This window comes from Umezawaea beigongshangensis (assembly GCF_016464305.1).
In the GTDB taxonomy this organism is placed as follows: domain Bacteria; phylum Actinomycetota; class Actinomycetes; order Mycobacteriales; family Pseudonocardiaceae; genus Umezawaea_A; species Umezawaea_A beigongshangensis.
Genome location: NZ_JAEIOJ010000004.1, coordinates 1 through 57,319, shown reverse-complemented (window position 1 = coordinate 57,319; position 57,319 = coordinate 1). Strand labels below are relative to the sequence as shown.

Here is a 57,319-nt window from a genome sequence, read left to right as displayed (position 1 = left end):
GCGTACGACGCCGTCGACCGCACCACCGTCGACCCGTCGTTCTTCCCGACGGCGAAGGTCGTCGGCGGCTACGACTTCGCCGGTGACGACTACGACGCGGGGACGCCGGAGAGCTCCGTCCCGAAGCCCGACCCGAACCCGCTGGACTGCAACAGCCACGGCACGCACGTGGCGGGCAGCGCGGCCGGGCTCGGCGAGAACGCCGACGGCTCCACGTTCACCGGCGACCACTCGGCGCTCACGCCCGAGGCGCTGGACGCCATGCGGATCGGCCCGGGCAGCGCGCCGAAGGCGCAGCTCTACGCGCTGAAGGTGTTCGGCTGCACCGGGTCGACCAACCTCACCGGCCAGGCGCTGGACTGGACGCTCGACCCGAACGGCGACGGCGACTTCTCCGACCACCTCGACGTGGTGAACCTGTCGCTGGGCACCGACTACGGCGCCCAGGACGACCCGGACAACCTGTTCGTCCGCGAACTCACCGCCCACGGCGTCCTCGTCGTCGCGGCGGCGGGCAACGGCGGCGACTTCTACGACGTGGGCGGCTCCCCGGCGAACACGCCGGAAGCGCTGGCCGTCGCCAACTCCAGGGACGCGTTCGCGCTGCTCGACGGCGTGGAGATCCCCGACCTCGGCGACCGGCCCGGCCAGTACGGCCAGAGCTACACCGGCTACGAGACGCTCGACCTCACCCGGCCCGTCGTGCCGATGACCGACGCCGAGAACCTCGACGGGTGCACGGCGTTCTCGCCCGCCGACGCGGCGGCCGTGGCCGACAAGTTCGTCTGGCTGGAGTGGGACGACGTGGACGCCACCCGCGCGTGCGGGTCGGGTGCGCGGGTCGACAACGCCGAGGCGGCCGGAGCCGCCGGGGTGATCCTGACGTCCACGAGGGACAACTTCCTCGCGGGCATCGCGGGCAACGCGAACATCCCGACCTTCCAGTTCACCGGCACGGCCACCGCCGGGCAGCGTCCCGCGCTCCAGGCCGGCGCGCTGCGCGTGCGGATGACCGGCGCGCTGCGCAGGTCCGTGCCCACCACGACCCCGAAGCTCGCCGACACGATCACGCCGTCGTCCGCGCGCGGCTCCCGCGGCCCCGTCGCGGCCAAGCCCGACGTGTCCGCCCCGGGGGACACGATCGTGTCCGCCCACGTCGGCACCGGCGACAGCGGCGTGAGCATGGGCGGCACGTCGATGGCCGCGCCGCACGTGGCCGGCATCGCCGCGCTGGTGCGCGAGGCGCACCCGGAGTGGACTCCGGAGGAGGTCAAGGCCTCGGTGATGAACACCGCGGGCGGCACGGTGACCTCGGGCGACGACAACACCACGGGTCTGCCGGAGGCCCCGATGCGCGTCGGCGCGGGCCGCGTCGACGCGAAGGCCGCCGTGGACAACCGCGTCCTCGCGATGGTCGACGACGAGCCCGGCGCGGTCGGCGTGTCGTTCGGCCCGGTCGAGATCGACGGCCCCACGACGGCGACCAAGACCGTGCGGGTGCTCAACCGGAGCGACCACACCGTGCGGGTGGACGCGCGGTACGCGGCGGCCACGACCGTGCCAGGCGTGTCGTTCGACCTGTCCCGCTGGTCCCTGCGCGTCCCGGCGGGCGGTGAGGACCGGATCAGGGTGCGGTTCCGCGTGGTCGACCCGGCCGCGCTGCGCAAGGTCGCCGACCCGACGGTGGTCAAGCAGCAGTCCGGTGTGGCGAGGCAGTTCCTGGCCGAGGCGTCCGGCCGCCTGGTGCTCACGCCCGACGACGGCGGCAGCGTGCTGCGGGTGCCGGTGTACGCGGCTCCGAAGCCGACGGCGTCGATCAGCGCGTCACCGCTGTTCTTCCGCGGCGGCGGCTCGGCCGAGCTGACCCTGTCGGGCCGCGGGCTCGCGCAGGGCGAGGGCGACGCGGCGTACCGCTCGCTCGTGAGCGTCTTCGAGCTCCAGGGCACCAGCGGCCGGCTGCCCGACTGCGGCGACGGCGTCGCGACCGACTGCGCGATCAACCAGACCGCGAGGGGCGGCGACCTGCGCTACGTGGGCGTCGCGTCCACCGCGCCGCAGGAGCGGGCCGCCGGGACGCCGGACGAGGCGCTGCTCGCCTTCGGCGTGGCGACCTGGAACAACTGGGCGAACCTGGGCAGCACCACCACGCCGGAGATCAGGGTGGACACCACCGGCGACGGCGTCGGCGACTTCACGGTGCGGGTGGTGAAGCCGACCGACGCGAACGGCAACGTCAAGGCCGACCTGTGGATCGCGCTGACCACCACCGCCGCGGGCAGGATCGTCGACGAGCAGCCCGTCAACGGTCAGTGGGGCGAGGTCGACACGAACGTGTTCGACAGCGACGTCGTGGTGCTGCCGGTGTCGCTGACGGCGCTCGGCCTGGACCCGGCGGCGTCCTCGGCGCGGATCTCCTACGTCGCGGGCACCACGGGCAGCTACCCCGCTCCCGGCAGCCAGGACGGCTTCGTCGACCGGATCGGCGCGACGCTGTCGTTCGACCCGCTCGCACCCGGCCTGTGGGCGCAGGGCGGCGGCGAGCCGGCGCTGACGTACGTGGCGGCGCCCGGCGCGGTCGTCACCGTGCACCGGGACGAGGCGGCGCTCGCGCAGGACGCGGCGGAGAGCCTGCTCGTCCTGCACCACCACAACGGCTCGGGCACGCGCACGCAGGTGATCGACGCGCGCTGATCCGCACCCCGTCGAGGGCCCGGCACACCCGTTCGGGAGTGCCGGGCCCTCGCGCGTGTTCGGCATACTCGGGGGAATGGCCCTCGTGGTGGGAGTGGACGCCGGCGGAACGTCGACCAGGGCACTCGTGCTCGACCCGGACGGGGGCGGGCGCGGCACGGGCCTGGCCGGTGGCGGCAACCCCCACTCCCATCCCCCGGCCGTGGCGGCCACCAGGGTCGGCGACGCCCTGCGGATGGCGCTGGAGGGGCTGAACCCGGCCGACGTGCGGGCCGGTGTGCTGGGCCTCGCGGGCGCGGGCGCGCTGTCCGACCGCGGGGTGCGGGCGCTGTTCGAGCAGGCGTGGACGGGTGCCGGGCTGCGGTGCCCGCTGGTCGTCGTGAGCGACGCGGAGGCGGCGTTCGCCGCTGGGACGACCGAGCCGGACGGTACGGTCCTGGTCGCCGGGACCGGGTCGATCGCGGCGCGGATCTCCGGCCACTCGCTGGAGGCCCTCGCCGGTGGTCACGGCTGGCTGCTGGGCGACGAGGGCTCGGCGTTCTGGCTGGGCCGGGAGGCGGTGCGCCGGACGCTGCGCCTGCTGGACTCGTCGGTTCCCGCCGAGGGGCTCGCGGCGGCCGTGCTGGAGGCGGCCGGGGTGCCGGTCGGGACGGGCCGGGCGGCGCGCGGCGCGCTGATCACCGCCGTGAACGCGGTCCCGCCCGTGACCCTGGCCTCGTACGCGCCGCTGGTCACCGCCCACGAGGACGACCCGCTGGCCGCGTCGATCGTCGCGGACGCCGCCCGCTCGCTGGCCGACCTGGCCCTGTCCCTGCGCTCCGCCGCCGAACGAACCCCGGTGGTCCTGGTCGGCGGCGTGATGACGACCTCCGTGGGCGCGGCCGTCCGCTCGGCCCTGGCCCCGCACGCCGAGGTGCGCCTGGCGACGGACCCGGCCGCGGGAGCCGCCCGCCTGGCCACCCTCCGGCCGTGACCGCGAGTCGCCCGCTCGTGGTGCTGGAACGGGCGGCTCGCGGAGTCACGGGGTGGGAGCCGGGGGAACCCTCGGGTGGCGGAGGCCGGGGTGGTCCTCGGGCAGGGAGCGGCGCAGGACGTACCAGCTGAACGCGATGCACAGGGCCTGGAGGGGCCAGGTCAGGGCCACCCTCGCCACGCCCAGGGCCAGCACGTCGCCCGTCAGGTAGAGCGGGGTGAACACCAGCACGCGCAGCACGTACTGACCGGCCCACGGCCAGCTCGCGACGCTGTAGGCGCGCAGCAGGTCCGGGTCGCGGCGCCACCTCGTCCGCTGGCCGGTGACGGTGCCGACCACGAGCCCGAGCAGCGGCCAGCGGATCACGACGCTCGCCGCCCACGCCAGCGCGCTGGCGGCGTTCGACAGGAGCTGGACCAGGAAGAAGTCCTCCGCGCGACCGGTGTGCAGGGCGATCAGGGCGGCGAGCACGACGAACGCCACGCTCACGACCGTCGCGCGCGGCTTCTCCCCGCGCGCCAGCCGCACCGCGCCGACGACGAGACCGCAGCCGACGGCCGCGCCCGCGCCCGCGGCGACCGACCGGCCGCCGAGCAACCAGCCCAGCACGAAGGCCACCGGTGGCAGCGACGCGTCGAGCGCGCCGCGCCGCCCGCCCAGGATCTCGGCCAGGGACTCCTGGTGCACGCCCGTACCGCTCATGCCACCAGCCTGCCCGGACCGGCTGCGACCCGACAGAGCGACCCTTGACCGACGTGACCGGCGTCACTACGGTGGCTCGAAATAGTCTGGAAAGTTAACAGACGGGGGTGTCCCCATGCGCGTCGGAAGCCCGCGACTGCTGCGCGAGATCAACGACCGCGCGGCCGTCGAGGCGCTGCTGCGCAACGGCCCGCTCACCCGCTCGGAGCTGGAGGGCCTGATCGGCCTGTCCAAGCCGGCCACCGCTCAGCTGCTGACCCGGCTGGAGGAGTCGCACACCGTGCTGCGCAACGGGCTGCGCGGTGGCGGGCGCGGCCCGCGGGCCCAGCTGTGGTCGGTCAACGGCGCGCTGGCCCACGTCGCCGCGGTCGACCTGAGGCCGGACGCGGTGGACGTGGTCGTCGCCGACATCGCCGGGACCCTGATCACCGAGCACCGCGCGCCGATGCCGTCGGGCAGCACGGCGGACGTGCTGGAGGCGTTCACCGACGCGATGAGCAAGGCCGCCGGTCAGGCCGGTCTCACGCCGGGCGACCTGCACCACGTGGTCGTCGGGAGCCCCGGCGCCGTCGACCCGGCGACCGGCGGGCTCGGCTTCGCCCCGCACCTGCCCGGCTGGGAGGGCTTCGACGTCCCCGGCCGGTTGCGCGAGCTGCTCGGCACGTCGGTCACCGTCGAGAACGACGTCAACCTCGTCGCGATCGAGGAGATGATCGCGGGCCGCGCCACGGCGGTGCGCAACTTCGTGCTGGTCTGGCCGGCGGACGCCATCGGTGCCGCCGTCGTGATCAACGGCGTGCTGCTGCGCGGAGCCACCGGCGGCGCCGGGGAGATCGACTTCATGCCCGTGCCGGACCGGGCCGTCGCCACGACCGACACCGACCGGCACGGCGAGACGTTCGGCGAGCTGCTCAGCTCGTCGTCGATCGTGAAGCTCGCCCGCGCGCACGGCCTGTCGGCCCGCACCGGGCACGCCGCGGTGCGCAAGGCGCTCGGCTCCGGCACGGCCGGCCGGGAGTTCCTGGGCGACTTCGCCCGCCGGATCGCCACGGGTGTCGCCGGGGTGGTCTCCGTGCTGGACCCGGAACTGGTGCTGCTCTCGGGCGACATCGCCCAGGCGGGCGGCGAGGCGCTGGTCGACCTCGTCTCCGCCGAACTGCGGCGGCTGGTGGTGCCCCGCACCCCGGTCCGACTCGCGCTGGTGACCGGGAAACCGGTGCGCTCCGGAGCGCTGCACACGGCGCTCTCGGTCGTCAGGGAGGAGGTGTTCGGTCTGCCCGCCGCCACCACCGAACCCTTCCGCGGTCCGCACGGCGCCGTCTGAGACGGCGGTCAGGTCCCGTCCGCACGCTCGAACCGAAGGAGTGCTCATGCGTCTGACGTCTCGCGCAGCACTGCTCTGCGTCGCCGCAGCCGTGTCCCTCACCGCCTGCGCGGCAGGCGCCTCCCGATCCGACCGGACGGGGCCGGCGGAGGCACCGGCGAAGGACGCCGCGTTCACGCTGACGGTCTGGAGCAACTACTCCGACCGCGAGCTGGCCGCCGTCACCGAGGCGATGGAGACCTTCCGGGAGATCTACCCCGACGTCACGATCGAGCACCAGGGCAGCCAGGACGACGACAAGATCACCGCGGGCATCCGCAGCGGCAACCCGCCGGACCTCGCGCTGTCGTTCACGACCGACAACATCGGCCAGTTCTGCTCCAGCGGCGCGTTCCAGGAGCTCAAGCCCTACCTGGAGCGCGACCGCGTCGACCTGTCCCAGATCTCGGAGGCCGTGCGCTCGTACACCGAGTTCAAGGGCAACCGCTGCGCGATGCCGATGCTCACCGACGTCAACGGCCTGTACTACAACGCGGCCATGGTCGAGGCCGCCGGAATCAGCGCGCCGCCGAGGACGACCTCCGAGCTGCTGGAGCAGGCGAAGAAGCTCACCAGGAGGGCTCCGGACGGCTCGCTGGAGGTCGTCGGGTTCCTGCCGTCGATGCCGTACTACCAGAACCGCCCGCAGATCTGGGCGCCGAACTTCGGCGCGGACTGGTTCGGGCCGGACGGCAGGTCCGGGCTCGCGGACAGCCCCGGGTGGCAGGAGATGTTCCGCTTCCAGAAGGAGCTGGTGGACTTCTACGGCCACGACGCGCTGGAGCGCTTCCGCGCCGGGCTCGGCCAGGAGTACTCCCCCGACCACGCGTTCCACCAGGGCAAGATCGCGATGATGGTCGACGGCGAGTTCCGCACCGCGTTCATCAAGGCCCAGGCCCCGCAGGTGCGGTTCGGCACCGCGCCGTTCCCGGTGGCCGACAGCGTCGCCGACACCTACGGCACCGGCCTGACCAGCGGCACGATCATGGGCATCCCCAAGGGCTCGAAGAACCCCGGCGCGGCGTGGGAGCTGATCAAGTACCTGTCGCTGGACACGGACGTGATCGTGCAGATGTCCAACGCCATCAAGAACGTCCCGAACACGAGGGCCGCGCTGGAGGACCCCCGGCTGGAGGTGGACGAGCAGTTCAGGACGTTCGTGGACATGGCGCGCAGCGACGACCTGGAGGGCAGCCCCGTCACGCCGATCGGTGACGCGCACCTCAAGGTCGTCAGCGACTTCGCGACGTCCTGGCAGGCCGGGCAGGTGCCCGACCTGGTCGAGGGCCTGCGAGCCGTCGACCGGCAGATCGACGACCAGATCGCGAAGAGCGGCAAGTAGCGATGACGGCCGCGCTGGAACGCGTGGACACCGGCCGCCCGGCCGCCCCCGCGAGGGGGCGGTCGCGCGCCCGCACCCGACACCGCCTGACCGTGCTGGCGTTCCTGGCCCCCGCGATCACCGGGTTCGTGCTGTTCTTCGGCTACCCGCTGGTCGCGACGGTCGTGTTCTCCTTCACCCGCTACGACCTGATCAACCCCCCGGAGTTCGTCGGCCTGGCGAACTACCTGTTCATGCTCGACGACCCGCTGTTCCTCACGTCGATCTACAACACGCTGTGGCTGGTCGTCGTGGTCACGATCTCCCGCGTCGTGTTCGCGCTCGGCGTGGCGTCGGTGATCGCGCGGCTGCGCTCGGGCGTCGGTCTGATCCGCACGCTGTGCTACCTGCCGTCGCTCGCTCCCCCGGTGGCGGCGACGCTGGTGTTCTTCCTGGTCATGCGCCCCAACGGCGGGCCGCTGGACACCGCCCTCGGCTGGTTCGGCCTGCAGGGCCCGCTGTGGTTCTCCGACCCGGACTGGGCGAAGCCCGGCCTCGCGGTGATCCTGCTGTGGGTCTCCGGCGACCTCGTGATCATCCTGCTGGCGGCGGTCCTGGACGTGCCGCAGGAGCAGTACGAGGCCGCCGAGCTGGACGGCGCCGGCGCGCTGCGCCGCTGGTGGCACATCACGCTGCCGACGATCTCGCCGGTGCTGCTGTTCGGCGTGGTCAACTCGGTGATCGTCGCGTTGCAGCTGTTCACGCAGGCGGTGGTGGCCGGGTCCGCCGGGTCGGGCGCGGCGGACGTCACCGGCAACACGCGCAACCTCGGCTTCCCGGACAACTCCACGCTGACGTTCCCCGTCTGGCTCTACACCCAGGGGTTCCGCTACTTCGACATGGGCTACGCCGCCGCGATGGCGACCGTGCTGTTCGTGGTCTCGTTCGCCGCGACGGCCGTGCTCGTGCAGCGGATGCGGCGCTCGTCGCACCAGGAGGAAGGCGGTTCCGGAGCATGACCGAGACCCTGCCCGCTCCGCCGGCGCCGGCCGGAGCCCCGCAGCGCCGCTCCCGCGACGCGCGCGGCGTCCTCGACTGGGTCGCCCTGCACAGCATCGGCCTCGCGCTGGGGCTGATGTTCGCGCTGCCCGTGCTGTTCGTGCTGCTCACCGCCGTCATGGGCGACGACGAGGCGTTCACCTCCGCGCTGTGGCCGAGCGAGTGGCACTGGGAGAACTTCGCGCTGGCCTTCGAGAAGGCGCCGCTGCTGAAGTACCTGGGCAACAGCCTGCTCTACTCGCTGCTGGCCACGGCCGGGATGCTGCTGTCGTCGATCCCGGCCGCCTACGCGCTCGCGAAGCTGCGGTGGCGCGGGCGCGACGCGGTGTTCCTGCTGGTCGTCGGCGCGATGATGCTGCCGCCGCAGGTGGTGGCCGTGCCGCTGTACGACACGTGGTCGAGCCTCGGGCTCACCGGCACGCTGTGGCCGCTGATCGCGCCGTACTTCCTGTTCGACGCGTTCAGCGTCTTCCTGCTGCGCCAGTTCGTCCTGACCATCCCGCAGTCCTACGTGGACGCGGCGCGGGTGGACGGGTGCGGCGAGTTCCAGGCGATGGTGCGGATCGTCGTGCCGATGGCCAGGCCCGGTATCGCGGCCACGTCGCTGTTCTGCTTCCTCTACACGTGGAACGACTACTTCGGACCGCTGCTCTACACCGGCGAGCGGCCCGACCAGTGGACGCTGTCGCTGGCGCTCGCGTCGTTCAAGTCCCTGCACCAGGTCCAGTGGAACCTGGCCATGGCCGTCACGCTGCTCATCATGATCCCGGCGATCGTGCTGTTCGCGTTCGCGCAGCGCTCGTTCGTCCGGGGCATCACCTTCACGGGGGTCAAGGGGTGAAGCTCACCGTCATCGGAGGCGGGTCCACGTACACGCCGGAACTCGTCGACGGGATCGCGGGACGACGCGCCGGCCTCGCGGTCGACGAGATCGTGCTGGTCGACCCGGACGCCGAACGCCTGGAGGTCGTCGGCGCGTTCAGCCGGCGGTTGCTGGAGCACGCCGACCACCCGGCGCGGGTGCGCACCACGACCGACCTGGAGTCCGCGGCCGACGGCGCGTCGGCCGTGCTGATCCAGCTCCGGGTCGGCGGGCAGACCGCGCGCCTGTCCGACGAGACCTTCCCCCTGACCTGCGGCTGCGTCGGCCAGGAGACCACGGGGGCCGGTGGCCTGGCCAAGGCGCTGCGCACGGTGCCCGTGGTGCTGGACATCGCCGAGCGGGTGCGCGCGGTGGCCGGGGAGGACACCTGGATCGTCGACTTCACCAACCCGGTGGGCATCGTCACGCGCGCCCTGCTCCAGGAGGGGCACCGCGCGGTCGGGCTGTGCAACGTCGCCATCTCCTTCCAGCGCCGGGTGGCGGCGCTGCTCGGCGCGACGCCGGAGCGGGTGGAGCTGGACCACGTCGGTCTCAACCACCTGACGTGGGTGCGGGCCGTGCGGGTCGACGGAGCCGACCGGCTGCCGGAGCTGCTCGACGAGCACGCGGACGCCCTGGAGGAGCACGTCCGGCTGCCGATCGGGCTGATGCGGCGGCTGAACGCGGTGCCGTCGTACTACCTGAACTACTTCTACGACCACGACGCCGTGGTGGCGCGGCAGCGGGTGGAGCAGCCGCGCGCCGAGGTCGTCAGCGCGGTGGAGGAGGAGCTGCTCGACGTCTACCGGGACCCGGCGGTCGTGACGAAGCCGGAGGCGCTGGCGCAGCGCGGCGGCGCGTACTACTCGGAGGCGGCGGTGCAGCTCGTGCACTCGCTGACCGGTGGCGCGAGCGGCGAGCGGCACGTCGTCAACGTGCGCAACGACGGCACGCTGCCGTTCCTGCCGGACGACGCCGTGGTGGAGGTGCCGTCCGCGGTGGACGCCGACGGCGCGACGCCGCTGCCGGTGGCGCCGGTCGGACCCGCGACGTCGGGACTGATCGCGCACGTCGCGGCCTACGAGCACCTGGCGCTGGACGCCGCCGTGCGCGGCGGGCGCGACCGGGTGGCCGACGCGCTGCTCGCGCACCCGCTGATCGGGCAGCACGACCGGGCGGAGAAGCTCGCCGACGAGCTGATCGCGCGCAACCGCCACTTCCTGCCGTGGGTGACCGCGTGACGGGACGGGTGCTGGCGCTCGACGGCGGCAACAGCAAGACCGACGTGCTGCTCGTGGAGGGCGACGGCACCGTGCTCGCGCGGGTGCGCGGGCCGGGCGCGTCGCCGCAGAACGTGGGGCTGGCGCGCAGCGGGGCCGTGTTCGACGGCCTGGTGCGCGAGGCGGCGGCGCGGGCCGGGCTGCCGCCGGGCGAGCGCGTCGCGAGCCACACCTCCGCCTACCTCGCGGGCGCCGACCTGCCGCGCGAGGAGGCCGAGCTGACCGCCGCCCTCGGGGAGCTGGGCTGGTCGGACACGGTCGTCGTCGGCAACGACACGTTCGCGCTGCTGCGCGCGGGCACACCGGACGGCGTCGGCGTGGCCGTGGTGTGCGGCGCCGGCATCAACTGCGTCGCGGTCGCCGCCGACGGCCGGGTGCACCGCTTCCCCGCGCTGGGCCGGATCTCCGGCGACTGGGGCGGCGGGGCGCACATCGGTTCCGAGGCGCTGTGGTGCGCGGTGCGCGCGGAGGACGGGCGCGGGCGGCCCACGGCGCTGCACGCCCGGCTGCTCGCGCACTACGGCGTGCCCGCGCTGGCGGAGGTCGTGGAGCAGGTGCACTTCGGGGAGCGGGAGCTGGACGTGCACGCCCTGTGCCCGCTGCTCTTCGAGGTCGCGGAGGCCGGTGACGAGGTGGCGCGCGGCGTCGTGGACCGGCTCGTCGAGGAGATCGCGCTGCTCGCCGGGGTGTCGCTGCGCACGCTCGGCCTGAGCGGCGAGGCCGTCGACGTGGTGCTCGGCGGTGGTGTGCTCACCGGGCGGGGCGAGCCGCTGGTGTCGCAGGTCGAGCGGCGCGTCCTGGACGCGGCTCCGCTGGCACGGGTGCGCGTCGTGGACGTGCCGCCGGTGGTCGGCGCCGCGCTGCTGGGCCTGGACGCGGTGCACGCGCCGCCCTCGGCGGAGCGGCGGCTGCGCGGCGGCCACGACGCCGGCGCGCCGAGCCCCGGCTGGTGATCCGGCGGCTCAGCCGGAGCGGATCTCCCAGCCGGTGCCCGTGAGCAGCGGTGCCGGGGTGAGCGCCGCACGCGGGTCCGGCGGCACCAGGAGCGGCGCGGGCGTCCGCGTCGGGGAGCCGGTTCCCGGCGGGGTCGAGGTCGGCCGCGGGTCGGGAGCGGCCGACCGGACCTCGGAAGCGGTCGCGCGAGTGGACCCCACCGGCGGCGCGGGGTCCTCGGAGGTCTCCGCCGGTTCCGCGGTGACGTCGAGCCGGTACTCCATCGGCGGGTCCCCGCCCCCGTCGGTGACGGACGGCCGCGGCCCCGCCGGGCCGGGACCGCTCCGGCGGTCGTCGGGGTCCTGCTCCTCGGTCGTGCTGGTCAGGGCGACGCCCAGCGCGAGGCCGAGGGAGACGGTCACGGCGCACAGGGAGATCACGGGAACGGGGAAGCGCGTCGGCACGAGTTCTCCTGCCGGTCGACTGTGCGGTGCGCGACAGAGTACGGGTCCAAATGACGTAGCTCGTCCCTCGCGCGCCCACGTTCGCACGATCGAGTGATCAGTGGACACCGCGACCCTCGCCGATCCGGGAACGGCCGACCGGCCGGCACTCTCCCCTGGACGCCGGCCGGCCGGCCGGGGCGGCCCACCCCCTCGGTCTCCCCCCTTGCGCCACCCCAGCACGAAGGGCAACTGCCGATCTCCGTGCCGCTGCCACCGTGCCACGGTCCGGAGGGACGCGGCTAAACACCGGCTAAACGTCGGAGGTCAGCGACTCCAGGGCCGCGCGCGTCCCCAGCGCGCGCGGCGATCCGGCCTGTTCGTACAGACGCAGCGACTCGGTCAGCTCCGCGCGTGCCGCGATCCACTCGCGGCGTCGCGCGAGGACTCGGCCGAGCACCTGCCTGCCGAACGCCTCGGCCAGCACGCTGCCCCCGAGGCGCGCGAGCTCGATGCCGCGCCGGGCGTGCTCCTCCGCCGCGCGCAGCTGCCCGAGGTCGGCGTGCAGCTCGGCGAGGTTGGTGATCGCGAGGACGTGCGCGGCGCGGTCCTCGGTGTCCTCGTAGAGCCGCACGGCCCGCTCCTGGTGCCGCACGGCGCTCTCCCGCGCGCCCAGCGCCTGCTCGGCCTGCGCGACGTTGTTCAGACCACGGGCCTCGCCGACCCGGTCGCCCTGCCGCGCGGCCAGGCGCACCGACTCCCAGAAGTTCGCCAGCGCCTCGTCGTGCCGTCCCAGCGCGAGCTGCGCCGTGGCGAGCTGGTTGACGGTGATGACGAGGTGGCGCGAGTCGCCCAGTTCGACGGCGATCTCGTGCGCGCGACGCGCCTGCGGCAGGGAGTGCCCGGCGGTGCCCATGCGGCTGCTGGTGGCGCACGTCGTGGACAGCAGCAGCATCTCGCCCAGCGCGCTGCCGCTCGCGCGCGCGGACTCCAGGCCGAACCGGACCAGGGCCGGCCACTCCCCCGCCACCGAGCGGACCGCGCAGTAGCGGTGCAGCAGCCGCACGAGCTGCCACACCTGCTCGTGCAGCCCGGCCTCCGCCGCCGTGCGCACGAGCGGGACCAGGACGGGCCACTCGGCGGCGAACCAGGCGATGGCGGCCCCGCGGTCGGGCAGGGAGGGCACGACGCTGCGGCCCGCGTCGGCCGCGGCGAGGTCCAGGTCGTCGCCCGGTGGCCCGATCAGGCGGCGCGCGGTGTCGCAGACGACGAGGTAGTGCCGCAGGACGGCGACCAGCGCGCCCCGCCGGTCGCCGTCGCCGCCCGGCAGCGCGCGGGCGTACAGGCGCACCAGGTCGTGCACGGCGAACGCGCCGGGCGCGACCTCGGTGAGCAGGTTCGCCTCCGCCAACCCGGCCAGCCACCCGGTGGCCTCGGGCAGTCCCGTGCCGCAGACCGACGCCAGCACGTGCGGGCCGATCTGGTGGCCGGGGAAGCGGCCGACGGCGGCGAACGCCTCGCGCAGGTGCGGCGGCAGGGCGCGGTACGAGGCGTCGAGCGCGCGGGCCACCCCCACCGCGCCGGCGGACAGCTCCAGCGAGCGCAGCCGGGTGTCGTCGTCGGACAGCTCCCGGACGAGGTCCTCCACCGTCCACTTCGGACTGATCAGTAGTTTGGCCGCCGCGATGCGCAGCGCGAGCGGCAGGCGCCCGCACAGCTCGGCGACGGCGTCCACGGCCCCCGCGTCGTCCCCGGTGAGCCGCTCGCCCACGACCTCGCGCACCAGGCGGGCCGACGCGGCGGCGTCGAGCACGTCCACGGTCAGCAGGCGCGCGCCGCCGCTCACCACGAGAGCGCCCAGACCGAGGCGGCTGGTCACCAGCGCGACCGAGCCCGGCCCGCTCGGCAGCAGCGGGCGCACCTGCTCCGGGGAGGCGGCGTCGTCGAGGACCACGAGGACGCGCCGCCGGGCCAGCAGCGAGCGGTAGAGACCGAGGCGGTCCTGCGGCGCGCCGGGCACGGCGTCGGGCAGCACGCCCAGCGCCAGCAGGAAGCGTTCCAGCACCTCGGCCGGGTCGGCGGAGCGGTCGCCGCCGACGAGCCCGCGCAGCTCGGCGAACAGCACGCCGTCGGGGAAGTCGCCGGCACGCCGGTGGCCCCACGCCACGGCCAGCGCGGTCTTGCCCACCCCGGCCGGGCCGGTCAGCACGGCCAGCGCCGAGGCGTCCGAGCTCGGCACGGCGTCCAGCCGCGCCAGGTCGGCCTCGCGCCCGACGAAACCGCCGACCGGCCCCGGCAGCTGCGCGGGGACCACCACGCCGGGCCGCGGCGGCACGACGGACCGCTCCGGCTCCCCCACCGCGCTGAGCGCCGGGTCGTCGCGCAGCACCTGCTCGTGCAGCGCCCGCAGCTCGGGACCGGGGTCGATGCCCAGCTCGTCGGCCGCGCGCCGCTGGAAGCGGAGGAACGCGTCCAGGGCGTCGGCGCGCTGACCGGAGCGGTAGAGCGCGCGCACCGTGTGCGCCACCAGGCGTTCCCGGAACGGGTGCTCGGTGACGAGCTGGCGCAGCTCCCCCACCAGCTCCAGGTGCCGGCCGAGGTCGAGCTCGGCGGCGATGCGCTCCTCGATCGCGACGAGGCGCAGCTCGTCCAGGTCCGTGGTCACCGGGTCGCCCGGCACGTCGGCGAGCGCCCGCCCGCGCCACAGCCCCAGCGCCTCGCGCAGCAGACCGGCGCGCATCGCGGCCGACTTGCCGCGCGCGGCGGCCACCAGCTCCCGTGCGCGGTGCAGGTCGAGCCGCCACGGGTCGACCTCCAGCTGGTAGCCGGTCGGCGTCGTCACTATCCGGGCCGAGCCGGACGGGTCGGCCTGCCTGAACAGGCGGCGCAACCGGGACACGTAGCCGTGCACGATCGTGCGCGCGGTCGCGGGCGGGGCGTCGCCCCACAGCCCGTCGACGATGCGGTCGACGGGCACGGTCCGGCCCGCCTCCACCACCAGCAGCGCCAGCAGACCCCGCACGCCGCGGCGGCCGATCGGGACGGGCCGGCCGTCGGCCAGGACCTGGAGGGGACCCAGGACTCCGAGTTCGAGGCCGCGGCCGGCTCGCGCTCCGGGCTCCTCGATCGCGTCGTCCGGCATGCCCCTCCCCCCGATCGCGGTACATCACCTGGACAGGTGTCCCGATCCGGACGTCAGATACGTGAAGGCACCTTCGGGGCACATCGGACGTGCGGCGTGCACGGGACCCGCTCCGGGCCAAGTACTGTTCGCAGCCCAGGACCGGAAGGACTTCGGGAGGGCACGTGCCGCGAGACCAGTCGACGGTGGTCGACCGTGGCGCCGGATGCCTGCTGGGAGGGGCGCTCGGCGATTCCTTCGGCGCGCCGGTGCAGTACCTCGGGTGGGCCGAGATCCAGCGGGAGCACGGCCAGGAAGGCGTTCTGTCACCGCCCAGACCGGCGCTGGTGACCGACGACACGCAGCTGACGCTGTTCACCGCGGACGGCTACCTGCGGGCGTGGGTGCACGGCAAGGCCACCGGTGAGTGGGAACCCGTCGACGCCGTGTGGCGCAGCTACAAGCGGTGGCTGGTCACCCAGCAGAGCGACGGCCCCGAACCGGGTGCCACGGGGCTGATCGCCGACGAGAGGCTGTTCGCCAGCCGCTCGCCGGGGCTGACGTGCCTGCGCGCGCTGGCGGCCGACGAGGCGCCGTCACCGGAGCGCCCGCACAACGAGTCGTCGGGCTGCAACGGCGTCACGCGCACCGCGCCGGCCGGGTTCGCGCCGAGCGCGTCCATCGCCTACGACCTGGGGTGCCGGTTCGCCGCGCTCACCCACGGCGGCACCGGCGGCTGGGTGTCCGGCGGCGCGCTGGCGCTGCTCGTGCACCTGCTCGCCGTGCGCGGGCGTCCGCTGCGCGAGGCGATCGACCAGGTGATCGGGCGCGTCCTGCGCGACGACCCGTACACGGCCAACGCGCTGAACCGGGCCGTGGTGTTCGCCGACGAGCACCGCGAGCTGGGCGGGCACGCCGTGCGGGTGGACCGGCTGGGCAGCGGCTGGACGGGTCCGGAGGCGCTCGCCATCGCGGTGCACACGGTGCTGCTGCACCCGAAGCCGTCGCAGTTCGTGGACGCGATGCGCGTGGCGGCCAACCACTCCGGCGGCAGCGACGCGACGGCCTCGTTGACGGGCAACGTCTTCGGCGCGCTGCACGGGACCGCGGCGCTGCCGCGCGACTGGCTCAGCGGGCTGGAACTGGTGGACGTGCTCGACGAGACGGGCCGCGATCTGGGCAGGTCGGCCGTCGGGCTGGACTTCGACGAGTCCCGCTACGAGTGAGGCCGGGGCCGACGGCCCCCGCGGCGCGCTCCCGAAAACGCGCGGGCGGGGGCCGCCACTCCACGGCTTGGTCAACAGCAGTTCGGGGCTCACCCCGAGCGAGGTCCCGTCTTGCTCTTGATCAACGTTTCGTGAAGCGGAAGCAGTACTCCCGTGTGTCAAAACCTAGCAGAGCCGCATCCGCGCAGTCACGTCCGGTCCACGCTCCGACGCGGCTTCGAGTGAGCAAGATCACGCCGCGACGGGGAGTGCCGGAGTGCGCAGGACGCGGCGCTCCGAGTCCACGGCGAACACCTCGCAGCCCGGTCGCGCCGCCGCCCACGCGACCCCGTCCGCGCCCAGCGCGAACGCCGCCGTGGCCGTCGCGTCGGCCGTCGTCAGGTCGGGCGCGACGACCGTGACGCTCAGCAGGCCCCGCGCCGGCAGACCCGTGCGGCCGTCCCGGACGTGCTGGCCCCGCTCGTAGAGCGCCGAGGTCGCCACGGCCCCGTCGCGCGACTCCAGCACCACGCACACCCGGTCGGCCAGGTCCGGGTGCCGCACGCCCACGCGCCACGGCCGCCCCCCGCCGGGCGACCCCGCCGTGACGACGTCGCCCCCGGCGTTGACGCAGAAGTTCCGCGCGCCCGCGTCGGCGAGGACGCCCGCCGCGCGCTGGACCGCCCAGCCCTTCACCACGGCGCACGGGTCGAGGCCGCGACCGGGCAGGCGCGCGGTGAACGCGCCGCCGGTGGCCTCCTCGTAGGACGAGCACAGGCCGAGCACCTCGGCCAGGTCCGGGCTGAGCTCGTCCTCGGCGAGTTCGCCCCGGTCCAGTCGGGACACCTCGCTGTCGGCCCGGAACGGGCTGAACCGCGCGTCCGCGGCGCGCAACCACGCGAACGCCCGCTCGACGGCGTCCGCCAGCTCGGGCTCGCGGTCCACGAGGTCCACCGAGATCGGCAGCCCCATGACCTGCTCGACGCGCCGCACCGCGCTACCCCCGCCCGTCGAGGACGGACTGGAGCGAGGCGATGTAGCCCTCGCTGGTGGCGGTCGCGCCCGAGACGGTGTCGACGTCCGCGCTCTGCGCCCGCAACGTCTCCTCCTGCAGGATCGGCACGGCCCGCCTCGTCGGCCCGCTGTCCGGCTGCTTCAGCATCTGCACGGCGACGATCTCGTCCCCGGAGTAGACGACGCGGACCTGCACGTCGCCCTCGCTGGTGCTGATCAGCTCTCCGTCGACGGTCCGCGCGCCGGCCGGCGCCTCGGCGACCGCCGCGGTGCCGGAGGTGGAGGCGGGTCGCGCTTCGAAGCGCCACAGCGGCACGAGTCCGGCGACGGTCAGCAGCAGCACGGGTACGGCTCTGCGCACGGGGGTGTTCCTCTCAACTCGCGAAGCTGAAGCGCTCGAAGTGGACCTGGTCGCGCGGGACGCCCAGTTCGCGCAGGCTCGCCAGGACCGCGGTGGTCATGCCGGGCGGACCGCACACGAACACGTCGCGCTGCCGCACGTCGGGCACCAGCGCGGCGAGGTTCGCCGGTCCGAGCAGCGGGCCGCGGTGGTCCTCGCCCGCCCGCGGCCCGGTCAGCACGTGCAGCACGGCGCCCCTGGCGTGCGCCAGCCGCTGGAGCTCGTCCAGCAGCACGGCGTCGGAGTGCGCGCGGACCCGGTAGACCACCACGACGTGGCCCACCGCCTCCTCCAGCAGGGCGCGCACCGGCGTGACGCCCACGCCGCCCGCGACGAGCAGCACGTCGGGCTTCGTGCGGTGCAGCGACGTGAACGCGCCGTAGGGGCCCTCGGCGAACACGCGGGTGCCCGGCCGCAGGTGGCGCAGCCCGGCGCTGCCCGCGCCGGCCGCCTTGACCGTGAGCCGCAGCCGCCGCCCGTCCGGAGCCGCGGACAGCGAGTAGGGGTTGGCCTGCCACCAGCGGTCGCGGGTGAGGAAGCGCCACAGGAAGAACTGCCCCGCCCTGGCGGGCAGCTCGTCCAGGCGCGCGCCGGTGACGTACACCGACACGACGTCGTCGGACTCGGGCACGACCGCCTCGACCCGCAGGCCGTGCCGCAGGTTCCGGTACAGCGGCAGCAGCACCCGGCCGAGCAGCACCGCGCCGAGCGCGACGCCCCACAGCGTCCACCAGTAGCCGCGGGCGAACGGCGACGCGGTCAGCGACGTGCCGACCGCGACCTGGTGGGCGAAGGCCAGCACGACCGCGACGTAGGTGTAGAGGTGCACGAAGTGCCAGGTCTCGTAGGCCAGTCTGCGCCGCGCCGCCCGCGCCGACACCGCGCCGACCACGAGGACCAGCAGCAGCGCGACGACGGCGCGCAGCACGCCCTCGACCGTGGTCGCGAGGTGCACCAGCTCCGACACCGGGTCCAGCTCGGAGTCCTGCGCGAGGCCGAGGGTGGTGAACACGGCGTGCGCGAGCAGCAGCCACAGCAGCGCGAACCCGGTCCAGCGGTGCCACGAGGTGAGCCGGTCCGTGCCGACGCGCCGGTCGAGCCACGGCAGCCTGGCCACGAGCAGCAGTTGCAGCGCCATCACCACCGCCGCGTACAGGCCGGTGAAGCGGCCGACGAGGATCAGCGCGTTCGCGGCGAACCCGCCGCGCACGAAGAGCATCCACACGACCACGACGTTGGCCGCGACCACCGTCCCCAGGAGGACGGCCGCCGCGGCGCGTGGTCGCGCGGCGAGGTCGTCCGGCGACGGTCCCGGTGTCCCGGTCGTGGTCACTGGCGGCTCCTGTCGTGTCGATCCGCCGCCGGCACTCCGCGGCGGTGCTGTCCGCCACCTGTGCCGAACCTGTCGGTTGCCTGTGGATCGCGGCGCGAGCCCCGGACGGCGGGCGGCGCCCCGCAGGAGGTGCCGCACTATGGGACACGTGGAAAAGGGCAGCGCGGTTCGACTGCTCGTCGTGGACGACGAGCCGCACATCGCCGACCTCGTGGCGACGGTGGCGCGCTACGAGGGGTGGCAGGCGGTGACCGCATGCAGCGGCGAGGCCGCCCTGAAGCAGGCCGCGGCGTTCCGCCCGGACATCGTGGTGCTCGACCTGATGCTCCCCGACGTCGACGGCTTCTCCGTCCTGGACGGGCTGCGCGCGGAGGGCACGATGGTGCCCGTGGTGTTCCTCACCGCGCGCGACGGCACGGCCGACCGGGTGGCCGGGCTGACCAGGGGCGGGGACGACTACCTGGTGAAGCCGTTCTCGGTGGAGGAGCTGATGGCGCGGTTGCGCGCGGTGCTGCGGCGCAGCACCGGGCCGGTGTGGCGGCGGTCGGTGCTGGAGGTGGCCGACCTGGCGCTGGACGAGGACACCCGCGAGGTGCGCCGCGCCGGGAAGCTCGCGACGCTCACGCCCACCGAGTACGAGCTGCTGCGCTACCTCATGCGCCGCTCCCCCGCGGTGCTGACGAAGGCGCAGATCCTGGACCACGTGTGGGAGTACGACTTCGGCGGCCGGTCCAACGTGGTCGAGCTGGTCGTGTCGCACCTGCGCCGCAAGCTCGACGACGGGCACGAGCCGCTGATCCACACCGTCCGCGGCGTCGGCTACACGCTGCGGCGAGCCGCCGGGTGACACCGCGCGACGGGGGAACCGCCGGATGAGGGACCGCACGCGGCGCTGGCTGGACTCGTGGCGCGGGATGCCACTCGGCACGCGCCTGGCGCTGGCCCTGGGCGGGGTGGCGCTCACCGTGTTCGCGGTGATCGCGGTCGTGACGAGCCTGAGCATCCAGGACTACCTGGAGCGCCGGCTCGACGAGCAGATGAAGCAGACGCAGCTCCAGCAGGCGGCGGACGTCAAGATCTACGGCGACCTGCGCCGGCACAGCGTGCTCGACTGGTACTCGGGCGTCTTCGTCGTCGACGACGGCGACGCGGTGCTGAAGCCGACGGGCGCCGACCTGCCGCGCGACGTCGACCGGCTGGCCGCCGTGGCCGAGCGGGTGCGCGGCACGGAGCTGTTCGAGACGGTGCACCTGCGCGGCGACGGCACCTACCGGGTGCGCGCGTGCCCGGTGAAGGACGACCTGGTGCTGGTCACCGCCGCCCCGCAGGAGGACCTCGACACGACGGTGCGGCAGCTGGTGATCGTGGAGGTGGCCGCGTTCCTCACCGCGCTGATCGCGCTGGTCGTGGCGGGCCGGACCGTGCTGCACCGGGGTCTGCGTCCGCTGGCGGACATGGCGAGCACCGCCCACGACATCACCTCGCACGACCTGACCGACTCCGGACGGCTGCCGGTGCGCGCCGAGGGCGACGGCGGCGGGGCCGAGGTGCGGGAGCTGCGGACGGCGTTCAACACGATGCTGGCGCACATCGACTCGTCCCTGACCGCGCGCACGGCGGCCGAGCAGCGGCTGCGCCGGTTCGTCGCCGACGCCTCGCACGAGCTGCGCACGCCCCTGACCTCGCTGCGCGGGTACGCCGACCTGTTCCGCTACGCCGCCGCGTCGCAACCGGCCGAGCGGGAGGCGCACCTGGAGCGGATGCGCTCCGAGGCGACCAGGATGAGCCACCTGCTCGACGACCTGCTGCTGCTCGCGCGCCTGGACTCCGCCGAGGTGGAGGAGCCGCTGCGGCAGCGGCGGACCGACCTGGTGGAGCTGGCCGACGAGGCGGCGGCCGGGTTCCGCGCCGCGCACCCCGGCCACCCGCTGACGCTCCGGTTCGACGACGAGGTGCCGCTGCGGGCCGACCCGCTGCGGCTGCGGCAGGTGCTGGACAACCTGCTGACCAACGCCGCCGTGCACACCCCGCCGGGGACACCGGTGACGCTGGCGGTGTCCCGGACGGACGGCGCGGCCGTGGTGCGGGTGACCGACGCCGGGCCGGGCGTCCCGGCGGAGGACCTGGAGCGGATCTTCGACCGGTTCTACCGGGCGGACGACTCCCGCGCCCGCGAGCGCGGCGGCAGCGGCCTGGGACTGTCGGTGGTGCGCTCGCTGGTGGACGCGCACGGCGGTTCGGTGGACGTGACGTCCGAACCGGGACACACGACGTTCACGGTGACCGTCCCGGCCGAGCCACGAGCACTCTGACCTGCTGGAACACCTGACCAGTGGAGCCGGCGAGGGGACTTGAACCCCTAACCTTCCGCTTACAAGGCGGGTGCTCTGCCAATTGAGCTACGCCGGCGCGACCGTTGGCCTCGAACATCGTAAGCGTCCGAACCGCGTGCCACCCGCCCCCATCGGCCCGCTCCGGTGGCACCCCCGCTGCTCCGAGCGGTCCCCCGGCTGTCCGCCGAGCGGTCCAGGAACGGCGGAAAACCCCAGTACAACGCCCTGACCAGCGCGGACGGCCGTTCGGCCGACCACACCGGCGCGGCGGCCCGCAGGAGGTGGCACACGCCACAGCACGATCTGTGCAACGGTCCGGCGTGGCGAACCGATGAGCGGCGCGGGAACCACGGAGGAGTTGACGCGGAGTGTGGCTCGATCGCCCCCGGCGGGCGCTGGCGCGGTGGGAGCGGCGGAACGGCGCCACCCCGGACGTGCGCGCGGACCGGGTCCACGGACCGCGGCAGCTGGACGCCGCCACGGTGCACCTCGTGCTGGACCTCGCGCTGCGCGTCGGCGAGGTCCAGCTCGCCAGCGGCGCCGGCGCGGCGGACGTCACGGCGACGATCGTCGCGGTCACCTCGTCCTACGGCCTTCCGCACACCGAGGCCGACGTGACCTACACCTCCATCACGGCGACCTGCCACCGCGGCACGGAGCTCGCTCCGGTGACCTCGCTGCGCGTCGTGCGCTCGCGGAGCCTGGACTTCACCCGGCTGTCCGACGTCGAGAAGCTGATCCGCCGCGTCACGGCGGGAGCGGTCACCTCGCAGGAGGCGTACGCCGAGCTGGACCGCATCACGACCGCGCCGCACCCGTACCCGCGCTGGGTCGCCACGCTCGCGTGGGCGGGCATGGCGGCGGCGGTGGCGTTCCTCGTCGGCGGCGGTCCCCTGCTGGCGCTCACCGCGGCCGGGATCACGGCGGTCATCGACCGGGTGGGACGCGTGCTCAACCGGCGGGCGCTGCCGTTCTTCTTCCAGCAGATCGCGGGCGGGGCGCTCGCCACGGGCGCGGCGCTGGTGCTGTACGCGACGGACCTGCTGCCCAGCGTGCGGCCGTCGCTGGTGGTCGCGGCCGGCATCGTCGTCCTGCTGTCGGGGTTGTCGCTGGTCAGCACCGTGCAGGACGCGATCACCGGCTACAACGTCACGGCCGCCGGTCGCACGGTGGAGATCGTGCTGCTGACCGCCGGCCTGATCGCGGGCGTCGCGCTGGCGCTGCGCACCGGCGTGCGGTTCGGCGTCGTCACCTCCATCGCCGAGCCGCTGCCGCCGCTGATCTCCGGCCTGCCGAAGCAGTTCGCCGCCGGCGCGGCGACCTCGGCGTTCTTCGCCCTGGCCAGCTACGCCAAGCCGCGCGCGCTGATCGTCGCCGCCGGGGCGGGGGCGATCGGCACGACCACCTACGGCGTGCTCACGCTCACCGGCGTCGACGCGATCACCGCCTCGGCGCTGGCGGCGACGCTGGTCGGCTTCGGCGGCGCGGTGACCTCGCGCCGGTTGCGCATCCCCACGCTGGTCGTGGGCGTGTCGGGCCTGACGCCGCTGCTGCCGGGCTGGACCACCTACCGCGGGCTCTACCAGCTCACGGCGGAGGGCGACACGGCCGGGCTGTCCACGCTCGTGCTCGCGGGCGGCATCGCGCTGGCGCTGGCGGGCGGCGTCGTGCTCGGCGAGCACTTCGCGCGCCCCGTCCGCACGGGCCTCAACCGCCTGGAGCGCCGCCTCACCGCCACCCGCGGGCCGGGCCGGGCCGGAACCGGTTCCGGTGGACGTGACCAGCGCCTCTGAGTGATCATCGGTCGGAGCGGGTACACCCTCGGACGGAGCAGCGCACTCGTCCAGAGCCCGCGCATCCGGGTCACGAGGTGTGACGGGCGCGACGACCACCGTGCGAGCGGCGCCGGCGCCACTAACCTCGTGACGAAGCGGACGTAGGAGGCACGACCTCGGTGAGCAGCAACATCGGTGAGCACGGTGCGGAGTTCCTCGTCGTGGCCAACCGCCTGCCGGTGGACCTGGAACGGGCGGAGGACGGCACCCAGCGCTGGAAGCACAGTCCCGGCGGTCTCGTCAGCGCCCTGGAGCCCTTCCTGCGCAGCCACAGCGGCGCGTGGATCGGCTGGCCGGGCATCGCCGACGCCGAGGTGGAGGAGTTCGAGGAGGACGGCCTGCGCCTGCACCCGGTGACGCTGAGCGCCACCGAGGTCGAGGAGTACTACGAGGGCTTCTCCAACGGCACCCTCTGGCCGCTCTACCACGACGTCGTCGCCCCGCCCGCCTTCCACCGCAAGTGGTGGAACGCCTACGTGCGGGTCAACCAGCGCTTCGCCGACGCGACCGCGAAGGTCGCCGCTCACGGCGCCACGGTGTGGGTGCAGGACTACCAGCTCCAACTCGTCCCGGCGATGCTGCGCGAGCAGCGTCCCGACCTGCGCATCGGCTTCTTCCTGCACATCCCGTTCCCCCCGGTCGAGCTGTTCATGCAGCTCCCGTGGCGCACGGAGATCATCCGCGGTCTGCTCGGCGCCGACCTGGTCGGCTTCCACCGGCCCGGCGGCGCGCAGAACTTCCTCTGGCTGGCCCGGCGCCTCGTGGGCCTGGAGCCCAGCCGCGGCGCCGTCGGCGTCCGCACCAGGCCCGGCGTGGTCCAGGTCGGCGACCGCACGGTGCGGGTCGGCGCGTTCCCCATCTCGATCGATTCGGCCGGGCTGGACGCGGTGGCGCGCAAGAAGGAGGTCCAGCAGCGGGCGAAGCAGATCCGCGAGGACCTCGGCAACCCGAAGAAGATCCTGCTGGGCGTGGACCGGCTCGACTACACCAAGGGCATCGACGTGCGGCTCAACGCGCTGCACGAGCTGCTGGAGGACGGCCGGGTGGACCCGGACGAGGTCGTGATGATCCAGCTCGCCACCCCCAGCCGGGAGCGCGTCGAGCACTACAAGCAGATGCGCGGCGACATCGAGCAGACCGTGGGCCGGATCAACGGCGAGTTCTCGCGCGTCGGCCGCCCGGTCGTGCACTACCTGCACCAGTCGGTCGACCGGCAGGAGCTGGCCGCGTTCATGAGCGCGGCCGACGTGATGGTGGTCACCCCGGTCCGCGACGGCATGAACCTCGTCTGCAAGGAGTACGTCGCCTGCCGCTACGACCTGGGCGGCGCGCTCGTGCTCAGCGAGTTCGCCGGGGCCGCGGCGGAGCTCACGAGCGCCTACCTGGTCAACCCCCACGACCTCGACGGCGTCAAGAACGCGTTGCACTCGGCCCTCACCGTCGATCCGGCCGAGGGCCGCCGTAGGATGCGCGCGCTGCGCCGCCAAGTCCTCACACACGACGTAGACCGTTGGGCGCGATCGTTCCTCGAGGCACTGGGCACGCAGACTTCCGCCTGAACCCGAATCGGTTCAGGACACCGACCTGTCCCACTGAGCACATGGAGGGGCGTTGACCGCCGAGGCCCTCCCCGCCGAGCTGCGCCGCGCGATCGTGCAGTTGGCTCGTACGCCACGACTTCTCGTGGCCTGCGACTACGACGGGACACTGGCACCGATCGTCGAGAACCCCGAGGAGGCCCGCCCGCTGCCCGAGTCGGTCGGCGCGCTGCGCTCCCTCGCCGGATTGCACGAAACCACCACGGCGGTGATCTCCGGGCGCGCGCTGCGCGATCTCGCCACACTGTCCAGACTGCCGTCCGAGGTGCACCTCGTCGGCTCGCACGGCTCGGAGTTCGACGTGGGCTTCGTGCACGCGCTGGACGCCGACGCGAAGACGCTGCTGCGCGAACTGGAGACCGAGCTGGAGCAGATGGTCCGGGGCCGCGACGGTGTCGCGCTGGAGGTCAAGCCGGCGAGCATCGCCGTGCACGTCCGCCGCGCGACTCCCGAGACCGGCACCGAGGTGCTGCAAGCGGTGCGCGGCGGACCGGCCACCCGCGAGGGCGTGCAGGTCACCGAGGGCAAGTCCGTGATCGAGCTCGCCGTCGTGCAGACCGACAAGGGCCACGCCCTCGACGTGCTGCGGCACCGGGTGAGCGCGACCGCGGCGGTGTTCGTCGGCGACGACGTGACCGACGAGAAGGCGTTCGCCCGGCTCTCCGGGCCGGACGTCGGCATCAAGGTCGGCTCCGGCGAGTCGCTGGCGCAGTACTTCATCGACGACACGACCGACGTGGCCACCGTGCTCGCCCTCCTGCTGGAGGAGCGGCGCAACTGGCTGCACGGCGACCAGGCCGTGCCGATCGAGCGGCTGTCGATGCTCGCCAACGAGCGCTCCGTCGCCCTGGTGACGCCCGACGCCAAGGTGAACTGGTTCTGCCACCCGGAGCCCGACTCGGCCGCGGTGTTCGCCGACCTGCTCGGCGGCCCGGAAGCGGGTCACTTCTCGATCAAGCCGGAGCACGGCAGCCTGCCCCTGGGCCAGCGCTACCTGCCCGGCACCATGATCGTGGAGACCCGCTGGTCGCGGCTGCTGGTCACGGACTACCTGGACCACGACACCCCGGCGCACCGCACGGACATCGTCCGCCGGATCAGCGGTTCCACCAACGCGGTGATCACCTTCGCGCCGCGCCCGGAGTTCGGCCAGGTCCCGGTGCGGCTGCTGCGCGAGCGCGAGGGCCTGCGCGTGCTCGGCACGTCCGACCCGATGGTCCTGCGCTCCCCCGGCGTCGACTGGGAGATCACCTCCGACGGTCTCCAGGAGACGGCGCGGGCGATCGTGCGTCCCCGCGAGAGCGCACCGATCGTGCTGGAGCTGCGCTGCGGCACCGACGACCTGTCGGACAACCCGATCGGCGAGCAGGAGCGCCAGGCCCGCGCGGGCGCGTACTGGTCGGACTGGGCGGCGACGCTGAAGCTGCCGCCCGTGGAGACCGAACTGGTGGCGCGGTCCGCGCTGACCCTGCGCGGCCTCGTGCACGCCGACACGGGCGCGATCATGGCCGCGGCCACGACGTCGCTGCCCGAGGAGCTGGGCGGCATCCGCAACTGGGACTACCGCTACTGCTGGCTGCGCGACGCCGCGCTGACCGCGCAGGCGCTGGTCTCCGTGGGCTCCACCGCGGAGGCGGAGGCGTACCTGGGGTGGGTGCACGGCGTGCTGGCCACGCTGCCCGGCCCGGAGCGACTGCACCCGCTCTACACGCTGCACGGGACGATGCTCGGCGCGGAAGCCGTGATCGACACGCTGCCCGGTTACGCGGGCTCCCGGCCGGTGCGCGTGGGCAACCTCGCGAACCAGCAGGTGCAGCTCGACGTGTTCGGCCCGGTCGTGGACCTGGTCGTGCAGCTCACCGAGGTGCGCGGCGACCTGGCCGACTCGGACTGGCAGATGGTCCAGGCCATGGCCGAGGCCGTGTCGCGGCGCTGGCACGAGCCGGACCACGGCATCTGGGAGGAGCGGCACGCGCCGCGCCACCACGTGTACTCCAAGGTCATGTGCTGGGTGACGATCGACCGGGCCGTCAAGCTCGGCCACCGGTTCGGCCGCGACATCGACCCGAGCTGGCCCGCGCTGCGCGACACCATCGCCACGGACGTGCTGAAGAACGGCTGGAACGACGAGGCGCAGTCGTTCACGACGGCCTACGACGGCACGGACCTCGACGCGGCGTCCCTGCACGTGGGGCTGTCCGGTCTGATCGACCCGACCGACGAGCGCTTCCAGGCGACCGTCACGGCGATCGAGGCCGAGCTGCGCAGCGGCTCCACCGTCTACCGGTACCGCCGCGACGACGGTCTGCCCGGCGACGAGGGCGGCTTCCACCTGTGCGCGGCCTGGATGATCGAGGCGTACCTGCTGACCGGCAGGCGTCCCGAGGCCGAGGACCTGTTCGCGCAGATGGTGGACGCGGCTGGCCCCACGGGCCTGCTGCCCGAGGAGTACGACCCGATCGCGGAGCGCTCCCTGGGCAACCACCCGCAGGCGTACAGCCACCTGGGCCTGATCCGCTGCGCCCAGCTCCTGTCCGTCTGATCCGCTGCTCGCGGGTGGTGGAGGACCTCCTCCACCACCCGCGAGGCGGCCGGAGAACCGCACGTCCGCCCGTGGTTGCGTCCGGGTGGGACCGATCACAGCTCTGAACCCCCGGCACAACCGGTGCGTGTTCGCGACGTCTTCGTGAACACACACCGCAGCAGGGGGACGCACGAGATGAAGAAGTCGACGGCAGTCGTCACCGCCGCTCTGGCCACCGTTGTCGCCGGGGCCGCGATGGCCTTCTTCCAGCCGGGTGAGAGCAGTGCTTCGCCGAGCAGCACCGGCGGCGAGGCGATCCAGTTCACCACGCTGCGCGGCGAGGACGCGCGGGCGGAGGACTCGGCGGGCAGCGTGGTGCTGTTCGACGAGGCGCGCTTCGCCGACACGGGATCGTCGCAGCGGATGTCCGGGACGGGGTGCCAGAACGTCGCCCGCGACAACACCGCGTCGTCGCTCCAGCCGGCCGGAGACGTCGAGGTGTGGTCGGACGTGAACTGCACCGGGATCTCCTACACGATCACCGGCGACGTCTCCGATCTCGGCGCGATCGACTTCTCCGACACCATCTCCTCGGTGAAGCTCGGTTAACGCAGCTTGAGCACTTCCAGCGCGGTCCAGATGTCCGGTGCGACGAGGGTGCGCACGTCCGGGGGCAGCTTGCCCGCGTCGGGCGGCACCAGCGCCTTCGTGAAGCCCAGCCTGGCGGCCTCCGCGAGCCTGCGGCCCACGCCGTTGACCCGGCGGATCTCCCCCGCCAGGCCCACCTCCCCCAGCACGACCAGGTCCGGCGGCAGCGCGATGTCGTTCGCCGCCGACGCGACGGCCAGCGCCACGGCCAGGTCCGCGGCCGGTTCGACGAGCTTCATGCCACCGACGGTGGCGGTGAAGATGTCCCGGTTGTAGAGCTTCACCCTCCCCCGCTTCTCCAGCACGGCCAGCGCCATCGCCACGCGCGCGGAGTCCAGCCCGCTGACGGCCCGGCGCGGCGCGGGCAGGTTCGTGTCCGCCACCAGCGCCTGCACCTCGCCCAGCATGGGCCGCTTGCCCTCCACGATCACCGTCACGGCAGTGCCGGGCACCGCCTGCTCCCGCTGGTTCAGGAACAGCCCGGACGGGTCGGGGACGCCCACGATGCCGTCGTCGCGCAGCTCGAAGCAGCCGACCTCGTCCGCGGCGCCGAAGCGGTTCTTCACGCCGCGCAGCAGGCGCAGCGTCGAGTGGCGGTCGCCCTCGAACTGGAGCACGACGTCCACCAGGTGCTCCAGCACGCGCGGACCGGCGACGGAGCCGTCCTTCGTCACGTGTCCCACGAGGACGATCGGCAGGCCGCGCTCCTTGGCGACGGCGATGAGGCCGGACGCCACCGCCCGCACCTGCGTGACGCCGCCCGGCGAGCTGTCGACGCCGGGCGCGGACATCGTCTGCACCGAGTCGATGATCAGCATTCCCGGCTTCACGGCGTCGACGTGGCCGAGCACGGCGCTCAGGTCGCTCTCCGAGGCCAGGAAGATCTGGTCGTGGATGTTGCCGGTCCGCTCGGCCCGCAGCCGCACCTGACCGGCCGACTCCTCGCCGGTGATGTAGAGGCAGGGGCCGTACTCGCCGCCCGACTGCGCCCACTTGTGCGCCACGTCCAGCAGCAGTGTCGACTTGCCGACTCCCGGCTCACCGGCCATGAGGATCACGGCGCCCGGCACGAGGCCGCCGCCGAGCACGCGGTCCAGCTCGTCGACGCCGGTGGGACGGGCGCGCGCCGTCTCGATGTTGACCTGCGAGATGGGCCGCGCCGGAACGGCGGGCGCCCCGGCCGGCACGTAGGAGAACGCCGCCCGCGCCACGCCGCGCTCCTCGATGGAGCCCCACGCCTGGCACTCCGGGCAGCGGCCGACCCACTTCGCCACCTCGTGCCCGCACTCGGCGCAGCGGTGGGAGGGACGCGGAGGTCGTGCTGTCTTCGCCACGGCACCACGGTAGGACAACCCACCGACAAGACACCGGTGGCCGCCGCCCTGGAGGGGCGACGGCCACCGGTGGGGTGCTGCGGGGTCCTAGTGGCCGGACTCCTCGTCGTGGCGCGGCTCGGCCGACGGGGCCAGCGGCACGGTGAGGGTCAGCGAACCGGCCTTCTCGAACACGAAGGTGACCTCGACGGTCTGACCGGAGCGGAGCTGCTCGGTGATGCCGCGCAGCGTGATCGTGACCTTCCCCACCTCGCGCGGCTCGGCCTCCGACGTGGGCCTGCCGGACGACCTGTCGGTGGGCGGGTTCGAGATCGACTGGTCCGGGATGCCCGCCACGGACGGGTTCTCCGACTCCTGCGAGCCCGAGGAGGGGGCGCCGGTGGACGACGGGGAGCCGCTGGAGGACGGGGCCGCCGACGAGGGGTTGCCCGACGAGGGGCTGCCCGACGTGGGGCTCACCGACGACGAGCCGGTGGCGGACGGGGCGGGGGAGGACGACCCCTTCGACCCCTCCACGGCGGCGGAGACGAGGGCGGTCCAGGGCTCCAGCGACGTGTCGCCGTCGGTGGCCACCTCGCCCGCCGCGCTCGTCCTGATGGAGACGAGCTGGTCCTCGTCGGCGCCGTTGTTGACGATCGTCACGACCAGCGGGGCGTCGTCGCCCGACTCGTAGCCGTGCTCGCCGTCCGGGAACTGGAGCTGGGCGTCGCGGACGGCGATCTCGCCGACGTCGCCGCTGGCGCCGTTCACCGCGGCCACCTGGGTGTCGGTCTGGGTCACCTGCCCGGCGCTGCAACCGGCTGCTGCGATGCCGAGCCCGGCCGCCAGGGCGAGAGTGACGGCCGAGCGGCGAGGCGCTCGAAAGATCTGCTGTGCGCGGCTCACGGCTGCAGGGTCCTTCCTGGTGTACCGGGCTTGAGGAAGATCGCCCCCGCGCTGACGCGGGGTGCGACCACCGGTGCTGGAGCCTAACCGGGAAGGGGAAAACGCACGAAACGTGGTGGTGCGATCGGGGGTCACCACCGCGGGCGAGACGGGCGCGCGGCACCGCGAGTGGATCGGGACGGCGCGGTCGCCGAGCATAGGTGTTGCACGCGAACAGGTGGTTTGTCAACCCCCCGCATGGCCCTGACCAGCGCTTACGGATCTCCTGAGGCCGGTGAGGGGATTGCCCGCCGTGTTAGGATGGGGTTAGCGAAAGGGGCAGAGGACACATGGTTTTCAAGGTCGGAGAGACCGTCGTCTACCCGCACCACGGTGCCGCTCTCATCGAAGCGATCGAGACCCGTGTGATCAAGGGCGAGGAGAAGAAGTACCTCGTCCTCAAGGTCGCTCAGGGTGACCTCACGGTTCGGGTTCCCGCTGACAACGCCGAGATCGTGGGCGTGCGCGACGTCGTCGGCCAAGAGGGACTCGACCGCGTCTTCGAGGTCTTGCGCGCTCCCCACACGGAGGAGCCCACCAACTGGTCCCGGCGCTACAAGGCCAACCTCGAGAAGCTCGCCTCCGGCGATGTGAACAAGGTGGCCGAAGTGGTGCGCGACCTCTGGCGGCGCGAGAAGGACCGCGGGCTGTCCGCGGGCGAGAAGCGGATGCTGGCTAAGGCGCGGCAGATACTGGTCAGCGAACTGGCACTGGCCGAGGGCACCGACGAGGACAAGGCCGAGGTCCTCCTCGACGAAGTCCTCGCCACCGCGTCCTGACCGACGACGACTCCACGCGGACCGCGGACGTGAGTGTCGTCGCGCTCGTGCCGGCGGCCGGCCGGGGTGAGCGCCTGGGGTACACGACGCCCAAGGCGCTGGTACCGGTCAACGGGGCTCCACTGCTGGCACACGCTGTTCGCGGCCTGTTCGACTCGGGCCGCGTGCGGCACGTCGTCGTGGCCGCTCCGCCTTCCGACGTGGACTCGGTGCGCACCGTCACCGCCTCGCTGGCTCCGGCCGGCGGGGCGGTGCACGTCGTGCCCGGAGGAGCCGAGCGCTCCGACTCCGTGCGCCTGGCGCTGGAGCACGCGCTGCGGGTCGTCCGGGACGTCTCGGTCGTGCTCGTGCACGACGCGGCCCGCTCGTTCACCCCTCCCGAGGTGGTGCGCGCGGTGGTCGAGGCCGTCGAGGCCGGTCACCGGGCCGTCGTCCCGGTGCTGCCCGTCGTGGACACCGTCAAGCAGGTGAACTCCGAGGGAGTGGTGATCGCCACTCCCGACCGGTCGTTCCTGCGCGTCGTGCAGACGCCCCAGGGGTTCGACCCCGACGTGCTGCGCCGCGCCCACTCCACCGCGCGGGACGCCACGGACGACGCCGGGCTCGTCGAGCGGCTGGGCGTGCCCGTGTCGACCGTTCCGGGTCACCAGAACGCCATGAAGATCACCACCAGGTTCGACCTCGCCGTCGCGGAAGCGCTGTTCGCAGGAGGTGGCCGGTGACGGCCGCGGGAATCCCCAGGGTCGGTTCGGGCACCGACGTCCACCCGGTCGAACCGGGTCGCGCCTGCTGGATGGCCGGCCTGCTGTGGGAGGACGCCGACGGCTGCGCCGGGCACTCCGACGGGGACGTCGCCTCGCACGCGCTGTGCGACGCGCTGCTGTCCGCGGCCGGGCTGGGCGACCTGGGCGCGGTGTTCGGCACCGGCGACCCGAGGTGGGACGGCGCGCACGGCGTGGACATGCTGCGCGAGGTGCGCCGCCGCGTCGAGGAGGCCGGTTTCACCGTCGGCAACGCGTCGGTGCAGGTCATCGGCAACGCGCCGCGCATCGGCAAGCGCCGTGACGAGGCGCAGCGGGTGCTGTCCGAGGCCCTGGGCGCACCGGTGTCGGTGTCCGGGACGACCACGGACGGGCTCGGCCTGACCGGTCGCGGCGAGGGGATCGCCGCCGTGGCGACCGCTCTGGTCGTGCCGGGATGACGGAGATCGCTTCTCCGGTCACCGCCGCGCGTCGCCCCCCGGAGTTCCCGCTGTGACGATCCGAGCGGTGATCTTCGACTTCTCCGGGACGCTGTTCCGCCTCGAACACCCCGACCTGCCGCCCGAGTCGGCGATCATGCGCGCCCTGACCGCGCCGGTGGGCGTGGCCGAGGGCCTGTCGCCGGAGATGCGCGACGCCTGGGAGCGGCGCGACCTCGACCCGGCCCTGCACCGCGCGGCGAACGTGTCGGCCCTGCTCACCGCGGGCCTGACGCCCGAGGCGGCGGAGCGGACCTACGACCAGCTGTGCAGCCCCGAGTGCTGGGAGCCCTACCCCGACACGGCGGAGGCGCTGGCGGCGCTGACGGCGCGGGACGTGCCGGTGGGCCTGCTCAGCAACACGGCGTGGAACGTCCGCACGGTCTTCGACCGCCACGGCCTCCGGCAGCACCTGGACGCGTCGGTCCTGTCGTTCGAGGAGGGTCTCCTCAAACCCGATCCGGTGATCTTCGAACTGGCCTGCGCGCGGCTGGGCGTCGACCCGGCGGAGACGTTGATGGTCGGCGACAGCGCCGAGGCGGACGGTGGGGCGGCCGCGATCGGCTGCGCTGTCGCGCTCGTGGACCCGGTGGCGGTGGGGACGCGTCCGGACGCGCTGCTGACGGTGCTCCGGGAGCACGAACTGCTCGACCGGTAGCAGCCGGGCGAACACGGAGGGCGTCGCGCCCGTACCATCTTCGCGTGAGCCTCCACCTCTACGACACCGCGACCCGGAGCATGCGGGAGTTCCACCCGCTGCGCGACGGAACGGCGTCCATCTACGTGTGTGGGGCCACCGTGCAGGGTGTTCCGCACATCGGCCACGTGCGCAGCGGCCTGAACTTCGACGTGCTGCGGCGCTGGCTGGCCCGCGGCGGCGACGACGTGCTGCTCGTGCGCAACGTCACCGACATCGACGACAAGATCCTCGCCAAGGCCGCCGAGAACGGCCGGCCGTGGTGGGAGTGGGGCGCCACGCACGAGCGCGAGTTCGAGTCAGCCTACGACCTGCTCGGCTGCCTCCCGGCGTCCGCAGCGCCGCGCGCCACCGGGCACGTGACGCAGATGGTCGAGCTGATGCAGCGGCTGATCGACTCCGGGCACGCCTACGCGGCCGGGGGCGACGTCTACTTCTCGGTCACGTCCTTCCCCGAGTACGGGGCGCTGTCCGGGCAGAAGCTGGACGAGGTGCACCAGGGCGAGACGGCGTTGCAGGGCAAGCGCGACAGCCGCGACTTCACCCTGTGGAAGGCCGCGAAGCCCGGTGAGCCGTCCTGGCCGACCCCGTGGGGGCCCGGCCGTCCCGGCTGGCACCTGGAGTGCTCGGCGATGGCTACGGCGTACCTCGGCCGGGAGTTCGACATCCACGGCGGCGGGATCGACCTCGTCTTCCCGCACCACGAGAACGAGCAGGCGCAGTCGCGCGCGGCCGGTGACGGCTTCGCGCGCTACTGGATGCACAACGCCTGGGTGACGATGAGCGGCGAGAAGATGTCGAAGTCGCTCGGCAACACCGTCTCGATCCCGCAGATGCTGACGAGGGTGCGCGCTCCCGAGCTGCGCTACTACCTCGTGGGGCCGCACTACCGGTCGACCATCGAGTACTCCGAGGCCGCGCTGGAGGAGGCCGTCTCGGCGTACCGGCGCATCGAGTCGTTCCTGCGCCGGGTCGCGCAGCGCACCGGTGCGGTGCCGCTCGACCCGGAGCTGTGCCCCGAGTTCGTCGCCGCGATGGACGACGACATGGGCACGCCGGGCGCGCTGGCCGCGCTGCACAACACTGTGCGCGAGGGCAACGCGGCGCTGGACCGCGGCGACGAGGCGGCGGCGCGGGACGCGGCGGGACGCGTCCGCGGCATGGCCGACGTGCTCGGCCTGGACCCGCTGTCCCCGAGGTGGAACGAGTCGTCCACCTCCGACACCGGCACCCGTCAAGCGCTCGTCGCGCTCGTCGAGCACGTGCTCGCCGAGCGCCTGGAGGCGCGCAAGAGCCGGGACTTCGCGAAGGCGGACGCGTTGCGCGACCGCCTGACCGAGGCCGGGATCGCCGTCGAGGACAGCCCCGACGGCTCACAGTGGACATTGAGGGAAGACTGAGCGTGGCGGGCAATTCCAAGCGCAAGGGCGCTATGCGCAAGACCGGCTCCAAGAAGGGCGCGGTCGTCGGTTCCGGCGGCCAGAAGTCCAAGGGCCTGGAGGGCAGGGGGCCGACCCCGAAGGCCTCCGAGCGCCCCAACCACCCGGCGTACCGCCGCGCGAACGCCGTCGCGAAGACCGACCAGGCGCGCCAGCAGCGGCGGAAGCAGGCGGAGAACGCGCCGGAGACCGTCGCCGGGCGCAACCCCGTCGTGGAGTGCCTGCGCGCGGGCACCCCCGCCACGGCGCTGTACGTGGCGCTGGGCATCGACGCCGACGACCGCGTGGCCGAGTCCGTGCGGCTGGCCGCCGACCGGGGCATCTCGGTGCTGGAGGTGCAGCGCACGGAGCTGGACCGGATCACCGGCGGCGCGATGCACCAGGGCCTCGGACTCCAGGTGCCGCCCTACGAGTACAGCCACCCGAGCGAGCTGCTGGACGTCGCGCGCGAGGCCGGGACGCCGCCGCTGCTGGTGGCGCTGGACGGGGTCACCGACCCGCGCAACCTCGGCGCGGTGATCCGCTCGGCCGCCGCGTTCGGCGCGCAGGGCGTGCTGCTGCCGCAGCGGCGCAGCGCGTCGATGACGGCCGTGGCGTGGCGCAGCAGCGCCGGCACCGCGGCGCGGATTCCGATCGCCATCGCGACGAACCTGACCCGGACGCTCAAGGAGTGGGCCGAGCAGGGCCTGATGATCGTCGGCCTGGACGCGGACGGCGACGTGGACATCGACGGCCTCGAACTGGCCACCGGGCCGCTCGTGGTGGTCGTGGGCTCCGAGGGCCGCGGCCTGTCCCGGCTCGTGCGCGAGACGTGCGACCAGACGGTGTCGATCCCCATGTCGGCGGGCGTGGAGTCGCTCAACGCCTCCGTGGCGGCCGGTGTGGTGCTGGCCGAGGTCGCGCGCCGTCGCCGGCTGGACGTCCGCACCTGACACGTCCCGCCACGACCGTGACCGGCGTGACGTGCACGAGCACGCGCGATCCCTCACGGTCGTGGCGGGCGGGACGCTAAGGTCCCGTGTCGGATCCCCCCGACGACGACAGGCCCCACGTCCATGTCCTTCGCCACGCCGCTGTTCCTGTGGTTCTTCATGCCCGTCGTGCTGGTCGCGCTGCTGGCGGCCCCGCGCGGCTGGCGCAACGGCGTGGTCGCCGTGGCGAGCCTGGCGTTCTACGCGAGCGGCGCCGGGGCCACCACGCTCCTGCTGCTCGCGTGCATGGTCGTCAACTACCTCGTCGGGCCGCGCCTGGAGCCCTCGGCGACCGGCGGCTCGACCGCGCTGCGCCGCAAGCTGCTGATCGGCGCGGTCACGTTCGACCTCGCGGTGCTCGTGGTGTGGAAGTACGCGGGGTTCGCCACGCAGCAGCTCGCGAACATCGCGTCGGTGCTCGGCGCGGACCTGGCCGTGGTGCACCTGGCGCTGCCGATCGGCATCTCGTTCTACACGTTCCACCACATCTCCTACGTGGTGGACGTCTACCGCGGCGAACGCGTGGCGCTGCGCGACCCGGTGTCGTTCATCGCCTACATCGCGATGTTCCCGCAGCTCGTGGCCGGTCCGATCGTGCGCTTCCGGGAGATCGCCGACCAGCTCCCGCAGCAGCGCACGCACCGCCTGGACGACGTCGCGGCGGGCTTCCCGCGCTTCGCGCTGGGCCTGTGCAAGAAGGTCGTCGTCGCGGACTCGATCGCGCCGCTGGTCGACGCGTGCTTCGCGACCCCGTCGGACGAGATGACGTTCGGCATCGCGTGGCTCGGGGCGATCGGCTACACCCTCCAGCTGTACTTCGACTTCTCCGGCTACTCGGACATGGCGATCGGCCTGGGACGGATGCTGGGCTTCCGGCTGCCGGAGAACTTCGCCAGGCCGTACTCGTCGGTGACGATCACCGACTTCTGGCGCCGCTGGCACATGTCGCTGTCGCGCTGGTTCCGCGACTACGTCTACATCCCGCTGGGCGGCAACCGGCGCGGCGTGGCGAGGACGTACCGGAACCTCGGGATCGTGTTCGTGCTGACGGGCTTCTGGCACGGCGCGAACTGGACGTTCCTGGTGTGGGGCCTGTTCCACGGCGCCCTGCTGGTGGTCGAACGCGCCAGGGGCTGGGACACCGTCCCGTCGTCGCGCGCCGCCGTCGTCGGCCGCCGGGTCCTGACGATGCTGCTGGTGGTGGTCGGCTGGGTCTTCTTCCGCTCACCGGACCTGGGCACGGCGTTCACGGTGATCGGCCACATGCTGGTGATCGACCTGGACGGCCTGACCGAGACGGTGTCCGCGGCGGCCACGAACCAGCGCGTCGTGCTCCTGCTGGCCGCGCTGGGCGTGCTGTTCCTCCCGACGACCCCGGTGACGGGCCCGTTCCTGGAGTCGTCCCGAGCGACCACGGCGACCGTGCTGCGCGTGTCGGTGATGACGGTGGGCCTGCTCTACGCCGCGATCCTGGTGGCCAGCGGCACCTTCAGCCCGTTCCTGTACTACCAGTTCTGACCGGCGCCGGTTCTGGCCCGCGCGTCTGCCGGCGCGGCCGGACCCGCTCACCGATCGGCCGCCGGGCGAACCCGGCCGGGGCACGACGCGCACGCGACTCCGCGAAGCCGGTGAAATCGCTGGTACCGGGCGCCGGGGCCGGGGGACGATCACCGGATGACCGTTCCGCTGCCGCCCTGGCCCAGCACACCGCCCGCCCGCGGTCCGGTCGTGCTGCGGGAGTTCACCGACGAGGACGTGCACCTCGCCGTCGAGTCGGGGGCCGACCCCTACGTCCCCCTCATCGGCACGCTGCCCGCGTTCCCCACGGACGAGGAGGCCCTGGCGTGGGTCCACCGGCAGCGGGGGCGGCTCGCCGAGGGTGCCGGGTTCTCCTTCGCCGTGGCCGACGCCGCGTCCGGCCGGGCCGTCGGCGCGATCGGGCTCTGGTTGCGGGACCTCCCGGCGGGCCGGGCGACGGCGGGGTACTCGGTCTCCCCCGCGCACCGGGGGCGCGGGTTCGCCAGCAACGCCCTGCGGGCGCTGACCGCGTTCGCCTGGACGATCCCTGACCTGCACCGGATCGAGCTCTACGTCGAGCCGTGGAACACCGGCTCGATCCGCGTCGCGGAGGCCGCCGGTTACCAGCGGGAGGGACTGCTGCGCAGCCACCAGGAGATCGGCGGCACCCGGCGCGACATGCTGCTCCACGCGACGATCCGGCCCTGACGCGGGCGAGCGGTCAGGAGTCGGTTCGCGACAGCTCGAAGCACGTCGTGAACCGCTGCGGCGAACCGTGCACGACGTGGCCGAACGCCGTGTTCTTGGTCAGCAGGTCGATCGCCGGGTGGGAACCGGCGCGGCACAGGACGCGCTTGCGCACGTCGTCCTGGCGGAGGATCTCCGCCGTGCCGGTCCGCGCGTTCATCATCGTCAGGTCGTGGTCACCCGCTTCGAGCACGTACCCGATGTCGCGGGTCCCGTCCGCGCGGATGATCACCTCCGACGGCAGCCACGCGGCGGTCGTCGTCAAGCTCAGGGCCAGCACGACGAGCGCGGCCCCGGCGACGCGGATGAGCGGGGCGCCGTGGTCGGTGCTGTCCTCACCCCGCCGCCGGGCCACGACCACGGTGGTGAACCAGAGCAGTTCGAGGAGCACGGCGCTGAAGTGCAGCGGGGGCACGGCGAAGAACGCCACCAGTGCGAACGCCGCGGCCACGGCCGCCAGCGCGCGGTTGCCCGCACCACCGACCAGGAGCCGGTTGAGCACGAAGGCCGCGACCACGAGCAGCAGCAGCGGGAGCACCGGCAGCACGACGATCGTGGTGATGGAGGCGAGGTCGAGGGTGCGGGCGACCACCCGCACGTTGTCCGGGTCCCAGCGCGCGAAGGACAGCAGCTTCACGAGGCCCACGAGGACCGGGGCGAGGACGAGGACGTACCCGAGGAGGGCGTCGCGGTCCCACGAGCGGAGCCACCCGCCGACGATCTCGCCCACGGGCACCGGCCCCGCCGTCCGCTCACCGCTCTCCCCCGTCACCCCCACACCTCATCACGACCACCGGTGCGGCGACCAGACCGCGAACGGCCGTCAGGCCACGCGCAGCGCCGCCAGCACGGCCTCGGCGGTGGCCCTGCTGGACTGCGGGTTCTGCCCGCTGATCAGGGTGCCGTCCACCACGACGGTGCTGGTCCACGGCTCACCGGACTCGATCACGGCGCCCAGCTCGCGCAGCCGCGACTCCACCAGGTACGGCGACCGCTCACCCAGGCCGCCCTGCTGCTCCTCGACGTCGGTGAACGCGGTGACGCGCCGACCGGCGAAGGCGAACGTCCCGTCGGCGTCGACGGTGCTCAGCAGCGCCGCCGGACCGTGGCACAGGACGGCCACGACCGAGCCGCGCGCGTCGGCGGCGCGCAGCAGGCGGCCGGTGTCGGCGTCGCGCGCGAGGTCCGCCATCGGGCCGTGCCCGCCCGGCACGTACACGGCGTCGTAGTCGTCGATCGTCACGTCGGCCAGCGACAGGGGCGCGGCCAGCTCGGTGGCGATCGAGTCGAGGTAGCGGCGGAACCGCTCCGCGTCGGCCTCGCTCACGCCGCCGCGCTCGTCGAGGCTGATCGGGTCGACCGTCGGCTGCGCGCCGCCGGGGGTGGCGACGTCCACCTCGGCACCGGCCGCGCGCAGCAGCTCGTGCGACGCCGCCAGCTCCTCGGCCCAGAACCCCGTGGGGTGGGCGGTGCCGTCGGCCAGCTCCAGCGAGTCGGCGGCGGACACGATCATCAGCACCTTCGTCATCACAGCTCCTGTCGTCGTTCGTGCGTGGTGCTCCGATCAACTCCTCGGCCATCGCCTTTCATCCAGTAGATTCCACCAGCCCATCACGTTGCTTATGGCTGGAGGTTTGCGTGCAGGACCTGGACCTGCTGGCGACGTTCCTGGAGGTGCACCGCTCCGGCTCGCTCACGGCGGCGGCCGAGCGGCGCGGGCTCACCCAGCCCGCCGTCTCCGGGCAGCTCGCCCGGCTGGAGCGGCGGCTCGGCGAGCCGCTGTTCACCCGCACGAGCCGCGGCGCCGTTCCCACCGCCCGCGGGAACGACCTCGCCCGCCGGGTGGGTCCCCACCTGGACCAGCTGCGGTCCGCGCTGGCCGCCGACACCGCCGGTCCGTCGGGCACGGTCCGGCTCGGCGGGCCCGCCGAGATCCTCGCGGCGCGCGTGCTGCCCGCGCTCGCCCCGCTGGCGGCGCGCGGCCTGCGGCTGCGGGTCGTGCACGGCCTCGCGCAGGACCTCCTCACCGCGCTGACCGAACGCCGGCTCGACCTGGTGGTGTCGGCGATCAGGCCCACCGACCGGACGGTGGCCGCGACGCCGCTCGTGGACGAGGAGTTCCTGCTGGTGGGGCCGCCCGCGCTGGCCGCGACCGTCGACCCCGTCCAGCTGGCCGCCGAGCCGGTGAAGGCGCTCGCGCACCTGCCGCTCGTCGCCTACGCCGAGGACCTGCCGATCGTGCGGCGGTACTGGCGCTCGGAGTTCGGCCGCCGTCCGCCCAACCCGGTGTCCGTGGTGGTGCCCGACCTGCGCGCGGTGCTCGCCGTCGTCGTGGCCGGTGCGGGTGTCTCGGTGCTCCCCCGCTACTACGCCGACCCCGTCGTGGCGACCGGCGCGCTCGACGTGCTGCACGAGGCGCAGGTGCCCCCGCTGAACACGATCTACCTGGCCGTGCGGTCCGGCGGGCTCGCCGACCCGGCCACGGCCCTCGTCCACGAGCACCTGCTGGCCCGCGCGCGGACCTGGGGCACGCTCTGACCGGTCGCACGGCCGGGACCAGCGTTTCGACAGGTTTGGCGGCACCCCGGCGTGGTAGTAAAGAGGTTGAAGTTTCGACGATTCGCTCCGGAGCCGTCCTTCACCCGATCGGGTCGACCATCGCCGAGCGCGGCGGGCCGTTCCGCCCGCGCGGCGGCGGGCGGACGGACGGGCGGTGACCGCGCGTCGCGGTCGCACACCGGTTCACCTCTTCCGTGAGGCCCGCGATTACGGCTGGGACCAGCGGGAACGTCCAGAGAGGACGGATTCACATGTCACGGTTGCGCACGACGCGTTCCTCCTCCGTCCGGTCGACGCCCGCCCCTGGAGCGGGACCGGCCCCCGCGTCGCAGCTCGAACTCGCTCAGCCGCACGTTGGGAGTCCTGGTGAGACTCAGTCTGACTGACCGCACGGCACCGCGGTCGGGGAGCCCGCGCTCTCCGCGCCGCTGGGAGCTCTGGTCGCTGCGCCCGGCCGCCGTCGCCTACTTCCTGCTGGCCGAGGGTCTGGTGGTGGTCGTGGCCGTGCTGCTGGTCGTGCGCTCGGACTCCCCGTCCGCGGCGGACTGGCTGCGCTTCGGCGCGCTGGCCGCCGCCGTCACCGTCCACCTGGTGGTCACCAGGCGAGCGGAGGAGTCCCGCCGCAACGCCTCGCCCGGCCCGCACATCGACCTCACGTCGGTGTGGACGTTCGCGGCGGCCGTCGCGCTGCCCGCCGGGCCCGCCGTGCTGGTCGTGCTGTGGGTGCGCGTGCTGATCCAGCCCATCGCGCGCCGCCAGCCGTTCCGCTACGTCTTCAGCTCGGCGAGCATCCTGTGCAGCACGCTCCTCGCGTGGGGCGTCGTGCGCCTGTCACCAGCGCCGCTGGGCGGTGGCGGGAGCGTCCTGGCCGACCTCGGCCTGGCGCTGACGCTGGCCGTGGCGGCGCTGCTGTACTGGTTCGTCCAGGTGGTGACGATCGCGTTCGCGCTGCGGACGGTCACGCCGCACTCGCGCCTGACCGAGTTCCTCGGCTCCCGCGAGGACAACGTGCTGGAGGTGGCCACGCTCGGTGCCGGCGCGGTGCTCGGCGCGCTCGTCACGACGCACTGGGTGGGCCCGCTGCTGCTGGTGGGGCCGATCGTCCTGATCGGGTCGCTGCTCGGGCGGGCGGCCGAGCGGCGCGAGCACCTGGAACGGCTGCTGCGGGAGGAGCGGAAGCTGCACCAGCGGCTGGCCGAGGACGCGCACACCGACCACCGCACGGGTCTGCTCAACGCCGCCGGGTTCGCCGACCGGGCCGGGCGGCTGGTCGAGCGGTGCCGCCTGGACGGCCGTCCCGTGACGGTGCTCGCGATCGACCTCGACCACTTCAAGCGCATCAACGACACCTGGGGACACCCGGCGGGCAACGCGGTGCTGACCGAGGTGGGACGCGTCCTGCGCGAACGCCTGCGGCCGGGCGACGTGGCCGGGCGCGAGGGCGGCGAGGAGTTCGTCGTCGTCCTCGCCGACACGCCGCTCGCCAGGGGCGCGGTCATCGCCGAGCGCCTCCGCGAGGAACTGGCCGCGCTGCGGGTCCGCACCACGGACAAGCACCGCAACACCGTGACGCTGCTGGGGCGCGGGCTGTCGCGGCAGGGCGGTCGCCCGGACGCGCGCGCCATCTCGGCGTCGATCGGCGTGGCCGTGGTGCCGGACCACGGCGACAGCCTCGCCGCGGCGCAGCACAGCGCCGACGCCGCGCTCTACCGGGCGAAGGAGAGCGGGCGGAACCGGGTGCAGGTCGCCGAGGGCGACGTGGCGTCCCGGCAGGTCCCCGCGCCTCGCCAGGTGCGGCCCCGCACCAGCCGCTCGGCCTGACCCGGCTCTCAGGCCGTCGTGGCGGTCACCGGCTGGGCGGCCGACGCCCGGCCACCGGCCCGCGCGAGTCGCGAGCGGCCGATCAGGCGGCACGTCACGTAGATCAGGAACGAGATGCCGGTGACGAACGCGCTCACCGGCACACCGGGCGCGAGCGACAGCACGATGCCGCCGACGGCCGAGACCTCGGCGAACACCACGGACAGCACCGTCGCCCGCAGCGGGCTCGACGTCACGCGGATCGCCGCGGCGGCCGGGGTGATCATCAGGGCCAGCACGAGCAGCGCGCCGACGATCTGCACGCTCAGAGCCGTCGTGATGCCGATGAGCAGGCAGAACACCACCGACAGCAGCCGTGTCGGCACCCCGCGCGCGATGGCCACGTCCGTGTCGACGCTGGAGAACAGCAGCGGCCGGTAGATCCCCGCGAGCACCACCAGCACGGCGACGCCGCAGCCGACGAGCAGCCACAGGTCCGTCGAGCCGACGCCCACGATCTGGCCCGTGAGCAGGCCGAACTTGTTGGCCGCCCGGCCGGGGTAGATCCACAGCAGCAGCACGCCGAGGCCGAGGCCGAACGCCAGGATCGCGCCGATCACCGAGTCCCGCTCGGCGTCGCGCTGGCCCATCAGGCCGAGCAGCAGCGCCGCGGCGACGGCACCGGCGAGCGCGCCGTAGCCCACGCCCACGCCCAGCAGCAGCGCGCCGGCGGCCCCGGTCAGGGCCAGCTCGCTCGTGCCGTGCACGGCGAACGACATCTTCCTCGTCACGACCAGCGGCCCGAGCACCCCGGCGACGACGCCCAGCACCGCGCCGGCGACGACGGCGTTGCGGGCGAAGTCGTAGGTCAGCAGCTGCGCGGTCAGCTGGAAGTCGAACAGCGCGTCCATCAGGTCTCCTCGGCCACGTGGTGCGGCTGCTCCTCGCACAGGGACCCCTGCGCGCCCACGACGACGATCTGGTTGCGGACCCTGACCACCTCGACGGGCGTCCGGTACAGCTCCGACAGCGTCTCCGAGGTCATGACCTCCGACGGCGGCCCGATCCGGAAGCGTCCGTCCACGAGGTACAGGACGCGGTCGACCAGGTGCAGCACCGGGTTGATCTCGTGGGTCACGAACAGCACCGCCGTGTCGGCCGACCGGCGGCGGGTGTCGATCAGCTCGCTCACGACGCGCTGGTGGGCGAGGTCGAGCGACAGCAGCGGCTCGTCGCACAGCAGGACGTCGGGGTCGCCGACGAGGGCCTGCGCCACGCGCAAGCGCTGCTGCTCGCCGCCGGAGAGCAGGCCGACCGGCACGTTCCCGTAGTCGGTGGCCCCGACGGCGGCCAGCACCTCGTCCACCCCGGACCTCCGCACGGCCCTGCCGCGCAGGCCGGTGCCCCAGCGGTGGCCGTCCAGCCCGAGGCCGACGAGGTCGCGTCCGCGCAGCGTGAGCGTCGGGTCGAGCGAGCGCTGCTGCGGGACGTAGCCGATGCGCCGGTCACCGCGGCCGGGCGGACGGCCGTTGATCTCGACCGTGCCGCCGGACAGCGGCTGGAGGCCGAGCAGCACGCGCAGGAGGCTGGTCTTGCCCGAGCCGTTGGGGCCGAGCACGGCCAGGAACTCGCCGGGCTGGACCTCCAGGTCGAGACCGTCCCACAGGACCCGGTCCCCGTAGGACAGCCGGGCGCCGCGCAGCGAGACCGCTCCGCGTCGCGCGGAGCGGTCCGCCGTGGACGCCGCGGCGCCCGTGGAGGGGTGAGCCGTCATCACTTCACGATCGCGCTGGACAGCGCGTCCACCTGCTTCGTCATCCAGTCAAGGTAACCGCTGACCCCCTCGGGCAGCGTCTCGGTCACCTCCACGACGGGGACGCCCGCCGTGCCGGCGCTCTGCACGAGCTGGTCGGTGACGGTGTTCTCCGTCTGCACGTTCTGCACGACGACGCCGACCTGCTTGCCGGTGATGAGGTCGGAGGTCTGCGCGAGCGCCGAGGCGGGCACGTCGGTCTCGTTCTCGATCGCCTCGCTGTAGTCGGCCGGGGTCGCGTCCTGCACGCCCGCGGCCTCCAGCAGGTAGACGGGGACGGGCTCGGTGACGACGGCCTTCACGCCGGGCGCGTCGGTGCCGATCTTCGCCAGCCGGGTCAGCAGGTCGTCGACGCCGCGGCCGAACTCCTCGGCGTTCGCGGTGAAGTCGGCGGCCCGGTCGGGCGCGACCGCGCTCAGCTCCTCGGCGGCCTTCTCGGCCACGGCGTGCACGGTCTCCAGGTCGTACCAGACGTGCTCGTTGACCTCGCCGTGCTCGTGGCCGTGCTCGCCCTCCGCCTCGGCCTCGCCGGGGGCGTGGGACTCCTCGGCCTCACCGGGGGCGTGAGTCTCCTCGGCGTGGGACTCCTCGGCGTGAGGCTCCTCCGGGTGGGACTCCTTCCCGGACAGCTCGAACGCCTCGATCCGGCGGGCGTCCTTCCCGGACTCGGTGAGCAGCTGCTCGAAGAACTCGTCGTAGCCACCGCCGTTGAAGATCACCAGGCGCGCGTCGTTCAGCGCGACCACGTCGGAGGGCTTGCTCTCGTAGGAGTGCGGGTCGGCCGAGGGGTCGGCGATGATCGAGGTGACCTCGACGGCGTCACCGCCGACGGCCGCGACGACGCTGCCCCACACGTTCGTCGAGGCGACGACCTTGATCTTGCCGGCGGCTCCGGCGTCGGCGGCGGTGTTCTCGCTCCCGCAGGCCGTGAGACCGAGCGCTGTGACGGCGAGGCCGGCGACGGCCACCCCGAACCGGGTGTTGCGGAGAGTCATCGGGTGCTCCTCGACGGGCTGACGATCAAGTAATGGAAACCGTTGTCGAGTTCAATATAGAACTCTCCGCGATCGTCGTGTCCACCCGGTCGGGTATCGCCGCTCACAGCTCCGAACGTGGTCGAGGCCGCTCCCACCGACCTGTCGTCGGCGAGAGCGGCCTCGGCTCGGGGTGGCGCGGCGGTTCAGCCGTCCAGGCGGTTGCCCGTCTCCGGGTGGAACAGGTGGATCTCGCTGGTGTCACGCACGGCGACCTTCACGTTCTGCCCGAGGGTCGGCGGCGTGCGGCCGTCGACGCGGACGACGAAGCGCTCGGAGGAGTCGCCGATGCGCACGGCGCCGTGCACCAGCGCGTCCGCGCCCAGCTCCTCGACCAGCTCGACGGTCATGTCCATGCCGGCCTCGCTCGACGGCACGATGCCCAGCGCCTCGGGCCGGATGCCGAAGGTGACCTCCGACAGGCTCTCGCCGGACGCGCCGCCCAGGGCGGCGCGCGACAGCGGCACGACGACGCCGTCGAGCTTCGCGCCCTCCGACGTCAGCGGCACGGTCTTGAGGTTCATGGCGGGCGAGCCCATGAACCCGGCGACGAAGGCGTTGGCCGGGCGGTCGTAGAGGTTGCGCGGGGTGTCGCACTGCTGGAGCAGGCCGTCCTTGAGGACCGCGACGCGGTGCCCCATCGTCATGGCCTCGACCTGGTCGTGGGTGACGTAGATCGTGGTCGTGCCCAGGCGCTGCTGGAGCGCGGCGATGTTGGCGCGGGTCTCCACGCGCAGCTTCGCGTCGAGGTTCGACAGCGGCTCGTCCATGAGGAACACGCTGGGCTCGCGGACGATCGCGCGGCCCATCGCGACGCGCTGGCGCTGACCACCGGACAGGGCCTTCGGCTTGCGGTCCAGGTACTTGGTCAGGTCGAGCATCTTGGCCGCCTCGGCGACCTTGTTCTTGATCTCACCCTTGTCGACGCCGCGCAGCTTCAGCGCGAAGCCCATGTTGTCCGCGACCGTCATGTGCGGGTACAGCGCGTAGGACTGGAAGACCATCGCGATGTCGCGACCCTTCGGCGGGACGTTGGTGACGTCCTTGCCGCCGATCTTGATCGCGCCCTCGTCGACGTCCTCGAGGCCCGCCAGCATCCGCAGCGCCGTGGACTTGCCGGAACCCGAGGGACCGACCAGGACGAGGAACTCGCCGTCGGCCACGTCGAGGTTCAACTGGTCCACCGCGCGGACCGGCGGATTGCCGGAGAAGATCCGCGACGCACTGTCGTAGGCGACCTCTGCCATGTGACGCACCTTTCACCGTTACCGCGTTGTGGCAGACGTTAGGGATTGCAAGCGCTTACGGGAACACCTCCGCCGACCTCGTTTCGCGACGGGGTCAGCCCTTGACGGCTCCCGAGCTCAGACCCGTCACCAGGAAGCGCTGCACGAGGTAGAACACGACCACGGCCGGGATCGCCACGACGATCGACGCCGCCGCCAGGTGGCCCCACTCGGTGCGGTTCTGCTGCACGAAGACCTGGAGGCCCACCGCGAGGGTCTTGGACTCGTCGGCCGCCGACAGGAACGCCGACGCGAACGCCACCTCGCCCCACGCCGTGAGGAACGCGTAGAACGCCGTCACCGCGAGGCCCGGCCTGGCCAGCGGCAGCACCAGCCGCCAGAACACGCCGAACGGCGACAGGCCGTCCACCCGGCCGGCCTCGTCGATGTCCTGCGGGATCGTGTCGAAGTAGCCCTTCAGCATGTACGTGCAGAACGGCACCGCCGTCGTGCAGTACACGAGCACCAGACCGAGGCTCGTGCCCTGGAGTCCCAGCGCCAGCAGGACGTTGTAGAGCGGCACGATCAGCACCGCGAACGGGAACATCTGCACGACGAGGAACGACAGCATCAGCGACCGCTTGCCGGGGAAGAGGAAGCGGCTGGCCGCGTAGGCCGTGGTCGCCGACAGGAACACCGCGATCGCGGTCGTCAGCAGCGCGATCAGCACGGAGTTGCCGAACCAGGCGAGGAAGTCGCCCTTCTCGCCGGAGAGCACGCGCACGTAGTTGTCCAGCGAGGACTCGTTGAACAGCTTCGGCGTCGTCTCCACGGCGCGCGCGTCCGGCTTGAACGAGGTCACGAGGACCCAGAACACCGGGAACACCGCGATGAGCGACGCGGTGATCAGCGCGGTGTGCAGGCCGATGCTCGCGGCCGTCGAGCGCGTGCCGCGCCGGAACCCGGTGGCGCGCGCGGCGGCGGCGGGGTTCGCGACCCGCGGGGAACTGGCGTCGAACGTCATCACCACACCTCGCCCTGCTCGCGCAGCGCGCGGCGGTAGACGCTGGCGAACACCAGCAGCACGGACAGGATCAGCACGCCGTAGGTGGAGGCGACGGCGTAGTCGCGCGAGGCCCCGGAGAAGAACCGCTCGAACGCGTAGGTCACGAGGATGCGCGTGTTCGGGTTCGGGCCCGCGACGAGGTAGACGATCGCGAACATGTTGAACGTCCAGATGACGCCGAGCAGCACGACGGTGCTCGACACCGAGCGCAGGCCGGGCAGCGTGATGTCGCGGAACCGCTGCCACGGGGTCGCGCCGTCCACCTCGGCCGCCTCGTAGAGGTCGCCGGGGATGGACTGGAGGCCGCCGAGCAGGGCCACCATCATGAACGGCACGCCCAGCCACACGTTGACGACGACCACCGCGACGAGCGCCCAGTCCGACTGGCCGAGCCACACCGGGTCCGGCAGCCCGACGGCGCGCAGGACCTGGTTGACGATCCCGTACTGCGCGTTGAACATGTACTTCCAGGCGAACGCGCTGATGAACGCGGGCACCGCCCACGGCAGGACCAGCGCGACGCGGTAGAGCGAGCGGCCCCGCACCTGGCGGTTGAGCAGCAGCGCGAGGCCCAGGCCGATCGTGTAGTGGAAGAACACGCAGCCGAACGTCCAGATCAGCGTGCGCACGAGCGTGGACCAGAACGCGCCGTAGCTGGAGTCGCCGGACAGCACGTTGAGGTAGTTGCGCAGACCGGTGAACTCGTAGGTGGCCGGCCGGTCCAGCACCGGGTTGGCGATGGTCGCCTCGTTGACGTCCGTGAAGGTGAAGTACACGCCCTGGACGAGCGGGTAGAGCACCAGCACGGCGACGACCACCACGACGGGCAGGACCATCGCGTACGCGTACCAGTGCCGGTCGAGGAACCTGCGCACCCGCACCCCTCCTAGTCCTCCGCGGGCGGGCCGCGGGGCGCTCCCCCGCGGCCCGCACCGGCCGTCAGCTGGTGGCGTAGTCCGGCACGACCTGGTCCTTGTACGCCTTGGCGACCCCGTCGAGCGCGGTCTCGGCGTCCTTCGCGCCCGAGAGGACGTCGGCGTAGGCGATCTTGAGCGGGTCGAAGAGCTGGTTGCCCTCGGGAATCCACGCGCGCGGGTGGGCGTCCGTCACGATCGGCTCGAACGCGGCGACGACGGGCTGCGCCTTCACCTCGGCGTTCTCGTAGGCGGACCTGCGGGTGGGCAGCAGGCCCAGTTCCTTCGCGATGCGCACCTGGTTCTCGGTGCTGCTCATGCACTCGACGAACTTCGTCGACGAGTCCCGGGCCTTCGTGCCCTGGCGGATCACGTAGTCGTGGCCGCCGACGGGGGCGCTGCCGCCGCCCGCGGTGTCACCGGGGACCGGCGCGATGCCGAGGTTCGCCGCGTCGCCGAACGCGGCCCCCTTCAGGTAGTCGGCGACGGCCCACGGGCCGTTGACGACCATCGCGACCTCTCCGCCGGAGAAGGCGGCCTGCATGTTGCTGTAGGAGTTGGTCGGGTCCTGCGCGGTGGACGCGGCCCCGGCGTCGAGCAGGCCCTTGGCCGTTTCGAGCGCCTCCACGTTCTCCCGCGAGTTCACGACGATCTTCTTCGCGTCGGCGTCGACGAGGTCGCCGCCCGCGCCGTAGAGGAACGGCAGCGCGTAGTACGCGTCGTTGTTGAGGAAGAACGACTTCGCGCCGCCGAGCTTCGCGGAGGCGGCCTTCAGCTCGTCCCACGTCCTCGGCGGCTCGACGCCGGCCTCGGCGAGCAGCTTCTCGTTGTAGAACAGGGCCAGCGAGTCGGTGACCTGCGGGACGCCGTAGGTCTTGCCCTCGTACCGGGTGGAGCCCAGCGGCGTCTGGAGGAAGTCGTCGGTGTCCTGCGCGAGGGCCGTGCCGGTCAGGTCGGCGATCAGGCCGTTCTTGGCGAGCTGCGCGACCCACGCGACCTCGGCGCGGAACACGTCCGGCCCCCGGCCGCCCTGGGCGGCGGTCTTGTAGTTGTTCAGGCCCTGGTCGAAGGCGACGGTCTCGGTCGTGACCGTGTAGCCGCCCTTCGTCCCGCACTCCGCGGCGATCGTGGTGAACACCGGGCTCTCGTTGGCGCCGCTGGTGTCCCAGAAGACGACCTCTCCGCTGTCCGCGCCACCACCGCCCGAGTTCCCGCCGCCGCACGCGGTGAGGACCAGGGCTCCGGCCATGCCCGCGGCCACGGCTGTCACGAGGGTTGTCCGTCGCATCGTTGCTGTCGTCCCTCCTGCTGGCCTCATCCACGATGAGGGTGTTGCAAGATCTTGCGGAATGGTCGAAGCGGATCACATACCCCTGAGCTGCGGCTGGTCAAGACCTGGCGGACAACCACACCCCCAACGGACGCACCGGACCCACCCTTCTCGATGAACGCTCAACAATTTCTGCAAAAAGTTGCGCTCGCCTCCGGGCCGCCCGGCACGCCGACGCCGGAGGAGGTCGCACGTCCGGACCGTCCGGGATCACCGGGGCAGCCGGGGTGAGCATCCCGACCGCGAGCCGGGTCCTGAACCGCCGAGCGGGTGTCACCGGGGAGAACGGACAGCGGGTCGCCCCGGCTCGGGAAGCGCACTCGGGTGTTCCGCCCACAGCCCGGCGTCCGGAAATCCACAGCACCTCCCAGACGACCACAATGGTCTGAACCAATCTCCTGATCGGTAACCCGTTCTGACGTGCAGAAACGGAAAATCGTAGGGACACGCGTCACCTGGACTTCTCCAAATGGTTCTGAACCGTTACGGTCCGTCTATGGCGCGGTCTATGCATGTGCGACGCCCCGCGACGCTGGCCTCTCTGGCCGCTGAGCTGGGCGTCTCCCGGACAACGGTGTCCAACGCGTACAACCGGCCCGACCAGCTCTCCCCGGAGCTGCGGCGCAGGGTGTTGGAGACGGCTCGCAGGCTCGGCTACCCCGGCCCCGACCCGGTCGCGCGGTCGTTGCGCACCCGCAAGGCGGGCGCGGTCGGCCTGCTGCTCACCGAGAACCTCTCCTACGCCTTCCGGGACCCGGCGGCGATCGGGTTCCTGGAGGGTCTGGCGCTGGCGTGCGAGGACGCGGGCACCGGCCTGCTGCTCGTCCCGGCGAGCCCCGAGCGCGAGGACGTCGCGGCGGTGCACCGCGCCGGTGTCGACGGCTTCGTCGTCTACTCCGTGCCCGACGACGACCCGCACCTCGCTGCCGTGCTGGAGCGCCCGGTGCCCACCGTGGTCTGCGACCAGCCCGACCTCGACAACGTCGACCGCGTCGGCATCGACGACCGCGCCGCGATGCGCGGACTGGCCGCCCACCTCATCGCGCTGGGCCACCGCCGCGTCGGCGTGGTGTGCATGCGCCTGGCCCGCGACCGCAACGACGGCTTCGTGTCGGTGGACCGCCAGCACGCGGCCCACTTCCACGTGCAGCGCGCCCGGCTCACCGGCCTGGCCGAGGAGTTCGCCGAGGCGGGTGTGGACTGGACGCGGGTGCCCGTGGTCGAGCGCTTCGACCACACGATCGCCTCCGGCGCGTCCGCCGCGGCCCAGGTGCTCGACCGCGATCCCGGCATCACCGCCCTCGTCTGCACGTCGGACATACTGGCTCTGGGCGCGCTCCAGGAGGCGGAGCGCCGCGGTCTGCGGGTGCCGGACGACCTGACGGTCACCGGTTTCGACGGCATCCACGAGGCCGAGCGGGCCGGGCTCACCACGATCCGCCAGCCGGTCATGGAGAAGGGCCGCGCCGCGGGCAAGCTGCTGCTCGACGCGAGCGAGCGGACCAGGCCGCGCACGGTCGACCTCGGCACCGAGCTGATCACCGGCCGCACGGCCGCGGCGCCGCACTCGGCGCAGGAGGAGCGCTGGTTCGGCCCCTGACGCCGTCAGGAGACCCGGAAGACGACCGGCTCGCCGACCAGGTCGCCCAGCCGCGCGGTGAGCAGGTAGTCGCCCGGCGCGAGCGGCACGTGGTCGCCGGAGCACCCCGGCACCGACGTGCCGACGACCCACGTGACGCCGAACCGGAAGCGCTCACCGGGGTGCAGCACGCGCGTCTGGACGCCCTCGGCGGGCCCGCAGTCGTTGCTCGACCACAGCCTGGTCGCGCCGTCGGCCGTCGACACGACCAGTTCGCGCAGGTGACGGCCGATGTCCCTGGTGCAGGCGACCGGGCCGGTGTTGCCGACGACGAGGCGGAAGACCGGCTGCCGACCACCGAGGTAGCCGGGCCGGTCGGCCTCCGCGACCACCTGGACGGCCTCGTCCGGGCACGCCCGCGGCGGGCCGGCCGGTGGCTCGGTCGGTGGCGCGGTCGGTGGCGCGGACGACGACGCGGTCGGTTCGTCCGCGCCGATCCGCTGGGCGGCGAGGCGCTGCCCGGCGGGATCGTCACCGCCGCTCAGGACCGCGACCGTCCACACGAGCAGCAGCAGGAGCACACCGCCGCCGGACAGGGCCGCCGCACGCCGGTGGCGGTGCACCCACGGCGGCAGCGGTCCCGCGGACTCGGTCACCACTCGACGGTAACCGCGCCCCCAACGATCTTCGCGCCCTGCGGTATCGCTGAATCCGGTGAAAGTGACGTACCCCCGGAACCCCTTGTCAGAGGGTGGCCGTGCCATGTCCACTCGACCCCTGTAGAAGTGATCGCCGGAGGTGTGACGTGACCGCTGTCGACGAGTTGCTGCGCCGGAACGAGGAGCTGGGCGACGTCGTGCCCGGTGACCGCTCCAGCCCCCGTCCCTCGATGCAGGTGGCGATCCTCACCTGCATGGACTCGCGGATCAGGGTGTTCGAGATCTTCGGGCTGAAGCAGGGCGAGGCGCACGTGCTGCGCAACGCGGGCGGAGTCGTCACCGACGACATGATCAGGTCGCTGGCGCTGAGCCAGCGCAAGCTCGGCACCCGCGAGGTGCTGCTCGTGCACCACACGAACTGCGGCCTGGAGCTGGTGACCGAGGACGACTTCAAGGACGAGCTGGAACGCGAGTCCGGTCTGCGTCCGCCGTGGGCGGTGGAGGCGTTCCGCGTGGTCGAGGACAGCGTGCGCGGGTCGGTGAACCGCATCCGGCAGAGCCCGTACCTGCCGCACCGCGACCAGGTCCGCGGCTTCGTCTACGACGTGCACACGGGCCGGTTGCACGAGGTCGTCTGAGCGCCGGTGCGGCGGCACTGGGATGATCGCGTCACCATGAGCGTGGACACCGAGTTGCTGCTCGACTGGTTCGACGAGAACGCGCGCGACCTGCCCTGGCGCGATCCCGGCTGCACCGCGTGGGGCGTCCTGGTCAGCGAGATCATGCTCCAGCAGACGCCCGTCGCGCGGGTGGAGCCGGTCTGGCGGTCGTGGACGGCGCGCTGGCCCGTGCCGTCCGCGATGGCCGAGGCGACGCAGGGCGAGGTCGTGCGGGCGTGGGGGAAGCTCGGCTACCCCCGCCGGGCCCTGCGGCTGCACGCGGCGGCGCAGGTCGTCGCGGCCGAGCACGGCGACGTGGTCCCGTCCGACGTGGACACGCTGCTCGCCCTGCCCGGCATCGGCGCCTACACCGCGCGCGCCGTCGCGGCCTTCGCCTACGGGCAGCGGGTACCGGTCGTGGACACCAACGTGCGCCGCGTGGTGGCCCGCGCGGTGCACGGGGCCGCCGACGCCGGGCCGCCGTCCACGACGCGCGACCTGGCGGACGTGCGGGCGATGCTGCCGCAGGACGAGGCGAGGGCCGCGCGGTACTCGGCGGCGCTGATGGAGCTGGGCGCTCTGGTGTGCGTCGCGCGCACGCCGCGCTGCGCGGACTGCCCGGTGCTCGGCGAGTGCGCCTGGCAGCGCGCGGGTCGCCCGGCGTACGACGGCCCGGTGAAGACCGCGCAGAAGTTCGCGGGCACCGACCGCCAGGTGCGGGGCAAGCTGCTCGACGTGCTGCGCGGCACCGAGGACCCGGTGAGCAAGACCGTGCTGGACGCGGTGTGGGCCGACGCGGGCCAGCGGGACCGCTGCCTGCACTCGCTGCTGGTCGACGGTCTCGTGGAGCAGACCTCGTCGGGGCTGTTCGCCCTGCCGGGCGAGCACTGACGCGCGGGCGCGCGAACTCGGCCGATCAGCGGGCCAGGACGTCGGACAGGAACGCCTCCACCGCTCCCCGGTAGACGTCCGGCGCGTCGTCGTGCACGCAGTGCCCGGACTCCTCGACGAGCACGTGCCGCCCGCCGGTGCGCCGCGCCACCTCGGCCATCTGGCCCGGCCGCATCCCGCCGCGGCCCGCCTCGATCAGCAGCGACGGGCAGCGCACGCCGTCCACGAGGTGCCAGTAGTCGCGCTCGCCCCACTCCCCGGCGATGGCGTACAGGTCCTCCAGCCGGGCGATGAGGTGCCAGCCGTCCTCGCGCTCGGTGAAGAACTCCTGCACGTGCGGGGTGCCGAAGAACGACCGCACGTGCGCGAGCGAGGTGAACGGCACCGGCCACGCGTCGAAGTACCACCTCCAGTCCTCGACCGACCTCCCGCGGTTGTCCGGCACGACGTCCTCCGCGACCACCGCCCGCACCAGGTCGGGCCTGGTGGCGGCGAGGCCCCACGCGTGCAGTCCGCCCATCGAGTGACCGATCACCACGGCCGGGCCGAGGTCGAGCCGCTCCACCTCGGCGGCCACGTCGGCGACGAGGTCCTCGGTGCGCCACGGACCCCGCCGCCGGTCGCGCCCGTGGCCCCGCGCGTCGAGCGCGACGACGTGCCCGTGCGGCAGCAGCCACTGCGCGACGGTCCACCACGTGGTGGCGCGGCTCATCAGGCCGTGCAGCAGGACGATGCCGGGGCCCGCCCCGCCGAAGTCGACGTGTGTCACGGATCAGGTCTACCGCAGGCATGATGGGCGGATGGTGGTCAGCCCGCGCACGCGCACGTACCTGGTGATCGTCGTGGTCGCGCTGCTCGCGGCGGGTGTGGTGGTCGCCCGGTTGCCCGTCGAGTCGGGCGGGAGCCCGTCGGCGCTCGTGCCCGCGACGACGGGGAGCAGGCCGCCGCTCACGTCGGCCCCGCCGAGCCCGGACGGCGCCGGTGACCCCTACTACCCGCAGGACGGCAACGGCGGCTACGACGTCACCGGCTACGACGTGGACGTCAGCTACTCGCCGGACACGCGCCGGCTCGACGGCAGGGCGGCGATCACCGCGAACGCCACCGCCGAGCTGTCCCGCTTCCACCTCGACCTGCGCGGCCTCGACGTCAGCGCCGTGACGATCGGCGGCCGACCGGCGACGTTCACCAGGGAGGGTGATCACGAACTGGTGATCACGCCCGAGACGCCGTTGCCGCCGGGCGGCGTCTTCACGGCCGAGGTCGTCTACGGCGGCGATCCCGCGGCCATCGCGGACGACTCGCTGGGCACCAGCGGCTGGCAGGTCTCCGCGTCCGGCGGCGCGTTCGCGGCGGGACAGCCGCACTCGGCGTCCACCTGGTACCCGGTGAACGACACCCCGCGCGACAAGGCGACCTGGACGCTGTCCGCGCGCGTCCCCGACGGCTGGACGGCGATCTCCAACGGGCTGGAGGGCACGCCGGTCTCCGCCGACGGCTGGACCACGTTCGAGTGGCGCGAGGAGACGCCGATCGCGAGCTACCTGACGACCGTGGCGATCGACCGGTGGACGGTCGACCGCTCGCAGCTCCCCGACGGCACCCCCGTCGTCGACGCCTACGCGCCCGGCGCCGAGCACAAGCGGTCGGTGCAGCAGCGGATGCCGGAGGTGCTCGCGTTCCTGGCCGAGAAGTTCGGGCCGTACCCGCAGCGCGCGGCGGGCGGGATCTTCCTCGCCGACCAGATCGGCTTCTCCCTGGAGACGCAGACGCGGCCGGTCTACGCGGGGTGGGCCGAGCTGGAGACCGTCGTGCACGAGCAGGCGCACCAGTGGTTCGGCGACTCCGTGACCATCGAGAACTGGGCCGACATCTGCCTCAACGAGTGCCTCGCGAGCTACGCGCAGTGGCTGTGGGACGAGGCGAAGCAGGGCGGCGACCTCGACTCGCAGTACCGGATGGTGGTGGAGCGCAGCGACTTCCGCAGCGGCTACTGGGAGCGCGCGCTGTACGACATGGGGCCCGGCCGGGAGTTCGAGGGCGTCTACGACAAGGGCATCGTCGCGATGCACGCCCTGCGCAGGCAGATCGGCGACGACGCGTTCTTCGGCGCCCTGCGGGAGTGGGCGGCGCTGCACCGCGACGGCAACGCCTCCTGGCCGGAGTTCGAGCAGCACGTCGAGCGGGTGGCGGGCCAGGACCTCGACGCCTTCTTCGCCGCGTGGTTCCGGGGCACGACGAAGCCCGCCGACGAGCACCTCTACCCCGGTCCGCTGCGCCGCTGACCCGAACGGGGAGCGGCGCGGAGCGGGCCGACGGCCGTAGGGTGGACGGCATGGCAGTCGTGAAGATCAACGCTATCGAGGTCCCCGAGGGCGCCGGCCCCGAGCTGGAGAAGCGGTTCGCCGCGCGGCTCGGCGCGGTCGACTCCTCCCCCGGCTTCCTGGGCTTCGAGCTGCTGCGGCCGGTGAAGGGCGACAACCGCTACTTCGTCTACACGCGCTGGGAGACCGAGGCCGACTTCGAGAACTGGCGCGACGGCGGTGCCCGCGAGGCGCACTCCGGCGAGCGCGCGAAGCCGGTGGCGTCCGGCTCGAACCTGCTGGAGTTCGAGGTCGTCCTGAGCTCGCAGCCGAAGCCAGCGGAGTAGTGCACGAGTTGGACCGGGCCGCGGCGCTCGTCGAGAGCGCCGAGGCCCTGCTGGTCTGCGCCGGTGCGGGCGTGGGCGTGGACTCCGGCCTGCCGGACTTCCGCGGCGACCACGGCTTCTGGCGCGCGTACCCGCCGTACGAGCGGCTGGGCCTGCGCTTCGAGGAACTGGCCGATCCGGTGCACTTCACCGACGACCCGGCGCTGGCGTGGGGCTTCTACGGGCACCGCCTGGAGCTGTACCGGCGCACGGTGCCGCACGCCGGGTTCGCGGTGCTGCGCGGCTGGGGCGAGCGGACCGGGCTCCGGGTGTTCACGTCCAACGTGGACGGCCAGTTCCAGCGCGCCGGGTTCGACGGCGTCGCCGAGGTGCACGGGTCCATCCACCACCTGCAGTGCGTGCGGCCGTGCACGGACGACGTGTGGCCGGCCGGCGGCGTGGCGGTGGACGTGGACCCGGAGACGATGCGGGCGCGCGGGCCGCTGCCGGAGTGCCGCAACTGCGGCGGGCTGGCTCGGCCCAACATCCTGATGTTCGGCGACCGCTCGTGGGTGGGCGACCGCAGCCAGCGGGCCCTGGACGAGCTGACGTCGTGGCGGCGCGGGTTGCGTGCCGCGCGCCTCGTCGTGGTGGAGCTGGGCGCGGGCAGCGCGGTGCCGACCGTGCGGCGGCAGGCCGAGCTGGCCAGCGCCGCGAGCGGATCGCTGATCCGGATCAACCCCCGCGAGCCGGAGATCCGGCACGGCCGCGGCGTGTCGCTGCCGCTGGGCGCGGCGGAGGCGCTGGCGGAGCTGGACGCGCGGTTGTCCCGGCGCTGACCCCCGTCCCTCGGCCTGCCCGCTCCGGGCGGATCCGTCGGCTGCGGGGGCACCGCGCATCTAGTCTGCCCGAGTGGAGACCTCGACCGTTCTGTTGACCGGGTTCGAACCGTTCGGAGGCGAACGGACCAACCCCTCCTGGGACGCGGTGATCGAACTCGCCGCACGCCCGCGCACCGGCGACCACCAGCTCGTCGTGCTCCAGCTCCCCTGCGTCTTCGACGCCTCGATCACCGCCCTGCGCGCCGCCGTGGCCGAACACGCGCCGGACGTCGTGATCTGCGTCGGACAGGCCGGTGGCCGCGACGGGATCACGCCGGAGCGGATCGCCGTGAACCTCAGCGACGCCCGCGTCCCGGACAACGCGGGCAACCAGCCGATCGACGTGCCGGTGGTGCCGGACGCGCCCGCCGCGTACTTCACCGGACTGCCGGTGAAGGCGTGCGTGGCGCGGCTGGAGGAGGCGGGGATTCCCGCGTCGGTGTCGCACACGGCCGGGACGTTCGTGTGCAACCACGTCTTCTACGGGCTGATGCACCTGCTGGCGACGGAGCTGCCGCACGTGCGGGGCGGGTTCGTCCACGTGCCGTTCTCCCCCGAGCAGGCGGAGGGGAAGGACGCGCCGAGCCTGCCGGTCAGCACCACCGCCGACGCGCTGGACGTGATCGTGCGCGCGAGCCTGGAGGTGTCGACGGACCTCGCGGTGAGCGCGGGCACCCTGTCCTGAGCACGACGGAGCCCCCCGGCTTCGGAAGCCGGGGGGCTCGTCGCGACAGCGGGTCCGATCAGGCGGACTCGACCTCACCGGAGGCGTCGGAGCCTCCGGAGGAGGCCAGGTTCACCGGAGGAGCGTCCGGGACACCGGTCGGCTTCAGCTCGCCGCGGAAGACGAACTTCGCCTTGTCCTGCGTGGCCTCCTGGCCGTCCCAGCCCTCGACGTCGGTGATGATGATCTGACCGGCCTGGATCTCGCCGAACAGGATCTTCTCCGAGAGCTGGTCCTCGATCTCGCGCTGGATCGTGCGGCGCAGCGG

The 57,319-nt window shown here is 73.3% G+C and carries 52 protein-coding genes and 1 tRNA gene (1 of these 53 cut by a window edge); 32 read left to right on the top strand and 21 right to left on the bottom strand.

Translation table 11 applies throughout. The features are described 5' to 3' along the window. Both IMZ35_RS11920 and IMZ35_RS11915 read left to right on the top strand, forming a co-directional pair. Positions 1–2,691, top strand: partial view of a S8 family peptidase gene (locus IMZ35_RS11920; RefSeq protein WP_199441102.1) — the 3' portion only. 654 nt of this gene lie to the left of the window's left edge; 2,691 of the gene's 3,345 nt are visible here — the last part of the coding sequence; its start codon lies beyond the left edge, outside the window; it ends in the stop codon at positions 2,689–2,691. Between the two features lie 76 nt (positions 2,692–2,767). Then, on the top strand, positions 2,768–3,664 hold the full coding sequence (locus IMZ35_RS11915; protein WP_199441101.1) for an N-acetylglucosamine kinase: 897 nt from the start codon (positions 2,768–2,770) through the stop codon (positions 3,662–3,664). Between the two features lie 45 nt (positions 3,665–3,709). On the opposite strand, the gene IMZ35_RS11910 is transcribed toward IMZ35_RS11915, so the two are convergent. After that, on the bottom strand, positions 3,710–4,366 hold the full coding sequence (locus IMZ35_RS11910) for a DUF3159 domain-containing protein (protein ID WP_199441100.1): 657 nt from the start codon (positions 4,364–4,366) through the stop codon (positions 3,710–3,712). A gap of 115 nt (positions 4,367–4,481) precedes the next feature. Between IMZ35_RS11910 and IMZ35_RS11905 the strand changes: the two genes are divergently transcribed. From IMZ35_RS11905 to IMZ35_RS11880, 6 genes are read left to right on the top strand one after another with little or no spacing between them, the layout of a single operon-like run. Next, positions 4,482–5,690: an ROK family transcriptional regulator gene (locus IMZ35_RS11905; protein ID WP_199441099.1), complete on the top strand. Its 1,209-nt coding sequence runs from the start codon at positions 4,482–4,484 to the stop codon at positions 5,688–5,690. Between the two features lie 46 nt (positions 5,691–5,736). Beyond that, on the top strand, positions 5,737–7,071 hold the full coding sequence (locus IMZ35_RS11900) for an extracellular solute-binding protein (RefSeq protein WP_199441098.1): 1,335 nt from the start codon (positions 5,737–5,739) through the stop codon (positions 7,069–7,071). 2 nt (positions 7,072–7,073) lie between these two features. Continuing rightward, on the top strand, positions 7,074–8,069 hold the full coding sequence (locus tag IMZ35_RS11895) for a carbohydrate ABC transporter permease (RefSeq protein WP_199441097.1): 996 nt from the start codon (positions 7,074–7,076) through the stop codon (positions 8,067–8,069). Next, the gene (locus tag IMZ35_RS11890; protein WP_199441096.1) at positions 8,066–8,950 is read left to right on the top strand and encodes a carbohydrate ABC transporter permease; all 885 of its coding nucleotides are present in this window, start codon (positions 8,066–8,068) and stop codon (positions 8,948–8,950) included. Before IMZ35_RS11895 ends, IMZ35_RS11890 begins: the two co-directional genes overlap by 4 nt. Beyond that, positions 8,947–10,212 carry a 6-phospho-beta-glucosidase gene (locus tag IMZ35_RS11885; RefSeq protein ID WP_199441095.1) on the top strand — a complete coding sequence of 422 codons (1,266 nt, stop codon included), beginning with the start codon at positions 8,947–8,949 and terminating at the stop codon, positions 10,210–10,212. The genes IMZ35_RS11890 and IMZ35_RS11885 overlap by 4 nt, the downstream gene beginning before the upstream one ends. Beyond that, complete coding sequence (locus IMZ35_RS11880; RefSeq protein WP_199441094.1) at positions 10,209–11,204, top strand: N-acetylglucosamine kinase; 996 nt, start codon at positions 10,209–10,211, stop codon at positions 11,202–11,204. The genes IMZ35_RS11885 and IMZ35_RS11880 overlap by 4 nt, the downstream gene beginning before the upstream one ends. Before the next feature lie 9 nt (positions 11,205–11,213). Here the strand turns inward: IMZ35_RS11880 and IMZ35_RS11875 are convergent, their stop codons facing one another. Next, on the bottom strand, positions 11,214–11,648 hold the full coding sequence (locus IMZ35_RS11875) for a hypothetical protein (RefSeq protein WP_199441093.1): 435 nt from the start codon (positions 11,646–11,648) through the stop codon (positions 11,214–11,216). Between the two features lie 292 nt (positions 11,649–11,940). Continuing rightward, positions 11,941–14,769, bottom strand: coding sequence for an AfsR/SARP family transcriptional regulator (locus IMZ35_RS11870; protein ID WP_199441092.1), 2,829 nt, complete (start codon positions 14,767–14,769; stop codon positions 11,941–11,943). 164 nt (positions 14,770–14,933) lie between these two features. On the opposite strand from IMZ35_RS11870, the gene IMZ35_RS11865 reads away from it, so the two are divergent. Next, positions 14,934–15,974, top strand: coding sequence for an ADP-ribosylglycohydrolase family protein (locus IMZ35_RS11865; protein ID WP_199441091.1), 1,041 nt, complete (start codon positions 14,934–14,936; stop codon positions 15,972–15,974). 231 nt (positions 15,975–16,205) lie between these two features. Here the strand turns inward: IMZ35_RS11865 and IMZ35_RS11860 are convergent, their stop codons facing one another. The 3 genes from IMZ35_RS11860 to IMZ35_RS11850 are packed head-to-tail and all read right to left on the bottom strand — an operon-like array spanning position 16,206 to position 18,700. Continuing rightward, complete coding sequence (locus IMZ35_RS11860) at positions 16,206–16,946, bottom strand: FAD:protein FMN transferase (RefSeq protein WP_199441090.1); 741 nt, start codon at positions 16,944–16,946, stop codon at positions 16,206–16,208. 4 nt (positions 16,947–16,950) lie between these two features. Further along, a complete protein-coding gene (locus tag IMZ35_RS11855; protein ID WP_199441089.1) occupies positions 16,951–17,328 on the bottom strand; it encodes an FMN-binding protein in 378 nt (125 codons plus the stop codon). 13 nt (positions 17,329–17,341) lie between these two features. Beyond that, entirely contained in the window at positions 17,342–18,700 is a 1,359-nt protein-coding gene (locus IMZ35_RS11850; RefSeq protein WP_438816865.1) for a ferredoxin reductase family protein, read from the bottom strand. A gap of 139 nt (positions 18,701–18,839) precedes the next feature. On the opposite strand from IMZ35_RS11850, the gene IMZ35_RS11845 reads away from it, so the two are divergent. Continuing rightward, a complete protein-coding gene (locus IMZ35_RS11845; RefSeq protein WP_199441088.1) occupies positions 18,840–19,547 on the top strand; it encodes a response regulator transcription factor in 708 nt (235 codons plus the stop codon). A gap of 25 nt (positions 19,548–19,572) precedes the next feature. Continuing rightward, positions 19,573–21,012: a sensor histidine kinase gene (locus IMZ35_RS11840; protein ID WP_199441087.1), complete on the top strand. Its 1,440-nt coding sequence runs from the start codon at positions 19,573–19,575 to the stop codon at positions 21,010–21,012. A 21-nt stretch (positions 21,013–21,033) separates the two neighbouring features. Here the strand turns inward: IMZ35_RS11840 and IMZ35_RS11835 are convergent. Continuing rightward, a tRNA-Thr gene (locus IMZ35_RS11835) sits at positions 21,034–21,109 on the bottom strand. 292 nt (positions 21,110–21,401) lie between these two features. Between IMZ35_RS11835 and IMZ35_RS11830 the strand changes: the two genes are divergently transcribed. The 4 genes from IMZ35_RS11830 to IMZ35_RS11815 all read left to right on the top strand — a co-directional run bounded on the left by IMZ35_RS11830 (position 21,402) and on the right by IMZ35_RS11815 (position 27,599). After that, the gene (locus IMZ35_RS11830) at positions 21,402–22,826 is read left to right on the top strand and encodes a threonine/serine exporter family protein (RefSeq protein ID WP_438816864.1); all 1,425 of its coding nucleotides are present in this window, start codon (positions 21,402–21,404) and stop codon (positions 22,824–22,826) included. Positions 22,827–22,987: 161 nt separating this feature from the next. Further along, positions 22,988–24,427, top strand: a complete 1,440-nt coding sequence (locus IMZ35_RS11825; protein ID WP_199441086.1) for an alpha,alpha-trehalose-phosphate synthase (UDP-forming) — start codon at positions 22,988–22,990, stop codon at positions 24,425–24,427. Between the two features lie 52 nt (positions 24,428–24,479). Further along, positions 24,480–27,008: a trehalose-phosphatase gene (gene otsB, locus IMZ35_RS11820; protein WP_199441085.1), complete on the top strand. Its 2,529-nt coding sequence runs from the start codon at positions 24,480–24,482 to the stop codon at positions 27,006–27,008. A gap of 177 nt (positions 27,009–27,185) precedes the next feature. Continuing rightward, positions 27,186–27,599, top strand: a complete 414-nt coding sequence (locus IMZ35_RS11815) for a hypothetical protein (protein WP_199441084.1) — start codon at positions 27,186–27,188, stop codon at positions 27,597–27,599. On the opposite strand, the gene radA is transcribed toward IMZ35_RS11815, so the two are convergent. Beyond that, positions 27,596–28,972 (bottom strand): DNA repair protein RadA, encoded by a 1,377-nt coding sequence (gene radA, locus IMZ35_RS11810; RefSeq protein ID WP_199441083.1) that lies wholly within the window; start codon positions 28,970–28,972, stop codon positions 27,596–27,598. The two genes, IMZ35_RS11815 and radA, sit on opposite strands and share 4 nt — an antisense overlap. A gap of 87 nt (positions 28,973–29,059) precedes the next feature. Beyond that, positions 29,060–29,857 carry a copper chaperone PCu(A)C gene (locus IMZ35_RS11805; RefSeq protein WP_199441082.1) on the bottom strand — a complete coding sequence of 266 codons (798 nt, stop codon included), beginning with the start codon at positions 29,855–29,857 and terminating at the stop codon, positions 29,060–29,062. Between the two features lie 329 nt (positions 29,858–30,186). On the opposite strand from IMZ35_RS11805, the gene IMZ35_RS11800 reads away from it, so the two are divergent. The 8 genes from IMZ35_RS11800 (at position 30,187) to IMZ35_RS11765 (ending at position 37,248) form a co-directional block, all read left to right on the top strand. After that, entirely contained in the window at positions 30,187–30,675 is a 489-nt protein-coding gene (locus IMZ35_RS11800; RefSeq protein WP_065915127.1) for a CarD family transcriptional regulator, read from the top strand. Positions 30,676–30,704: 29 nt separating this feature from the next. Then, the gene (gene ispD / locus IMZ35_RS11795; protein ID WP_199441081.1) at positions 30,705–31,397 is read left to right on the top strand and encodes a 2-C-methyl-D-erythritol 4-phosphate cytidylyltransferase; all 693 of its coding nucleotides are present in this window, start codon (positions 30,705–30,707) and stop codon (positions 31,395–31,397) included. A 71-nt stretch (positions 31,398–31,468) separates the two neighbouring features. Further along, a complete protein-coding gene (gene ispF / locus IMZ35_RS11790) occupies positions 31,469–31,876 on the top strand; it encodes a 2-C-methyl-D-erythritol 2,4-cyclodiphosphate synthase (protein WP_229371772.1) in 408 nt (135 codons plus the stop codon). A gap of 52 nt (positions 31,877–31,928) precedes the next feature. Beyond that, positions 31,929–32,573 (top strand): HAD family hydrolase, encoded by a 645-nt coding sequence (locus IMZ35_RS11785; RefSeq protein ID WP_199441080.1) that lies wholly within the window; start codon positions 31,929–31,931, stop codon positions 32,571–32,573. Between the two features lie 44 nt (positions 32,574–32,617). Further along, on the top strand, positions 32,618–34,012 hold the full coding sequence (gene cysS / locus IMZ35_RS11780) for a cysteine--tRNA ligase (protein WP_199441079.1): 1,395 nt from the start codon (positions 32,618–32,620) through the stop codon (positions 34,010–34,012). A 2-nt stretch (positions 34,013–34,014) separates the two neighbouring features. Beyond that, positions 34,015–34,983, top strand: coding sequence for a 23S rRNA (guanosine(2251)-2'-O)-methyltransferase RlmB (gene rlmB / locus IMZ35_RS11775; protein ID WP_199441078.1), 969 nt, complete (start codon positions 34,015–34,017; stop codon positions 34,981–34,983). 123 nt (positions 34,984–35,106) lie between these two features. Next, a complete protein-coding gene (locus IMZ35_RS11770) occupies positions 35,107–36,540 on the top strand; it encodes an MBOAT family O-acyltransferase (protein WP_199441077.1) in 1,434 nt (477 codons plus the stop codon). A gap of 156 nt (positions 36,541–36,696) precedes the next feature. Continuing rightward, a complete protein-coding gene (locus IMZ35_RS11765) occupies positions 36,697–37,248 on the top strand; it encodes a GNAT family N-acetyltransferase (RefSeq protein ID WP_199441076.1) in 552 nt (183 codons plus the stop codon). Positions 37,249–37,261: 13 nt separating this feature from the next. Here IMZ35_RS11765 and IMZ35_RS11760 read toward each other — a convergent pair whose 3' ends face one another. Then, on the bottom strand, positions 37,262–38,059 hold the full coding sequence (locus IMZ35_RS11760) for a hypothetical protein (protein WP_199441075.1): 798 nt from the start codon (positions 38,057–38,059) through the stop codon (positions 37,262–37,264). Positions 38,060–38,110: 51 nt separating this feature from the next. Beyond that, positions 38,111–38,815 carry a type 1 glutamine amidotransferase domain-containing protein gene (locus IMZ35_RS11755; protein WP_199441074.1) on the bottom strand — a complete coding sequence of 235 codons (705 nt, stop codon included), beginning with the start codon at positions 38,813–38,815 and terminating at the stop codon, positions 38,111–38,113. Between the two features lie 110 nt (positions 38,816–38,925). On the opposite strand from IMZ35_RS11755, the gene IMZ35_RS11750 reads away from it, so the two are divergent. Together IMZ35_RS11750 and IMZ35_RS11745 are read left to right on the top strand one after the other, a co-directional pair. Beyond that, entirely contained in the window at positions 38,926–39,825 is a 900-nt protein-coding gene (locus IMZ35_RS11750; protein WP_199441073.1) for a LysR family transcriptional regulator, read from the top strand. A 387-nt stretch (positions 39,826–40,212) separates the two neighbouring features. Further along, positions 40,213–41,667: a GGDEF domain-containing protein gene (locus tag IMZ35_RS11745; protein ID WP_199441072.1), complete on the top strand. Its 1,455-nt coding sequence runs from the start codon at positions 40,213–40,215 to the stop codon at positions 41,665–41,667. Between the two features lie 8 nt (positions 41,668–41,675). Here IMZ35_RS11745 and IMZ35_RS11740 read toward each other — a convergent pair whose 3' ends face one another. From IMZ35_RS11740 to IMZ35_RS11710, 7 genes are all read right to left on the bottom strand, one after another. Then, positions 41,676–42,557, bottom strand: coding sequence for a metal ABC transporter permease (locus IMZ35_RS11740; RefSeq protein WP_199441071.1), 882 nt, complete (start codon positions 42,555–42,557; stop codon positions 41,676–41,678). Next, a complete protein-coding gene (locus IMZ35_RS11735; protein ID WP_199441070.1) occupies positions 42,557–43,420 on the bottom strand; it encodes a metal ABC transporter ATP-binding protein in 864 nt (287 codons plus the stop codon). Before IMZ35_RS11735 ends, IMZ35_RS11740 begins: the two co-directional genes overlap by 1 nt. After that, entirely contained in the window at positions 43,420–44,454 is a 1,035-nt protein-coding gene (locus IMZ35_RS11730; protein ID WP_199441069.1) for a metal ABC transporter solute-binding protein, Zn/Mn family, read from the bottom strand. The genes IMZ35_RS11735 and IMZ35_RS11730 overlap by 1 nt, the downstream gene beginning before the upstream one ends. Positions 44,455–44,639: 185 nt before the next feature. Then, positions 44,640–45,740 carry an ABC transporter ATP-binding protein gene (locus IMZ35_RS11725; protein ID WP_199441068.1) on the bottom strand — a complete coding sequence of 367 codons (1,101 nt, stop codon included), beginning with the start codon at positions 45,738–45,740 and terminating at the stop codon, positions 44,640–44,642. Between the two features lie 94 nt (positions 45,741–45,834). Next, positions 45,835–46,743, bottom strand: coding sequence for a sugar ABC transporter permease (locus IMZ35_RS11720; RefSeq protein WP_199441067.1), 909 nt, complete (start codon positions 46,741–46,743; stop codon positions 45,835–45,837). Continuing rightward, on the bottom strand, positions 46,743–47,660 hold the full coding sequence (locus IMZ35_RS11715; RefSeq protein WP_438816863.1) for a carbohydrate ABC transporter permease: 918 nt from the start codon (positions 47,658–47,660) through the stop codon (positions 46,743–46,745). Before IMZ35_RS11715 ends, IMZ35_RS11720 begins: the two co-directional genes overlap by 1 nt. Before the next feature lie 64 nt (positions 47,661–47,724). Further along, a complete protein-coding gene (locus IMZ35_RS11710) occupies positions 47,725–48,987 on the bottom strand; it encodes an extracellular solute-binding protein (RefSeq protein ID WP_199441066.1) in 1,263 nt (420 codons plus the stop codon). A gap of 538 nt (positions 48,988–49,525) precedes the next feature. On the opposite strand from IMZ35_RS11710, the gene IMZ35_RS11700 reads away from it, so the two are divergent. After that, on the top strand, positions 49,526–50,629 hold the full coding sequence (locus IMZ35_RS11700) for a LacI family DNA-binding transcriptional regulator (RefSeq protein WP_199441065.1): 1,104 nt from the start codon (positions 49,526–49,528) through the stop codon (positions 50,627–50,629). A 5-nt stretch (positions 50,630–50,634) separates the two neighbouring features. Here IMZ35_RS11700 and IMZ35_RS11695 read toward each other — a convergent pair whose 3' ends face one another. Beyond that, positions 50,635–51,264, bottom strand: coding sequence for a hypothetical protein (locus IMZ35_RS11695; RefSeq protein WP_199441064.1), 630 nt, complete (start codon positions 51,262–51,264; stop codon positions 50,635–50,637). A 149-nt stretch (positions 51,265–51,413) separates the two neighbouring features. Between IMZ35_RS11695 and IMZ35_RS11690 the strand changes: the two genes are divergently transcribed. Both IMZ35_RS11690 and IMZ35_RS11685 read left to right on the top strand, forming a co-directional pair. After that, a complete protein-coding gene (locus IMZ35_RS11690) occupies positions 51,414–51,905 on the top strand; it encodes a beta-class carbonic anhydrase (protein WP_199441063.1) in 492 nt (163 codons plus the stop codon). Between the two features lie 36 nt (positions 51,906–51,941). After that, on the top strand, positions 51,942–52,817 hold the full coding sequence (locus tag IMZ35_RS11685) for an HhH-GPD family protein (RefSeq protein WP_199441062.1): 876 nt from the start codon (positions 51,942–51,944) through the stop codon (positions 52,815–52,817). A 25-nt stretch (positions 52,818–52,842) separates the two neighbouring features. Here IMZ35_RS11685 and IMZ35_RS11680 read toward each other — a convergent pair whose 3' ends face one another. Further along, the gene (locus IMZ35_RS11680) at positions 52,843–53,586 is read right to left on the bottom strand and encodes an alpha/beta fold hydrolase (RefSeq protein ID WP_199441061.1); all 744 of its coding nucleotides are present in this window, start codon (positions 53,584–53,586) and stop codon (positions 52,843–52,845) included. 31 nt (positions 53,587–53,617) lie between these two features. Here IMZ35_RS11680 and IMZ35_RS11675 point away from each other — a divergent pair, with 31 nt between their 5' ends. From IMZ35_RS11675 to pcp, 4 genes are all read left to right on the top strand, one after another. Further along, entirely contained in the window at positions 53,618–55,102 is a 1,485-nt protein-coding gene (locus IMZ35_RS11675; RefSeq protein ID WP_199441060.1) for a M1 family metallopeptidase, read from the top strand. A gap of 50 nt (positions 55,103–55,152) precedes the next feature. Then, positions 55,153–55,467 carry an antibiotic biosynthesis monooxygenase family protein gene (locus IMZ35_RS11670; protein ID WP_199441059.1) on the top strand — a complete coding sequence of 105 codons (315 nt, stop codon included), beginning with the start codon at positions 55,153–55,155 and terminating at the stop codon, positions 55,465–55,467. Next, complete coding sequence (locus IMZ35_RS11665) at positions 55,467–56,285, top strand: SIR2 family NAD-dependent protein deacylase (RefSeq protein ID WP_199441058.1); 819 nt, start codon at positions 55,467–55,469, stop codon at positions 56,283–56,285. The genes IMZ35_RS11670 and IMZ35_RS11665 overlap by 1 nt, the downstream gene beginning before the upstream one ends. Positions 56,286–56,358: 73 nt before the next feature. After that, the gene (gene pcp, locus IMZ35_RS11660; protein WP_199441057.1) at positions 56,359–57,012 is read left to right on the top strand and encodes a pyroglutamyl-peptidase I; all 654 of its coding nucleotides are present in this window, start codon (positions 56,359–56,361) and stop codon (positions 57,010–57,012) included. 58 nt (positions 57,013–57,070) lie between these two features. Here the strand turns inward: pcp and IMZ35_RS11655 are convergent. Further along, positions 57,071–57,319 (bottom strand): ClpB D2-like domain containing protein (locus IMZ35_RS11655; RefSeq protein ID WP_199441056.1); only part of this gene is annotated, 249 nt, incomplete at its 5' end.

What these genes read in the sequence shown, in the direction of transcription:
- IMZ35_RS11915 (WP_199441101.1), top strand. Translation starts at nt 2,768, where the DNA reads ATGGCCCTCGTGGTGGGAGTGGACGCCGGCGGAACGTCGACCAGGGCA.
- IMZ35_RS11910 (WP_199441100.1), bottom strand. Translation starts at nt 4,366, where the DNA reads ATGAGCGGTACGGGCGTGCACCAGGAGTCCCTGGCCGAGATCCTGGGC.
- IMZ35_RS11905 (WP_199441099.1), top strand. Translation starts at nt 4,482, where the DNA reads ATGCGCGTCGGAAGCCCGCGACTGCTGCGCGAGATCAACGACCGCGCG.
- IMZ35_RS11900 (WP_199441098.1), top strand. Translation starts at nt 5,737, where the DNA reads ATGCGTCTGACGTCTCGCGCAGCACTGCTCTGCGTCGCCGCAGCCGTG.
- IMZ35_RS11895 (WP_199441097.1), top strand. Translation starts at nt 7,074, where the DNA reads ATGACGGCCGCGCTGGAACGCGTGGACACCGGCCGCCCGGCCGCCCCC.
- IMZ35_RS11890 (WP_199441096.1), top strand. Translation starts at nt 8,066, where the DNA reads ATGACCGAGACCCTGCCCGCTCCGCCGGCGCCGGCCGGAGCCCCGCAG.
- IMZ35_RS11870 (WP_199441092.1), bottom strand. Translation starts at nt 14,769, where the DNA reads ATGCCGGACGACGCGATCGAGGAGCCCGGAGCGCGAGCCGGCCGCGGC.
- IMZ35_RS11845 (WP_199441088.1), top strand. Translation starts at nt 18,840, where the DNA reads ATGGGACACGTGGAAAAGGGCAGCGCGGTTCGACTGCTCGTCGTGGAC.
- IMZ35_RS11840 (WP_199441087.1), top strand. Translation starts at nt 19,573, where the DNA reads ATGAGGGACCGCACGCGGCGCTGGCTGGACTCGTGGCGCGGGATGCCA.
- IMZ35_RS11815 (WP_199441084.1), top strand. Translation starts at nt 27,186, where the DNA reads ATGAAGAAGTCGACGGCAGTCGTCACCGCCGCTCTGGCCACCGTTGTC.
- IMZ35_RS11800 (WP_065915127.1), top strand. Translation starts at nt 30,187, where the DNA reads ATGGTTTTCAAGGTCGGAGAGACCGTCGTCTACCCGCACCACGGTGCC.
- ispF (WP_229371772.1), top strand. Translation starts at nt 31,469, where the DNA reads ATGGCCGGCCTGCTGTGGGAGGACGCCGACGGCTGCGCCGGGCACTCC.
- IMZ35_RS11770 (WP_199441077.1), top strand. Translation starts at nt 35,107, where the DNA reads ATGTCCTTCGCCACGCCGCTGTTCCTGTGGTTCTTCATGCCCGTCGTG.
- IMZ35_RS11765 (WP_199441076.1), top strand. Translation starts at nt 36,697, where the DNA reads ATGACCGTTCCGCTGCCGCCCTGGCCCAGCACACCGCCCGCCCGCGGT.
- IMZ35_RS11755 (WP_199441074.1), bottom strand. Translation starts at nt 38,815, where the DNA reads ATGACGAAGGTGCTGATGATCGTGTCCGCCGCCGACTCGCTGGAGCTG.
- IMZ35_RS11740 (WP_199441071.1), bottom strand. Translation starts at nt 42,557, where the DNA reads ATGGACGCGCTGTTCGACTTCCAGCTGACCGCGCAGCTGCTGACCTAC.
- IMZ35_RS11735 (WP_199441070.1), bottom strand. Translation starts at nt 43,420, where the DNA reads ATGACGGCTCACCCCTCCACGGGCGCCGCGGCGTCCACGGCGGACCGC.
- IMZ35_RS11730 (WP_199441069.1), bottom strand. Translation starts at nt 44,454, where the DNA reads ATGACTCTCCGCAACACCCGGTTCGGGGTGGCCGTCGCCGGCCTCGCC.
- IMZ35_RS11725 (WP_199441068.1), bottom strand. Translation starts at nt 45,740, where the DNA reads ATGGCAGAGGTCGCCTACGACAGTGCGTCGCGGATCTTCTCCGGCAAT.
- IMZ35_RS11720 (WP_199441067.1), bottom strand. Translation starts at nt 46,743, where the DNA reads ATGACGTTCGACGCCAGTTCCCCGCGGGTCGCGAACCCCGCCGCCGCC.
- IMZ35_RS11710 (WP_199441066.1), bottom strand. Translation starts at nt 48,987, where the DNA reads ATGCGACGGACAACCCTCGTGACAGCCGTGGCCGCGGGCATGGCCGGA.
- IMZ35_RS11700 (WP_199441065.1), top strand. Translation starts at nt 49,526, where the DNA reads ATGGCGCGGTCTATGCATGTGCGACGCCCCGCGACGCTGGCCTCTCTG.
- IMZ35_RS11685 (WP_199441062.1), top strand. Translation starts at nt 51,942, where the DNA reads ATGAGCGTGGACACCGAGTTGCTGCTCGACTGGTTCGACGAGAACGCG.
- IMZ35_RS11675 (WP_199441060.1), top strand. Translation starts at nt 53,618, where the DNA reads ATGGTGGTCAGCCCGCGCACGCGCACGTACCTGGTGATCGTCGTGGTC.
- IMZ35_RS11670 (WP_199441059.1), top strand. Translation starts at nt 55,153, where the DNA reads ATGGCAGTCGTGAAGATCAACGCTATCGAGGTCCCCGAGGGCGCCGGC.